Source organism: Serratia sp. Z4 (genome assembly GCF_009900725.1).
Taxonomy (GTDB): Bacteria; Pseudomonadota; Gammaproteobacteria; order Enterobacterales; family Enterobacteriaceae; genus Serratia; species Serratia nematodiphila.
Map to the genome: position 1 here is coordinate 1017287 of NZ_JAAABD010000001.1, position 55147 is coordinate 1072433.

Sequence of the window (55147 nt, forward strand, 5' to 3'; positions counted from 1 at the left end):
GTCGAACTGAATTGCCGCCAGATCGCTGGGGTAGGTCGGTAAAATATAATAACCGTAGCAGGCCGGCGCTGAAGCGACGATATAGGCCGGGTTGACGCCGATCGCCAGCGCCACCGGCACCAGCGCCGCCAGCGCGGCAGCCTGCGAATTGACGAATTTCGACACCAGCAGCAGGATCAGCGCATAGGCCCAGGGGTACTCTTTCACCAGCACGCCCAGCGTGGCTTCTATCTGCGTCAGGTGCGCGCCGAACATGGTTTCCGCCATCCAGGCGACGCCATACACCGCCACGATGGCAATCATGCCGGAACGGAACACCTCGTTTTTAGAGATAGACGCCGGGTTGGTGCGGGTGATGATAACGATCAACGCCCCGGCCATCAGCATGCACATCTGGATCACCAGAACCATGGAGAGCGGCTTGCCGCCGAAGCTGGGCCGCAGGCCGGAAAAGGCCCCCAGCACCGCCACCAGGGCGATGGTGGCGAGGAAAATCCACATGGCGATCCAGTTGCTGCGCGGCAATACCCGGTCCAGCAGGGTAGCGGCGTCGCCGTAGACATAGCGATGGTTCTCCGGCACCGATATGAACTTCTGGAACTCCGGATCTTTGTCCAGGTCTTTGCCGCGGAACCAACTGAAGATGCCGATCGCCAGAATGCCGCACAGCGTTGAAGGGATGGTGATAGACAGCAGATCGAGGAATTCCAGATGGCGGCCATTGAAGGTGTAGCTGCTGAGCATTGCCACCAGTGACACCACCGCCACCGAGACCGGGCTGGCGATAATGCCCATCTGCGCGCCGATCGAACTGGCCGCCATCGGCCGTTCCGGGCGGATATTATTTTTGATCGCCACGTCATAGATGATCGGCAAGATGGTATACACCACATGGCCGGTGCCGCACAGGATAGTGAGAATACAGGTGACGAAGGGGGCGATGATCGAGACATAACGCGGGTTGCGCCGCAGCATCCGCTCGGCGATCTGCAGCATGACGTCCAACCCGCCTGAGGCTTGCAGGGTGGCGGAGGCCGCCACCACCGCGATGATCACCAGCATCACGTCTACCGGCGGTTTGCCGGGCTGCAGGTGAAAGCCAAACACCAGGATCATCAAACCGATACCGCCCAGTAACCCCAGCGCAATGCCGCCCTTACGCGCCCCATACAGCAGGCATGCCAATATAACCGCTAATTGCAGAAAGAAATCCATGATAGATACGCCTTAATAATGTTGAACTTAACTGCGTTCAGTTTCCGGCGGTGTTTACAGTAGAAAGTTGTTTTAAATCTAAAGGCGCTAAAAAATTGTGGTTATTAGCTCTAAAGAGTGATGACGGTCACGTTCAGAGAATCTGAAGAGCAGGCGGCTGACGACATCAGCACGAAAAAGCAAGTTAAGAGGTCAGACCTCTCCTATATAACCGGTTTACCACCAGAGGAGAGAGCAATGGATCCGACAAAAATGACCGGGCTGGCGTTATTACAGGCTGCGATGGCTGGCAAGATCCCACCGGCCTCGATCGCTGAAACCGTGCCCATGAAACCGGTCGCGGTGGAAGAGGGGTATATCCGCATCGCGGCGCGGGCCGACGGGCGCCATCTGAATCCACTGGGGGGCGTACATGGCGGTTTCGCCGCCACGGTTTTGGACTCGGTGACCGGTTGCGCGGTGCACAGTACGCTGGGCGCGGGGATTGGCTATGGCACCGTCGATCTGCAGGTTAAAATGTTGCGCCCTGTGCCGAAGGAAACTGATCTGATCGCCGAGGGGCGTCTGGTCTATGCGGCGAAGAACGTCGCTTTTGCTGAAGGCACGCTCAAAACGGCGGAAGGGAAGCTGCTGGCTTCGGCAACCGCCACTTGCTTTATTATTCGCCCCACCGAACAAGCACCGCAATAACCTGCTTTTTATCGGGCTTTGGGCTATCAACCCGGAGCCGGATGCATTTATCTTCGGCTGCATGCCTTGCTGCGCTACGATGGCAGGCGCGATACGCCATTGTGGTCTAGTATTCTTGGGTGAAAATTTATCGGGGTGATTATGCAGCCGTATAAAGAGGTTGAGTTTGATCATGAGCTTTGTCTGGCGATCGGCAAAGCCGTATTAGACGTGGTGGCGCAGGGGGAAGAAACCAGCGCTCCGGCGGTGATGAACGCGATTGAGCGGTCGGTGGCGCAGGGTCTGAATGACGACGAAACCGCCATCGCCGACGACGCCCTGGATGTGATGGCTCGTCTCATCCACGGTTTCAGATTCATTAATCTCGCGGGTGAAGAGGATACTCCCCATGCATTGGTTGAATTTCAAGCGCTACAAGAGTGACGTTGCCAAACAGGCCGTGCCGCCGCATTTGAATGCGGCTGAATTTGCGCGGCATTACGCCGACAAGCCGCAAGCCGATACGGAAGAGTACCTTTCGTTGAGCGGGGAGATGTGCTGGGATGCGGTGGTGCTTTGCGCTCACCGTTCAGGTGCGCTCAGCAAGGCGAAATACAAGCAGCTGTGGCTGACGGTGTTCGATAAGCAATATAAACATTTCGTCAGCCCTGATGATACCGAGATCCGCACCATGGCGGATATGCTGCGCGCGCCGCAGGGATGTTTTATCGGTATATTTTCCATGCGCGATGCGGCGGCGCCCCGATTGCTGCATGCCATGATCGGCACCGGTGCGGGATTTGCCGCGGGCAATAAAAATCTTTGCATCGGCGTGGGCGGCGCGGTCGGTTGGGAAAATCTCAATCTGGCGCGCGATCTGCGCTGGCAGCCGGAAGGCGGTTTTTTACGCCAGGGCGACAACGAAGTGCTGCGCATTTTTTATCGGCCTTTCCCCGCCTGAACCACCGGCCGCAGGCTTTTTAGGATAAAAGACCGCCGCCCGGCGGTTTTTTGTTGCTTACTTAAACCCGCCGTTGCGTATGAACTCGAGACCGGCGGTGGTGATCCGCGTTTGGTGCGGATCGATATCATAGTTGTTCTCGTCGATGTCGCTCATCACATAGGCTTGTATCAGCCCCTTGGTTTTAAGATAGGCGAAGGGATCGGCGAAGGCGTGCGGGCTGGTGGCGTCCTGCTTCCACAGTTCGTAGGTTTTTTCATCCAGCGTGCCGGGGTGATTGGCGGCCAGGTGGGTCAGGATCTGATTGTAGAACTCATAGTCGGTCATGATGCGGTCCTCTTTATCGCGAGCGACAGTCTCGGAAAATGGCGTAACGTCTATCAATCATAGCCGAAGTTTCCCACCGCCTGCGGCGGCGTCGGGTTAGCCGCGTTGGCTTTCAATCCAGTGAAACAGACGTGAAATGCTGAAGGTGATATCGCCAATGTTGAAAAGCGCGCCGAGCCACAGGGTCAGCATCACCAGGATGCCGATAATGATGGGAAGGTCCATTTTGCTCATGATCATGTTCTTCATCAATAAAGAGTGTGCGGCAAAGCGTACCACCAATCCTGATTGTCATAAAAATGCGCTGCGCATTATTTCTTTTGAAATCAAAGTAAAAAAGCCACCCAAACGGGTGGCTTTCAGCGGCGATCAGTCCAGCTTGGGGTGCTGGTCTATCAGGATCTGCTTTTTCTTTTCCAGCTCGGCGATCTGCGCGTTGATGTCCTCGACTTTCTGTTCGATGTTGTCGTAGGTCTCCTGCAGCAGTTCTTTCGCTTCGGTACGGTCAGAAGCGGCCGGCGTCGCGCCGCGCAGCGGCTTGTTGGCGGTCTCTTTCATGTACAGACCGGTGATAAGACCGATCACCGCCACAACCATCAGGTAGTAGGCCGGCATGTACAGGTTGCCGGTCGCTTCGACCAGCCAGGCAGCGACGGTCGGTGTCGCACCGGCGATCAGTACCGAAATGTTGAACGAAATCGCCAGCGCGCTGTAGCGGATGTGCGTCGGGAACATTGCCGGCAGAATCGAGGCCATTACCCCGGTGAAGGAGTTGAGCAGCACCGCCAGCACCAGCAGGCCGACGAAGATCAGGCCGATGACGTTGCTGTTGATCAAAATGAAGCACGGGATCGCCAGCGCCAACAGGCCGATGCTGCCGCCGATGATAAACGGCTTACGACCGATACGGTCGCTGGTCAGGCCGATCACCGGCTGCACGAACAGCATGCCGATCATGATGGCGATGATGATCAGAACGCCGTGATCCTCCGAGTAGTGCAGGTTATGCGACAGGTAGCTCGGCATGTAGGTCAGCAGCATGTAATAGGTCACGTTGGTGGAAATCACGATACCGACGCACACCAGCAAACTTTTCCAGTGTTTGGCCGCGATCTCTTTGAACGAGGTTTTCGGCGGATTTTCGATGGCGTTGCGATCCTCTTTCTCCATCTTATCCACGTGCTGCTGGAACGCCGGGGTTTCTTCCAGCGCATGGCGCAGATAGAGACCGATCAGGCCCAGCGGCGCGGCGATGAAGAACGGAATGCGCCAGCCCCAGTCGAGGAAGTTGGCTTCGCCGACGATGCTGGAGATCAGCACCACTACGCCTGCGCCCATCACAAAGCCGGCGATGGAGCCGAAATCCAGCCAGCTGCCCATAAAGCCGCGTTTGCGGTCCGGTGAGTATTCGGCGACGAAGATCGCCGCACCGGAATATTCACCGCCGACGGAGAAGCCCTGCGCCAGTTTGGCCAGCAGCAGCAGGATCGGGGCCCAGATGCCGATCGACGCATAGGACGGGATCAGGCCGATACAGAAGGTGCTGACCGCCATGATGATAATGGTGACCGAGAGAACTTTTTGCCGGCCGAACTTGTCGCCCATGGCGCCGAAGAACAGACCACCGAGCGGACGCACCAGGAAGGGCACGGAGAAGGTCGCCAGCGCGGCGATCATTTGTACGCCGGGAGAGGCGCCGGGGAAGAAGACCTGGCCAAGCGCATAGGCGACAAAGCCGTATACGCCGAAGTCGAACCACTCCATCGCGTTGCCCAGGGCCGCCGCGGTGATCGCCTTCTTGAGTTTGCTGTCATCGATGATGGTGATGTCGTTAATGTGCATCGGTTTATGTCGTTTTTTTCTTAACTTCATATAATCATCCCTTAATGAATTATTCGTTGTTCGTGAAAGCGCAATCTCCGTTCACTGTTGTTTTTGAGTTATCAAATCGGCTAATCGAATCGCGATTCAAAACGATCCATTATCCACATTTAAGTTGTGATGTGGATCGCAAAATAACCTCGCTTATGCCGATGTTATGTCATTTAGGTGACTAATTATTTTGCATCTATAGCTTAACGTTATATCTTGCGGCGATCAAATCCAGCAGTTTAACTTAAGTATTTGCACCGATTTGGTGCGAGATTGGTCTAATAATTGCGCGATTTGGCGATTTTTCGTCTGATTGACGATGCTTCAAGTATAGAGAGTTCGGGAGATAAAACAGGAAAAATTGATGTGTTTGCCGTCAAAAAAGACCCGGCCCGATGGCCGGGCCGGTTGGATTATGGCGCCGACGAACCGCCGAATTCCAGATAGATTTTCGCCAGATTCTGGTACTGCGCGAAGCGGTTTTCATCCACCGCCAGTTCCGCCTGACGGCGTTGCTCCTGAGCGTTTAGCCAGTCGGTAATGGTGACGGCGCCCTGCCGGTAGCGCACCTCGTTCAGCCGCTCCGATTTGCGCGCCAGCGCCAATGAGGCGCGCAACTGCGTCTCCTGCGCCAGCAGCTGCGTGCGCAGTGACAGCGCATTGTTCACATCGCCCATCGCTTTGTACAGCGCCTGCTTGAAGGCCAGAACTTGCTGTTCATAGTCGTTGCGGGCGATCTTGATCTCCACGCCCATTTGCCGCCACTGCAGGAACGGCAGCGTCAGGCTGGCGCTGAGGCTGCCCGTCGGGTTGCGCAGGAATTCCAGCAGCGCGCTGCTGCTGGCGCCCAGTGAACCGGTCAGGCTGAACTCGGGATAGTATTGCAGACGTTTTTCATCGACGTTGGCCAGGGCGGCGCGCAACCGCAGCTCTTGAGCGCTGAGATCCGGGCGACGGCTCAGGACGCTGGCGGGAATGCCGGTGTTGATCTGCGGCATCGCCGCCGTCGGCAGGCGTGCGGGCGCGATGGTGGCCTGGCCCGAAGGCGCACCCAGCAGCACCGCCTGTTCGTTCAGCGCCTGTTGGCGTTCGTGCTGCAACGCCAGCAGTCGGCTTTCCTGCGTCAGCAAGCTTTGCTCCGCGTTCACCACGTCCAGCGCCGAGATGCTGCCGGCCTGATAACGGGCGTTGGCCAGCCGTAGCGTCGTTTTGGCATAGGCGATGCTCGCCCGGCTGACGTCGATCTGCTGATTGAGGAAGCCGATGCGCCAGTAATTCGTGGCGGCGTCGGCCAGCAGCGTCAGGCGCGCCGTTTGCAGATCCTGCTCGGAAGCCTGGCTGGCCCACTCGGCGGCGTCGCGCTGGCGTGCCAGTTTACCCCACAGATCGACTTCATAGCTCGTAGAGAGTGTCGCGTTGCTGGTTTTATTCCACGCGGAGGACTCGGACAGCGGGCGATTAATGCTGCTGCCTAATGAGGCGCTGACGCCGGGCGCGGTGCTGATGCCGACGCGTTCCGCCTCGAGCCGCGCGCGGTAAACGCGCAGCACGGCGGCGGCCAGATCGTTATTGCTCGCCATCACCAGTTGCAGCCAACGATCGAGCTCGGGATCGTGGAAATCGCGCCAGTCGAACGGCGTCGGCGCGGCGTTGTCGGCAGCGTATTGCCACCCCGCAGGATAGTTGACCTGCGGCGCCTGGTAGTCGCTTTTCAGGGCATTGCCGCAGCCGGCGGTGAGCAGGGCGGCGAGGCTTAACGCCAGGGGAGATAAAATTTTCATGGGTTACTCGCTGGCCAATGAAACGACCGGATCCATCCTTGCCGCTTTGCGGGCGGGGAGATAACCGAAGATCATGCCGATTAAGGTTGAACAGAAAAACGCCGTGGCGGCGGCTTGCCAGGAATAGATGGCGGTGAACATGCCGCCCGCCAGCGAGGTGAACAGCGACCCGGCGGCGAACGATAGCGCGATGCCCAAAGCACCGCCGATCAGACAGACCAGCACCGCCTCTATCATGAACTGTTGCATGATGTCGCTGCGCCGCGCGCCGACCGCCATGCGCACGCCGATTTCGTGGGTGCGTTCGGTCACCGAGACCAGCATGATGTTCATCACGCCCAGGCTGCCGATCACCAGCGCGATGGACGCCACCATCAGGATCAGCAGGCTGAAAGTCATTGACGTGCGTTCGATGGACTTTCGGATTTTATCGAAGTTGTACAAACGGAAATCTTTTACGCCATGGCGTTGGGTCAACAGCTGTGTGATAGCGGTGACGGCCGATTCGCTGGCGACATTGTCCTTTAGCCGAACGGTGATGCCGCTGAGCGTCGGTTTGCCTACCATGCGATACATCACCGTGCTGTAGGGCATCCAAACAGTAATGCGATTGGGCGCGTAGTTGCGATTGCTTTTCGCCACACCGATCACCCGTGCCGGCACCGAGCCGAGAAACACGATCTGGCCGAGCGGCTCGACGCCGAAATCGCCGAACAGCGCCTGGCGCGCATTGTCGTCGATGATCACTTCCTGCAGCGCATTACGATCGTCGCGGAAAGTCACGCCTTGTAACAGCTCGACGCCGTTAACGCGGAAATAGTCGCGCCCGACGCCGGTGATCGAGGCGGTGGCGGATTTGCTGCGAAAACGGATGCTGTCGGAAGCGTCTACTTCCGGGCTGACGCTGTCGATGAAGCTTTGCTGCGCCAGCGCGTCGGCATCGGCCGGCACCAGGGTGCGGATGCTGTCGATGGCGTCGTCGAAGAAATCGCGGCCCGGATAGATGCTTACCACGTTAGTGCCGAGATCTTTGAGGTTTTCCAGCGTGCGCTGTTTGGCGCCTTCGCCCAGCGCCACTACCGTGACCACGGCGGCGATGCCGAAGATGATGCCGGTCATGGTCAGCGCGGTGCGCAGACGATGAGCGTTCATCGCTTTCAGCGCCATGTGCAGCGATTCGCGGGTGCGGTCGATTAGGCGTTGCCAGCCGCTTTGCCGGCTGCGGTTCGGCGGCGGCAACGATGGGCCGGACGCCGATTTGCGGCCGCTGTCAGCGATGATCTTGCCGTCTTGCAGTTCGATGACGCGCTGCGCATGTTGCGCCACTTTCATATCGTGGGTGACGATCACCACGGTATGGCCGCGCTGATTCAGTTCGCTCAGGATCGCCAGCACTTCCTGGCCGGATTGGGTGTCCAGCGCGCCGGTCGGTTCGTCCGCCAGGATAATTTCGCCGCCGTTGATCAGGGAGCGGGCGATGCTGACGCGCTGCTGTTGGCCGCCGGAAAGCTGGCCGGGCTTGTGGTCTTCGCGTCCCTCCAGGCCTAACCGCGCCAGCAGTTGCGCCGCCCGCAGCCGCCGCTGATCGCGCCGGGCGTTGGCGTAGATGGCCGGGATTTCGACGTTGCCCAGCGCGCTGAGATCGGGCATCAGGTGATAGCGCTGGAAGATAAAACCGATATGTTCGCGGCGCAGGCGGGCCAGTTCGTCCGGCGACAGGTGGGCGGCGTTCTGGCCGCTGATGTAGTAATCGCCGCGATCCGGCACGTCGAGGCAGCCCATGATGTTCATCAGCGTCGATTTGCCTGAGCCGGAAGCGCCGATGATCGCCACCAGCTCGCCGGCGGCGATGGTCAGATCGATGTCTTTCAACACCGTTAACGCTTGACCGCCGTTGGTGTACGTTCGGCTGATGCCTTTTAGTTCGATGATCGCGTTCACAGGAAGATGCCATCCTCAGCCGATTTGGCGGCGGGCTGCGACAGCACCACGGTTTCACCGGCTTTCAGGCCGCTGAGGATCTGAATGTCGACATTGTTGGTGATGCCGGTGGTCACTTTGCGCGTTTCCAACCGCTGGTCCTGGGTCAGCACCTGCACCTGCTGCATTTCTCCTTCGGCTTTATGCACCGCCTGGATCGGCACCAGCAGGGTGTTCTTCGCGTCGCCGAGCAGCAAGGACACCTGCGCGGTCATGGCAATGCGCAGGCGGTTCTCCGGGTTGGGTACGTCCAGCAGCGCGTTGTAATAGACCGAGGCGTTCGAGGTGCCGGAGCCGGAAGCGGAGCTGGTGCCGGCGAGCGAATCGTCTTTCATCACCGATTCCGGCGCCAGCTCGATGGTGCGCAGCGTGGCGTCGTACCGTTTATCCGGATCGGAGAAAATAGTGAAGTACGCCTTTTGCCCCGGTGAAATGCGGGTGATGTCGGCTTCGGAGATCTGCGCCTTGATGGTCATCATATCCAACCGCGCCAGCTTGACGATGGTCGGCGCGCTTTGGCTGGAGTTGACCGTTTGCCCCTGCTGCGTGACCACGGCGATAACGATGCCGTCCATCGGCGCAACCACGCGGGTATAGCCCAGATCGATTTTTTTCTTCTCGACTTCGATCTGCGATTGCACCAACTGCGCATTGAGCGCCTGCAGATCGGCGCGAGTGGTGGCGAGCGAGGCTTCGGCAGTTTCGAAGTCTTCCCGCGAACTGGCTTCGTCGTTCAGCATGCGGCGCTGGCGTTTGAAACGCGACTCCGCCTGTTTCAGCAAGGCCTGTTTGGCTAACATATTGGCTTTGACTACGTTCAGCGCCGCCTCGGCGTTGCGCAGATCGTTGCGCTGTTGCAGATCGTCGATGTCGGCGATCGGTTGCCCTTTGGTGACGCGATCGCCCAGCTTGACCTTCAGCGATTTGACTTCGCCGGAGACGCGGGCGCCGACGTTGACGCGTTCGATGGCATCCAGCCGCCCGGTGGCCAGCACGGCGTTTTCGATATCGCCCAGGCGGGCCGGCGCGGTAACGTAATCCTGCTGCGGCGGGCGTTGCCAAAAGATGGCCAGCGCGACGGCGACGGCGATGAAAACGATGGCGGCGAGCAACGCCAGACGGCGGGAGGGGAGTTTCAGTGATGACATACTCAGGTTTTCCATAACGATAAAAGCGGCGGTTCCAGTCTGCCATCATGGCAGCGCCAGCTTGAACTGGCGCTAAACGTGAGGCGCTTTCCCGCTGGAAAGGAAATAGTAAAGGCTTTCCCGTTAAAGATCACGGTGAGTTATTATCCGCCGGGTGTGCAACCGGCTGCAGGGCGCGTTATACTGGCTAAAAAACCAGTATTCATTCATCAGCAGGATAATGCCACCGCCATGATGCCAAACCGCCTCGAGCCGGAACTCGACATTTATCAATACCCGGAGCACCTGCGCGCCTGCCTGGCGCCGTTGCCTAAAGGGCCGGGCGTGTATGTGTTTCACGGTCAAAGCGAGAGCCTGCCGCTTTACATCGGTAAAAGCGTCAATATACGCAGCCGGGTGATGGCGCACTTCCGCGCGCAGGACGAGGCTAAAATGCTGCGCCAAACTCGACGCATCAGCTTTATCGAGACCGCCGGTGAGTTGGGCGCATTGCTGCTGGAGGCGCAGTTGATCAAACAACAACAGCCGCTGTTCAACAAACGTCTGCGGCGCTCGAAACAGCTTTGCGCGCTGCGCTTGCAGGCAGATGCGGTGACGATTGCTCACGCCAAAGAGATCGACTTCGCCGTCACGCCCGATCTCTACGGGCTGTTTGCCAATCGCCACGCCGCGCTGGAAAAGCTGCGCGCCATCGCCGACGAGCATCGTTTATGTTACGGCAAGCTGGGGATCGACAAGCTGCCCGCCGGGCGAGCCTGTTTCCGTTACAGCCTGCGCAAGTGCGCCGGCGCCTGCTGTGGCGTGGAGTCGGCGCAGGAACATGCTCTGCGGCTTAGCGCGGCGCTTGAACAGTTGCGCATCGCCTGTTGGCCGTTCGCCGGACGCGTGGCGCTGGAGGAGCAGGGCGAGACGCTGCGTCAGTACCATGTGATCCACAATTGGTTTTATCTGGGCTCGGTCGGCAATCTGGCGCAGGCGAAGTTGCTGCAGAGCGCGGCCAGCCACTTTGACAGCGATGGCTACAAGATTCTGTGCAAGCCGCTCATGGCCGGCGATTATCGGATTATTGCGCTGCCGTAATGCCATAACGCTATCGATAACCTAAGACTTATCTGTAAATTCAGGGCATTATGCTAAAAAAGCTTGAGTCCATAATGTTGTTATGGATAATGGCACCCCGAAGCGAAGGAACGCGCTATTAACTCAGTTGGCAGAGTGATTGGTTTTATAATGGCTTGTTTTGGCTTGAAAATTGATAGACGCGGGTTCGAGTCCTGCATAGCGCGCCAGCTTTCTTTCCTTCATCTCACCGCGCTTATCGTAAAGCGCACCCGGGTTGATTTGCACTATCGGCTCCTCGTTGGGATTTTCGGGTGTGCTTTACCGTAACCGCTGGCTTTCCTTCCTCTTTCTCTTTCGATCCTTTGCTAAACTGTAATCAGGCAGGCTTGCTGCCCGGCAACAGGAGGTCGATATGTCTCACTCCGAGCAACTGCAGGAGCTCTTGCAACGCGTCGCCGCCCTTGAGGCGAGAGAGAAAGCGCTGACCGCCGCATCCAACGCTTATCAGGCGATTATCACCACCATGTTGGGCAATATGGAGAAGGTCGAACGTGACCGGATCATCGCCATGATCGATCAGGCCCATGAAATCGCCTACGCCCGCGCCATTCAACGCAGCAACGAACCGCAAAAGCAAAAAATCAAACAGGCCGACGACGTCGCCCAGCGCATGTTCATGTTTGCGCAAGGCAAAGCCGCTCAGCCGCGCTGAAGCCGAACTATAACAGTTGCCGCCATTAAGTTGGCTAACTGATCTACCCGGCAAAACTGTACTTGTGTTACTTTTAGCGGTGAGATTTGATGGCAATGCTGTTTCCAGCATAAGGTTGTAACGATGGACGCGATTAAAAGCATCTTGGTTAAAGAGATTGAACAGATCAATCGGCGCGAGGGGCGCGACGGCAAGCCGCGTTTCAACAGCGAATTCGCCCGCACTCACCGCTATTTGTGCCTTGCCATGTTCGCCGGTTACTTCGCGGTGATCGCCGTGATGTATCAGGTGCCGTATATGGGGATGTATGCCTTCCTGGGCTTCACCGCTTTCGTGCTGTTCATGTTCGCCATGCTGCTGATCGAGATCCGGCCGGTGTATCGTTTCGAGGACATCGGGGTGCTGGATTTGCGGGTTTGCTACAACGGCGAATGGTACTTCACCCGCGCGCTGTCGCCTTATGCGGTGCAGCAGCTGCTGGATGAGCCGTCCATCGGCGCCGCGCTGAAACAGAAGATGCGAATCATCATCGGCAACAAGGGCGAAATCGATTTCTACGACGTGTACGACATGGCCTACGGAAAAAAGCCGCAGGATGAACCGTCTCAGCTGGCGGCGGCGAACTGAAAGGTTTCCGGCCGGCGGCTTGTCGATTATACTCAGCGTTTGAACGCGAAGCAGAATGAGGACCAAGCGATGAGTGATGATATTTTCGATTTTGATATCGATGCCGAACTGGCGAAAGCCGAAGAAAAAGCGGCGCAGAAGGTAAAAGAGGTCCCCGAGTTCCTCGAAGACGAAGCGGACTGCGAAGGTTGCAAGATCTGATTGCCTGCCCCATAAAAAAAACCGCCGCGGCGGTTTTTTTTATGTCTGAGCGTCGCGCGGCGTCAATCCAGCACGAATCCCCAGATCAGGAACGCCGCCACCAGAATCAGGCAAAGCGCGGACACCGTCACCAGTATTTTCCCCAGAATGTCTTTTTCTTGTTCCTGCTGCGTCACGTTGAAATTATCCAATTAAAAGTCTATGGACCAAACCGGCGATGCCGAGATCGAGCGCCGCTACGCCCAGCGCCATGATCACTATCACCGAAAGAAATCGAGTCTTGCCGTTCACTTCCCTAATCCCTATCGGCGCCGTTATATCAAAGGGATATAATTTGGCGGCGCCGTACTGCATACATCGTGATAGAGATTAAGAGCGTTCTTAAGGCCAGAAGTTCCCTCATCTGATAGGCCGGCGCCTGAGCGGCAGCGTTAGTCGGTCACGATCCGCACGCCTATCTTGCTGACTTGATTGCCGTCCATTTCGGCGATGGTCCAGGTCAGACCGTCCCATTCCACCTGGTCGCCGATCACCGGTTCACCGCCGATCAGCTGAATGACGAACTGCCCCAGCGTCTGCTGCTCGTCGACGTCGTCTTGCAGATTGAGACCATAAACCTGCGAGATGTCGCTTAAACGGGCGTCGGATTGCAGGATAAAGTCGCCGAAGAAGCGTTCGTCGAGCGTCACGGCCGGCGCCTGGCTGAACAGCTTGCCGAGGATCGGCAGATCGTGCTCATGGCCGATGACGCACAGAATATCGTTCTCCCGCAGCCGGGTACTGCCGCTAGGATGGAGCAGCTCTTTGCCACGGAACAGGGCGGCGATGCGGGTATTGGGCGGCATTTTCAGCTCACGCAGCGCCGCGCCGACGCACCAGTTTTCCGCCGAAAGCTGATACACGAACTGTTCCCACTGGTTCTCCGGGTGCACGTCCAGCCCAACGCGGGAGATCGGCGTCAGCGCCGGCGGCACGATCACCTTGGCTTTTTTGGCGGCGAACGACAGTGTGGTGCCCTGCAGCAGCAGGGAGACCAGCACCACGAAGAACGCCACGTTGAAGAACAGCTGGGCGTTGGGCAGCCCGGCCATCATCGGGAACACCGCCAGTATCACCGGCACCGCGCCGCGCAGGCCGACCCAGGAAATAAAGCCGCGCTCGCGCAGGGTAAAGCTGCGGAACGGCAGCAGGCCGATAAACACCGACAGCGGGCGGGCGAACAGGATCATCCACAGCGACAGCAGCAGGGCAGGGATGGCGATCGGCAGCAGCTCGTGCGGGTTAAGCAGCAGCCCGAGCACCAGGAACATGCCGATCTGGCTGAGCCAGGCGAGGCCATCGAAGGTTTGTACGATGCCGTGACGGTTGCGGATCGGCCGGTTGCCCAGCAGCAGGCCGCACAGATACACCGCCAGAATGCCGCTGCCGTCCAGCGCGGTGGTCAGCGCGAAAATAAGAATACCGCCGCTTACCGCCAGCAGCGGATAGAGGCCGTCCGCCAGTTTGATGTGGTTGATCAGCGTCAGGAGCAGCCAGCCGCCGCCCAGACCGAAGACGATGCCCATGCCGAACTGCTGCATCAGATGCAGCGGGAAGGTCCAGCTCAGTGCGGTTTCCCCGGCGGCGATCATCGCAATCAGCGTGATGGTGAGAAACACCGCCATCGGATCGTTGCTGCCGGATTCGATCTCCAGCGTGGCGCTGACGCGTTCGTTCAAACCTTTGCCCCCCAAAAGAGAGAAGACCGCGGCGGCGTCGGTGGAACCGATGATGGCGCCGATCAGCAGCCCCTGCAGCAGATCGAGATTGAACAGCCAGGCGGCGGCCATGCCGGTCAGGCCGGCGGTGATCACTACGCCGACGGTGGCGAGAGAGAGTGCCGGCCACAGGGCGACGCGGAAAGAGCTGACCCGGGTACGCATGCCGCCGTCGAGCAGGATCACCGCCAACGCGAGGTTGCTGACCAGATAAGCGACCGGGTAATTGCTGAAGACGATGCCGCCGGGGCCATCGACGCCGGCCAGCATGCCGATCGCCAGGAAGATCACCAGGATCGGAATGCCGAGCCGGGAAGAAAATGAGCTGAGCAGAATGCTTGCCCCCACCAGCACGGCACCGATGACGAACAAACTGTTAATGGTGCTGGCATCCAAAATATCGCTCTCCTGAGGCTGGGGGATAGGGGCACTGCGCTGGTGTCGATGATAACGTGTTTAGTGGGTAAAACGCCAAGGCTGATTGCGAAAACAACCGATCAATTATTGCCCTTTGGTGCGATTAACCGAATAAAGTGAGGGGAAGAGGGAGAATGCTGTCTTTTATCCAACATTATCAGGCTGCTGTATTTCGGTTTTGGCAACAATGCCGGGTTTGCACGGTGGGAAAAACCATTAAGCCCGCGCAGGCAGGCTTAATGGTTTGCAGGCGCGGTAGGATTAATGATCGAGCGATTCCAGCGCCCGTTTGATCAGCTCGGTGGCCAGCTTGCTTTCTGCTTCAGAAATGCCGTCGAGATTGAAGTTGGAAAGCTCAGCGACCAAAACGCTGCGTTCTTTGCCGCTGATCGAAGCGTCCAGCGCGGACAGCAACCTGCCGAGGATCTTCAGCAGGGTGGCGTTTTCCGCTACGGCTTCTTGAGCCGGGGTGTTCTTATCGGTCATTCAAAATCCTCTCTGTCGTGACGGAAGGGAGATGCAGCTAACGCCATCGAATAAATTAAACGATCGCGCAGCCCTTCGGGGGTGCTGAGCCCAATCACTACCGTAAGGCAGGGATCCGGATTTCTACTTATGCATTGCAGTTATAACGGCTAGGTTATCTATGCAGCCGTATCACTTTGCCCGAACGGGCGACGCCAGGCTGAGCAATGCGTGCTCTGCATGCAAACCACCAGTATAGGCTTTTTACGCGGCGGCAATATGACAGAATCCCCCTGCAAACGGTCGGGTTTACAGGGGCAAGGTTATTGCGGTTTGCCGGAGAACAGGAAGCGCAGTGCCGGAATGCGCTTGTGCAGTTCATATAGCGCGAAGGCCAGGGAGAACACAAACAGCAGGCCCAGCAAGAATCCCAACAGGTTGTTGCCGATATACGGCGTCACGAAAGCGCCATATATCAGGGTTAACGGATGGTGCACCAGATATATAAACAGCGAGGCGTTGACCAGATAGGTGATGCGCGGCGAGTGATAATTCAGCAGGTTATGCCCGAAAGAGAACACGACGTTGGTCATCAGGATCCCCATTAGGGTTTTGATCACCACTTCCAGCTCGAACATATAGCTGCTGTGCGCCAACAGCTTTTGGTTAAGCATATATGCGATAAACAGCAGCAGCGAACCGAGCAGTGCCAGCGGCGAGCGGCGCAGAAAAATCTCCTTAAGCCACACATACTTAAACGCATAGGCGCCGAGGAGGAAGAACGGCAGGTAGAACATCGTCTCCATCACCACGAAATTGAACAGGCCGTTGGATAATAGCTGCGGGGCGAAAATTAAAATAATGCGGTGCGCGGCCGAGTAGCATACCGCATAAATAAAGAAATACAGTGAGATGTTTCCTAATCCACGCATTCTGTTTATTAGCGTTGGAATATGTTCACGGGTTTGACGCTTGATTTTACGGAACAGATAAAAACAGGCGCAGGTTAACAATGACAGCGTCAATAAGAACCACAGATGAGAAACCAATTCCCAAACTGTTACATTTATTTTCTGATAGAGAGAAAATTCATCCCAGCCGTTTAATTTGTCGGTGAAATATTTCAGCATGAAAAACTGCGGCACCGTGATCAGCGGGATGGAGCTCAACAGCGGGATCGCCACCCGCTCCAGCCTGACCTTCAGCCACTGGTGGCGCTCGTAGCGCTCGTAAAGCATGTAGGAGAAGTAGCCGGATATCACGAAGAACACCTGCATGCGGAAGGCGTGGATGAAGTCGTTCAGCACCGTGAGCGAGAAGGAGGGCGAAGCGCTGTTCACCGCCCAGGCGTGGCTGGAATAAATCAGGGAGAGGTGAAACGGAATGCCGAGCAACATCAAATAGGCTCTGATGGAGTCGAGGAAAAACTCGCGCTGTTTGCTGCCTTTAGTCATAGATTACCGCTGGTGATTTAATCGAGAGTTCATTAACACGCTTAATAAGTCGTCAAACGTTAAATTGTTATCCGGAACCCTACTATAGCCCCCCGCATTTTTCCATAGCGTCTTGTTGCGCGGCTTGCTACGCTGGTGTTCCATCAGCTGCTTAAACAATGAGCCGTAAACATGAACCATCCATTTATCATGTTGTCGGAAAGCTGAGTAATCCATTAATATGGATTTAAATGCTTTGAGCACACGAATAGGGGGGGATGTGCTAGTTAATATATTATCCGGACAACCACGCGCCGCGAGCGTTCGTTGGTTAGGTGCGACCGTATTGTTCACGCTGTTCAGTTCGCCGGCTTGGGCCTTTTCTATTGATGATGTCGCCAAGCAGGCGCAGGATCTGGCGGCGAAAGGTTTCGAAGCCCCGAAGAGCAACCTTCCTTCTCAGTTCCGCGAGATGAAGTTCGCAGACTATCAGCAAATTCAGTTCAATCACGATAAAGCCTATTGGAGCAAGCTGAAAACCCCTTTCAAGCTTGAGTTTTATCATCAGGGGATGTACTTCGATACGCCGGTGAAAATCAACGAAGTCACCTCCACCAGCGTAAAACAGATCAAGTACAGCCCGGATTACTTCAACTTCGGTTCGGTCAAACACGACCCTGAATCGGTGAAAAACCTCGGCTTTGCCGGTTTTAAGGTGCTTTATCCGATCAACAGCGCCGACAAAAACGATGAGATCATGAGCCTGCTGGGCGCGAGCTATTTCCGCGTGGTGGGTAAAGGACAGGTTTACGGGCTTTCCGCTCGCGGCCTGGCTATCGACACCGCTTTGCCGTCCGGCGAAGAGTTCCCGCGTTTCCGCGAATTCTGGGTTGAGCGTCCGAAGCAGGGCGACAAGCACCTGGTGATTTATGCGTTGCTGGATTCCCCGCGCGCCACCGGCGCTTACCGTTTCACGGTGATCCCGGGCCGCGACACCACCGTGGACGTCGAGTCTAAAGTGTTCCTGCGCGACAAGGTGGGCAAACTGGGCCTGGCGCCGCTGACCAGCATGTACCTGTTCGGGCCGAACCAGCCGTCGCCGACGCTGAACTACCGCCCGGCGTTGCACGATTCCAACGGTCTGTCTATCCACGCCGGCAACGGCGAGTGGATCTGGCGTCCGCTGAACAATCCTAAACACCTGTCCGTCAGCACCTATACCGTCGAGAATCCGAAAGGCTTCGGTCTGCTGCAGCGCGGCCGCAACTTCAAGGATTACGAAGATCTGGACGATCGCTACGATCTGCGCCCGAGCGCCTGGATCGAACCGAAGGGCGACTGGGGCAAAGGCAAGGTCGAACTGGTGGAGATCCCGACGGCGGATGAAACCAACGACAACATCGTCGCGTTCTGGACGCCGGATACCTTGCCGGAAGCCAAAAAGCCGCTGACGCTGAGCTACCGTTTGAACTTCACCCGCGATGAAGACAAACTGCATTCGCAAGATATCGCCTATGTGGCCCGTACCATGCGTTCGACCGGCGACGTGAAGCAGTCCAACCTGATCCGCGAGCCAGACGGCAGCGTGGCCTTCCTGGTCGACTTCGTTGGCCCGGTGCTGAAAGGGCTGGACGCCAATACCCCGGTCGCCTCTCAGATTAGCATCGGCGACAACGGTGAGATGGTAGAAAACAACGTCCGCTATAACCCAGTGACCAAAGGCTGGCGCCTGACGGTGCGTCTGAAAGTGAAAGACGACAAGAAGCCGGTAGAAATGCGTGCGGCGCTGGTCAATGGCGATAAGACTCTGTCGGAAACCTGGAGCTATCAGCTACCTGCCAATGAATAAGCCTACTCAACCCGCCCAGGATTATCTTGCGGCGCTGCCTCTGACCGCCGAGCGGTCGGAGGCGCTCAACCCTCAAACGGCGGATGGCGCTCAGGCACTGGAGGCGCTCCATCGGCAGATGGGCGCCGCCGACGCCAACGTTAATAGCCTGTCGGCGGATGACGTGGCGCTGGCCTCGGTCAAACCGCGTATCGAAAACGCCTGGCCTGATGCGGTCAGCGATGACGACTTCGATACCGACGCCGAAGGGCGCGCCATTCTGAAGGCGACGCCGCCGATCAAACGCACCACCATGTTCCCGGAAGCCTGGCGCACCAACCCGGTGGCGCGCTTCTGGGATTCTCTGCTGGGGCGGTCGCCGCACAATCGGCACGCCACCAAAGAGGAGGCCGAGGCCGAGAACCGCTGGCGTACCGTCGGCTCCATGCGCCGCTATGTGCTGCTGGTGCTGATGCTGGTGCAAACCGGCATCGCCACCTGGTACATGAAAACCATCTTGCCTTATCAGGGCTGGGCGCTGATCGATCCTATCGCCATGCTGGATCAGGATCTGATGCAGTCGGTGTTGCAGCTGCTGCCGTATGTGCTGCAAACCGGCATTCTGATCCTGTTCGCCGTACTGTTCTGCTGGGTCTCGGCCGGTTTCTGGACCGCGCTGATGGGCTTCCTGCAGCTGCTGATCGGCAAGGACAAATACAGCATTTCCTCCACCATCAAGGGCGATGAGCCGATCAACCCGGCGCACCGCACTGCGCTGATCATGCCGATCTGCAACGAAGACGTCGAACGCGTGTTCGCCGGCCTGCGTGCGACCTATGAGTCCGTCGCCGCGACCGGTCAGCTGGAACACTTCGATATCTACGTGCTGAGCGACAGCTACGATCCGGACATCTGCGTGGCCGAGCAAAAAGCGTGGATGGAGCTGTGCCGCGATGTCGATGGCCACGGCCGCATCTTCTATCGCCGCCGCCGCCGCCGCGTCAAACGCAAGAGTGGCAACATCGACGACTTCTGCCGCCGCTGGGGCGGTGAGTACAGCTACATGGTGATCCTGGATGCCGACAGCGTGATGAGCGGCGAATGCCTCACCGGGCTGGTGCGCCTGATGGAAGCCAACCCGAACGCCGGCATCATCCAGTCGGCGCCGAAGGCGTCCGGCATGGATACCCTGTATGCGCGCGTGCAGCAGTTCGCCACCCGCGTTTACGGGCCGTTGTTCACCGCTGGCCTGCATTTCTGGCAGCTGGGCGAGTCGCACTACTGGGGGCACAACGCCATCATCCGCGTGAAGCCGTTTATCGAGCACTGTGCGCTGGCGCCGCTGCCGGGCGAGGGCTCTTTCGCCGGGTCTATCCTGTCGCACGACTTCGTTGAAGCGGCGCTGATGCGCCGCGCCGGCTGGGGCGTGTGGATCGCTTACGATCTGCCGGGCAGTTATGAAGAGCTGCCGCCAAACCTGCTGGACGAGCTGAAGCGCGACCGTCGCTGGTGTCACGGCAACCTGATGAACTTCCGCCTGTTCCTGGTGAAAGGCATGCACCCGGTGCACCGCGCGGTGTTCCTTACCGGTGTCATGTCCTACCTGTCGGCGCCGCTGTGGTTTATGTTCCTGGCGCTCTCCACCGCATTGCAGGTGGTGCATACGCTGATGGAGCCGCAATACTTCCTGCAGCCACGGCAGCTGTTCCCGGTCTGGCCGCAGTGGCGGCCCGAGCTGGCGATAGCGCTGTTCTCCACCACGCTGGTGCTGCTGTTCCTGCCGAAGTTGCTCAGTATTGTGCTGATCTGGGCCAAGGGCGCGAAAGAATACGGCGGGGCGTTCCGTCTGTTCATTTCGATGCTGATGGAAATGCTGTTCTCGGTGCTGCTGGCGCCGGTGCGCATGCTGTTCCATACCGTGTTCGTGGTGAGCGCCTTCCTTGGTTGGGAAGTGGTGTGGAATTCGCCGCAGCGTGACGACGACGACACGCCGTGGGGCGAAGCGTTCCGCCGCCATGGCTCGCAGATGTTGCTGGGCCTGGTGTGGGCCGGCGGCATGGCGTGGCTGGATCTGCGCTTCCTGTGGTGGTTGGCGCCGATCGTGTTCTCGCTGATCCTGTCGCCGTTTGTGTCTGTGTTGTCGAGCCGCGCAACGCTGGGCATGAAAAGCAAACGCGCCAAGCTGTTCCTGATCCCGGAAGAGTACAATCCGCCGCGTGAGCTGTTGGCGACGGAAGAATATCTGCATCTCAACCGCAACCGCGCGCTGACCAACGGCTTTATGCATGCGGTGGTCAATCCATCCTTCAACGCGCTGGCGACGGCGTTGGCGACGGCGCGTCACCATCTGCGCGCGACGCTCGATCGCAATCGTGAGGAGCGGGTGAACGAAGCGCTGCAGTTGGGGCCTGAGAAGCTGGTGAAGGGCAAACGTCTGGAGCTGCTGAGTGATCCGGTCACGCTGGCTCGTTTGCATCAACGCGTCTGGCTGTTGCCGGAAGGCGCCGCCTGGCGTGAGCATTATCAGCAGTTGCCGCACAACCCGCTGGCGCACCCTACGGGCCGGCGTTAATTGCTAATCGGCAACGCTCAGACGGGGAATGCGCATGGCGCATTCCCCGTTTTTTTTACCTTTCGCTTACGTGCGCCGGTGCCGGTGGAGAAAGAGAACTGTGATAGACTGCGGCCGATGCGTTGTTCACTCGCGAAACAACCCCTTGCTCAGAGTCAATGTCGTGAAGCTCTCTTCCTATCTTCGGCTGGCCTGCGTGGCGGCCGGTGTGATGGCACTCACCGGCTGCGGCAGCATTATCAGCCGCACCGTGCCCGGTGCGGGGCATGGCCACCAGTACTATCCCGGCGTGCAGTGGGATCTGCGTGACACGCCCTGGCGCTACGTCACGGTGATAGACGTCCCGCTGTCGATGGTGGTGGACACCTTTATGCTGCCGTTTGATGCGCAGCATGGCCCCTACGAGTAATTTCGTTTAGCGGGTGGCGAACACCACCAGCTGATAGCTTTGCTGCCCGCAATGGAAAGGCGCCAGCGCCGTCATCCCCAACCCTTGCACGTGAGCGGCCAACGAATGCGGATTGTCGTCGTCGATAAACAACGCGCCTACGTCATAGTCATGGCAGGTATGCGCTTTGACCGCGGCGTAGAGGCGCTTCAGCACGCCTTTGCCACGCCAGGCGGCGGCGAGGCAGACCGGGCCGTAGAGAAACACCCGCTGCTCACTCAGCGGCCGTCCGGCGAAGGATTGCGTGGCGAGCGTCACCAGCATCGCCTCCACCACCGGCGGCCGCGGCTGCGCGTCGGCGGGCATCAGGCAAACAAACCCCGCCAGTTGGTTCTCCTGTTCGGCCACCCATATGCCGATGCCGCGGTTGATCGCCGCCAGCTGCGCCTCATTCATGCGCGATACGATAAATCCCTGCCGTTTTTGGCGCTCGTCGAGCGCTTCCGGCACGTTTTCCCCCTGTAGCTGCAAAATGGCGGGGTAGTCGGTAGGGCGGGCCCGGCGAATAATCATGCGGCCTCCTTGGCGATGAAAGCGTGGTGCGGGTTAACGTTCATCCCACTCATCGGCGGCGGCCTGGCCTTCTTCGGTATCCAGCGGCGGCTCGAGCTGAAAGTCGCCTTCCTCCCATTCGTAAAGGGTGTTTTCATCTATCCACTCGGCGGTAATTTCCACCTCGTCGTAGTCACCGTCGAAGATCGCCTGCGCCGCCGCACCGCTGCGCAGCGTCAGACATTCTACCGCCTCGCCTTCTTCTTCGAAGAACTCCGCCTGCCACATCGTGTCGCCATCCTGCATTACGTACTTTTGCAGATTGAACTGCTGGGGCACCGGCGGTTCGTCACCGCCGCCGCCTTCGGCGGTGTCGAGAAACTCTTCGCGTGCGGCCTCGATGGCTTCTTCCAGGGTTGCATACAGGCTCATGTTCGCCTCCGTTGACAATGAGAGTAAAGCGTCCGGCGTGCTGCCGGCGCGGTGGGGGAAACGTCAAAACTAATTGTTGTCTCACTGGCGCAGGATGCAAATTTTTTTGTTGTCCGCTTTGCGACGATGGTTGTCCGCAAAGCGGGAGAAGAGGAGGCGATGGCGGGAAATAATGACGCGATCGTTCACTCTGGCGTCAGGAGAAGCCCATGTTAATCGACCCTTCAAGCAAATACCGACCTTTCCCGCCGGTGGCGTTGCCGGACCGCCAATGGCCTGCGCGTACGCTGCGGCAGGCGCCGCGCTGGTGCTCCAGCGATCTGCGCGACGGCAACCAGGCGCTGGCGGAGCCGATGGATAACGCGCGCAAGCGCGAATTCTATCAATTGTTGTTGCAGTGTGGTTTCAAAGAGATCGAGGTGGCGTTCCCTTCGGCGTCGCAAACGGATTTTGACTTTGTACGCGCGCTGATCGACGAGCGGCTGATCCCGGACGACGTTACGATCCAGGTGCTGACGCAGTCACGTGACGATCTGATCGATCGCACCTTCGAGGCGCTGCAGGGGGCGCCGCGGGCTATCGTGCATCTGTATAACGCCACGGCGCCGATGTTTCGCGATATCGTGTTCCGCCAGGATAAGGCGGCGACCGTGGCGCTGGCGGTGAACGGCGCGCGGCGCATTCGCCGGCAGTGCGAGGCGCAGCCCGATACCGCCTGGTGCTTCGAATATTCGCCGGAAACCTTCTGTTTTACTGAGTTAGAGTTTGCGCTGGAGATCTGCGAAGCGGTAGCGGAGGTTTGGCAGCCGGGGCCGCAGCGGCCGATGATCATCAACCTGCCGGCGACGGTGGAAGTGAGCACGCCCAACGTGTATGCCGATCAGATCGAATGGTTCTGCCGTCACTTCAGCCGCCGCGCCGATGTGGCGATCAGCGTGCATCCGCATAACGATCGCGGCACCGGCGTGGCCTGCGCGGAGCTGGCCTTGCTGGCCGGCGCCGATCGGGTCGAAGGCTGCCTGTTCGGCAACGGAGAGCGCACCGGCAACGTCGATCTGGTCACGCTGGCGTTGAATCTCTATACCCAGGGCGTGGCGCCGGGTCTCGACTTCAGCCGCCTGAAGCAGGTGGTGGAGGTGGTGGAGCAGTGCAATCAGCTGCCGGTGCATCCTCGCCATCCTTATGCCGGCGAGTTGGTGTTTACCGCCTTCTCCGGTTCGCATCAGGATGCGATCAAAAAAGGTTTCGCCGCACAGCGGCAGCGGCAAGATGGCCGCTGGCAGGTACCATACCTGCCGCTCGATCCCGCCGATGTCGGTTGTAGCTATGAGGCGGTGATCCGGGTCAACAGCCAGTCCGGCAAAAGCGGCGCCGCCTGGCTGTTGGAGCAGAATCATGGGCTGGCGTTGCCGCGTGGTTTGCAGATTGATTTCAGCCAGGTGGTGCAGCGCGCGACCGACGATAGCGGCAAAGAAATGAGCGGCGCGCAGCTGTGGCGCTTATTCCGCGATACTTACGGGCTGGTGGAGCAGCCGCGTTTGCAGCTGTTAAGCTACCAGACGGAAAGCCACGGCGCAGAGGCATACAGCTTCAACGCGCGAGTTGCCTGCGAGGGAGAGCCGCTGCGTCTGCAGGGGGCCGGCAACGGTCTGCTGTCCAGCGCGGTGGATGCGCTGCGTCAGCGCTTCGGCTTGCCGCTGGCGATCGAGGATTACCACGAGCATACGTTGGGGCATCAGAGCGATAGCCGAGCGGTGGCCTATATTCGCTGTACGCTGCCGCAAGGTGAGGCGACTTATGGCGTTGGCATCGACGTCGACTCCGCCAGCGCCTCGCTGCAGGCGCTGTTCAACGTCGCCGGGCGCTATCTGGCGCCAACGTCGGCGCAGTCCGGCTGAAATAGTCGCTGGGTGCTACTCCCAGCAGCCGGCGGAACATGGCGCTGAACGCGCTGGGGCTGTCATAGCCGAGATCCAGCGCCACTTCCAGCACCGAGCGGCCGGTCGCCAGCGCGTTTAATGCCGCCAGCAAACGGGCGCGTCGCACCCAGTCGCTAAAATGTAGCCCGGTTTCTCGCAGGAAGCGTCGCGACAGGGTGCGTCCGCTGACGCTGAGATGAGCGGCAGCCTGTTCCAGCGTCCAGGGCTGCGCCAGCGTGGCCTGGATATGGCGGCACAGGGCTAGCAACGAGGCTTCGCGAGGTTCCGGCAGGTGCAGCGGCAGGATCGGCAGCATTCGCAACTCATCCAGAATCAGTTCCATCACGCGCTCATCGCGCCCGCCGCTGGGGTAGCCGGGCGCAATCTCCATCGCACAGATAATCAACTCGCGCAGCAGCGGGGAAACCTGCACTACCTGGCATTGGGCCGGCAGATCGGCGCGCGCCAACGGATCGACGAACAACGTCCTGGCCGCCACCTGGCCGGTGATACGCAGGCTGTGCACCACTTTCGCCGGCACCCAGACGCCGCGGCCGGGCGGCACCACCCAGCTGCCGAGCCGGGTCGTGACCTGCACCACGCCGCTCAGGCTGTGGATCAGCTGCGCGCAGTTATGGTAGTGGTCCGGCTCGCTGTCGCCGTGGCGATAATCCCTGGCTAATGGCCGGACAGGCCGATCGGGCGGCAGAACGTCGTGAAAAAACAGCATCGTAAGCAGGCTCCGCGCGGCAAAAGTGGGAGGACAGCATGCCATGCGTCGCTGTTTCACACCAGTCTGTGGCGCGGCACGGTAAAATGGTTTATAAAATTATATTATATTATTTTATAAACTGATGGAGAGGCAATGGATATTGATGCGATGCGCAAGGCGGCGGCGCAGGCCGGTGCGATGCTGCGTACCCTGGGCAACGAAGATCGGCTGCTGCTGCTGTGCCGGCTCAGTCAGGGCGAGATGGCGGTGAGCGAACTGGCGCAGGCGCTGGATATCCGCCAGCCGACGCTGTCCCAACAGCTTGGCGTGCTGCGCGAGGAGGGGTTGGTCTCCACCCGGCGAGCCGGCAAGCAGATTTACTATGCGGTGGCCGATGCCAAAGCGCTGGCGCTGCTCGCGACCCTGTATCAACTGTATTGCCCACAGCCGGAGAACCGCGATGACCATTGACTGGCAGCACTTCACGCCGTATTCCGCGTTGGCGGGCGGGGCCATTATCGGCAGCGCGGTAGCGCTGCTGCTGTTGTTCAACGGCCGGATCGCCGGTATCAGTGGCATTACCGGCGGTTTATTGAGCGCGGGCGGCCGGGAGCGGGGCTGGCGCGCCGCATTTATTGGCGGGTTGCTGCTCTCCCCCTGGCTATATGCTGCCGCTGCGGCGTTGCCATCCGGTGAGATCTCGGTTGGCAGCGGCTGGCTGGCGGCCGCAGGGCTGTTGGTGGGCTTGGGTACTCGATTGGGCAGCGGTTGCACCAGCGGGCACGGCGTGTGCGGCGTCGCGCGGTTGGCGCCGCGTTCACTGGCCGCCACGGCGTTGTTTATGCTGCTGGGCTTTATGACCGTGTGGCTGATGCGCCACACGTTGGGGGGGTGAAAATGCTTAAAACGCTGTTGGCGCTGCTGAGCGGCGTGATTTTCGGTCTGGGGTTAATTATTGCCGGCATGGCCAGTCCGGCCAAGGTGTTGGCGTTTCTCGACGTTACCGGCCAGTGGGATCCCTCGTTGGCGCTGGTGATGGCTGGGGCGATCGCGGTGGCGGCGCCGGCCTTCCTGTGGGCGCGGCGACGCGAGCGGAGCCTGTTGGGCGAGCCGCTGCAGATCCCGGCCGCCGGGCGTGTGGATCGCCGTTTGCTGGCGGGCAGCGCGCTGTTTGGCATCGGCTGGGGCATCGCGGGGATTTGCCCCGGCCCGGCCTGGGTGTTGGCGGGGGCGGAGATGCAGCGGGTGTGGCCGTTCCTGTTGGCGATGCTGGCGGGTATGGCGCTGTATGAAATTATCATGAGGCGGAGGCGTACATGTCGATAGCCAAAGCGGTGTTGCGCATCGCGCGCCCGACAGATCGGTTGCAAGAGATTGCCGCGCTGTATTGCCGTGGGCTGGGGTTCGAAAGGCTGGGCGAGTTTGTCGATCATCTGGGCTTTGACGGCATTATGATCGGGCATCCGCAGCATGTTTACCATCTGGAGTTTACGCAGCATCGTGGGGTGCAGGTTGGACAAACGCCGACGCAGGATCACCTGCTGGTGTTTTATCTGCCGGATGAGAACGAATGGCGAGCCGCGTGTGAGCGTATGCGGGCGGCGGGGTTCTTGGCGGTCGCCGCCTATAACCCCTATTGGGATCGGGCGGGGCAAACCTTTGAAGATCCTGATGGCTACCGGGTGGTATTGCAACACCAGGCCTGGCAGGCATAAAAAAACCGGCGCATCGAGCGCCGGTTTGCGAGATAAAACGGTTTATCCGTCAGGCGCTGGTCGCCGGCTTTTGTGCGCTCTTGGACTGGGTATTTTCCAGCATGCGGCGAATCGGCACGATCAGCACGATAAGCACGGCGGCGCAAATCAGCAACGCGACTGAGCAGCGGGCGAACAGATCCGGCAGCATATCCAGTTGGTCGGCCTTGACGTGACCGCCGATCAGACCGGCCGCCAGGTTGCCCAGCGCACTGGCGCAGAACCACAGCCCCATCATCTGACCGCGCATTCTCTCCGGCGCCAGCAGCGTCATGGTGGCCAGCCCGATCGGGCTCAGGCACAGCTCACCCAGCGTCAGCATCAGGATACTGCCCACCAGCCACATCGGCGATACGCCGGTGCCGCCGTTGCTCAGCACATTCTGCGCGGCCAACATCATCAGGCCGAAACCGCCGGCGGCGCACAGGATACCGATCACGAACTTGGTGATGCTGCTCGGACGCACGTTATTGCGTGCCAGCGCAGGCCAGGCCCAGCTGAACACCGGCGCCAGCAGGATGATGAACAGGGCGTTGATCGACTGGAACCACACCGCCGGGATCTCGAAGCCGCCAATCATGCGATTGGTGTAATCGTTGGCGAACAGGTTGAACGAGGTCGGTTTTTGCTCAAACGCCGACCAGAAGAACGCAGCGGAGATCAGCAGGATGAAGCACACCAGCAGGCGTGCGCGCTCTTTGCGGCTCAGGCCGGCAAAGGCGAACAGATAGATGAAGTACAGGGTGACCGACGCAGCGATCACGTACACCAGCATGCTGGCCACTTCGACCGGATTGATGACGATGGTGCCCTGAGCGATCAGCACGATGACGGCCACCAGGATGACCGCCAGCGCCAGCAACCAGGCGCCGACGCCTTTTTTCTTCGCTACCGGGCTGTTCCAGGTGGAGTCCAGGCCCACTTCGCGGTCATAGCGTTTCATCGCCGGGACGGCGAACACCCGGAAGATCACCAGCGCCACCAGCATCCCGATACCGCCGATGCCGAAGCCCCAGTGCCAACCGTGTGACTTGATCAGCCAACCGGAGATCAGCGGAGCGATGAACGAGCCGATGTTGATGCCCATGTAGAACAGCGAGAAACCGCCATCGCGGCGCGCATCGCCTTTTTTGTACAGCGTGCCGACCATCACCGAGATACAGGTCTTGAACAGGCCGGAACCGAGCACGATGAACATCAGGCCGATGAAGAACAGGTTGGTGCCCATCACCGCGGACAGGGCGATCGACAGGTGGCCGAGCGCGATCAGGATCGAACCGTACCAGACGGCCTTGCGTTGGCCGAGCCAGTTGTCCGCCAGCCAGCCGCCCGGCAGTGCCGCCAGGTACATGCTGCCGGCGAAGATGCCGACGATCGCCGACGCGTTCTCGCGCGCGAGACCCAGACCGCCGTCGTACACGGTGGCGGCCATAAACAGGATCAGCAGCGGCCGGATGCCGTAGAACGAGAAACGCTCCCACATTTCGGTGAAGAACAGAGAACCCAGCGGATAGGGATGGCCGAAGAAGGTCCGGCTTTCTGACTTATTGACAGAGGATTGCATAACGATTTCCCAATAAAAGGCGCTGCAAGGCTGCAGCCCGTACTGTGGTATGTATGTGTATTTAATAAAGGCGATCCGCCCAATGCGGATTACCCGACAAACACCGTGGCTGCAACGCTGATAAACCGTGGAAAGCGTGCTGACCTTTTCTTCACTTGGCCGATGCTTCACATCTGGCGTGATATTATTTAACCATTTGATAACTGGTCGTTGGTTTTGTCTAGTACCTGTATCCCATTTTTTAGACGAAAAGTCGACAAGCATCTCCTTTTCTGGTTTTTATGTTGGTTGTGACAGGAATATGATTGACAGCGGGTTTTATGTGCTGAAAGTTATTTTTTTGTTGATAAACAAAATGTTGAGATAAGAAAGTTCTGGGTGGGACGAAAATTCGCCGGCCCGAAGGAGGCATTATTAAAAGTGGGGGAAATGCGCCGTTGAGCCGGCCAACGGAGGAAGCTGGCGATAAATGCAGCTATTGTTCTTCCTGCAGCGTGTCTTCCCGCAAATAGCCCGGCCGCCGCCGCAGGCACCACCAGGAATAACCGGCGTTGAACAGCACCACTAAAGCGGTGACGGCGAAGACCGCGCGAAAACCGTAGCCGGCGGAGACCGCAGCGCCGAGCAGCGGACCGCTGACGTTGCCGACGTCGCGGAACGACTGGTTGTAGCTGAAGATTCGGCCGGCTACCTGATTGGTGCAGTTGTAAATCAACAGCGTCTGTACCGCCGGCAGCAGCGCGCCGTCGGCCGCCCCCAGCAGAAAACGTAGCACCCCAAGCTGCCACGGCGTTTGCACGAACGCCATCGGGATCAGCAGCAGCACCGAGACGATCAGCATAAACACCAGAATGCGCTCCGGGCCGATGCGATCGCCCAGCTTGCCCAACCGTGGGGCGCTCATCAACGCCGCGACGCCGGGCACCGAGGCAATCAGCCCGCTGATAAACGCCAGGTTATGGGTGGCGCCGGCCAGATCGCGCACATACAGCGTCAGGATCGGCGCAATCGAGCCGGTGGCGATCTGGATGATCATGGTGGTCACGAACAGGCTGAGCACCAGCTTCGGGTTCTTCAGCGAGGCGAACACCTGTTTTGCGTGCAACATGTCGCGCTTTTGCACCGGGGTGAATTGCTCTTTGACATACAGCAGCGTCAGCACGAAGCAGACGAACAGCACCGCGGCGGTGATATAAAACACCGGGCGCAGCCCGTACAGATCGGCCAACAGGCCACCGATCAGCGGGCCGACCAGCGCGCCGCCGACGCCGCCGGTAGACAGGGTGCCGAGCGCCCAGCCGCTGCGGTTGCGCGGCACCTGGGTGGCGATCAGCGCGTTGGCGTTGGGGATGAACCCGCCGAGCAGCCCCAACACCGCGCGCAGCGCGAGAAATTGCCAGACCGTTTGCGCCATGCCCATCAGCACCATGACGATCGCCATGCCCAGGGCGGAGCGCAGCAGCATCAGTTTACGGCCGCGTCGGTCGGCCAGGGCGCCCCAAAACGGCGCGGCGATAGCGGAAAACAGGAAGGTGATGCTGAACAGCAGACCGGACCACATGTTGAGCGCCTGATGGCCGGTTACGCCCAGCGTCTCTACGTACAGCGGAAGAAACGGCATCACCAGGCTGAAGGCGGCGCCGGTGAGAAAACACCCGACCCAGGCGACGAAAAGGTTGCGTTTCCAGTTAACGGGTTCTGCTGCCGAAGCCATAAATGTCCACTGTCGAAGGGTGACGCGCTTTGCCGGCGGCATGATGAAGGGGCAAAACGTGAAAGTTAGCCTGATAAGTATGCGCCGCCTGCGTGGCAACGGCAAACCAGAGGACGGAAATAGGGTGAAAAATGAAATAAAGTTTTAAAAATGGCGTTTAAACCTTATTCCGCGCTTAGCGCGCGGAATTTACAGCGTTTTATAAGCCGGCCAGCGCCTCGAAACCGGCGGCGGTGGTGGTCGCGCTAAAGTCGATGACCTCGTAGTGGGCCACGGCGTTGAACGGATCTTCGGCCAGGATGGCGTCCAGCTGCGCACGCTCAATGCCCTTGGCCAGGATCACGCCGCCGGTGCGGGGATTCTTGCGGCCGGAAGCGACGAAGGTGCCGTCCTGAAAATATTTCTTAAGCCAGGCGATGTGCCCGTCAAGGTGGCTGTCGACGTCGGCGATCGGGCGATGGTAGGTCAGGCTGACAATGTACATAGCGGCTCCTGGGGTGTCGGCAAAGGCATTACCATCCCACCCTCGCCGGCGATTCTCAAGAGGCACGCAATAAAAAACCCGCCGGCGGCGGGTTGGTTTTATCAGTAAAGCGAAGGCTCGCCTTCCGGACGGGTCTTGAAGCGGCGATGCAGCCACATGTATTGGTCCGGCGCCATCAGGATCTCTTTTTCCACCACTTTATTCATGAAGGCGGCGGCGTCGAGTTCATTATCCAGCGGGAAGTTTTCCACCGCCGGCTGCATGATCAGCTCATACCCTTTGCCGTCCGGCAGGCGACGCGGGGTGAACGGAATGATCGCCGGTTTACCCATTCGCACCAGCACATAGCTGCCGGTGGTGGTGGCAGCTTTGTCCACGGCGAACAGCGGCACGAAAACGCTGCTGCGCGGGCCGTAGTCGTGATCCGGCGCATACCAGATGATATCGCCCTGTTTCAGGGCACGGATCATGCCTTTGACGTCCTTGCGATCCAGCATCGACTTGTTGGAACGCATGCGTCCCCAGGTTTGCAGCCAGTCCATCAGCTTGTTGTCGTGCGGGCGGTAAACGCCGATGCCCGGGTTGTGAATGCCGAAGATGCGCGCGCCCAGCTCCAGCGTCAAAAAGTGCAGGCCAATCAGCAGCACGCCCTGCTGGTTGTCGCGCGCTTTTTGGATATGCTCCAGGCCGCTGACCTTGAACCAGCGCTCGATGCGCCAGTTGGGCCAGAACCACGCCATGCCGGTTTCAAACAGCCCCATGCCGACCGATTCGAAATTCTTTACCACCAGCGCATCGCGTTCGGCCTGCGGCATGTCGGGAAAACAGAGCTCGAGGTTGCGTTGGGCGATAGCGACGCGCCGCTTGAGAAAGCGCATGGAAAATCGCCCAATCGAGGTGCCGAGCCAGTAGATGACGGGGTAAGGCAGCAACACCAGCAGATACAGCAAGCCGATGCCGACCCAGGTCAGCCAGTAGCGCGGGTGCAATAAGGAGCGATTGAAAGTAGGAACTTGAGTCATGGGTTCTCTGTTTGAATACGGTTGTTTAAGTGTAATGACAGCGTCATCGCACGGTCTGGCAGCCGGGTGAACTCGGCGGCAAGGTTCGTTTCTGCCGTTTGTTTGCGACTATTGTGGCATTTTTCTGGCGATCCGGGAAAACACAACGCATTAAAATCCCTTTTGGGGCGTTAAATATGCATCGAATGCCGAATTTTTCCACAATCTTTCCTGCCAAAGATAATGGCAATATTATTGTCGGTAATTATTTAGAGGGTAAATATGTTGGCATCATGGATCAGTGCGGGGCTGCTGGTGTTGGGTGCGGCGGTCGGCAGCGTCGGCGCACATCTGCAAATGAACGCGATATTGGCGCTTGCCGGCGTGATGATGGCGCTCGGTATGGTGGCTTCCGCGTTTACCGAAGGTGGCGGGCGCTGAACGGGGCGCTGCGCCAGGGCTGCGCGGCGGCGGTTTTTCGGGTATGATGTGCGCCGCGCGTGGGCCTGCTGGCTGCGCGCGGTAATCAGTCACCTCCCGAAAGACAGGAAAGTACACCATGCCAGTGTTACATAACCGAATTTCTAATGAGGAACTGAAGGCGCGCATGCTGGCGGAAACCGAGCCGCGCACCACAGTTTCTTTTTACAAATACTTCTCCATCGACGATCCCAAGGCGTTTCGCGACAGCCTGTACGTTCAGTTTGAAAAACTGAAGGTGTTTGGCCGCATCTACGTGGCGAAAGAGGGCATCAACGCGCAGATCAGCGTGCCTCAGCATAACTTCGACGCGTTCAAAGCCGCGCTGTTCGCCTCGCACCCGGCGCTGGATCAGGTACGCCTGAATATCGCGCTCGAAGACGACGGCAAATCTTTCTGGGTGCTGCGCCTCAAGGTGCGTGAGCGTATCGTGGCCGACGGCATCGATGACGAAAGTTTCGATCCGAGCAACGTCGGCGAGTATCTGCAGGCCGAGCGCGTCAATCAGATGATCGACGATCCGAATACGGTATTTGTCGATATGCGCAACCACTATGAGTACGAAGTCGGTCACTTCGAAAACGCCATCGAGGTGCCGTCGGATACCTTCCGCGATCAGCTGCCGATGGCGGTGGAGATGCTGCAGGACAGCAAAGACAAGAATATCGTCATGTACTGCACCGGCGGCATTCGCTGTGAAAAAGCCAGCGCCTATATGCTGCACAACGGTTTTAAAAACATCTACCACGTGGAAGGCGGGATCATCGAGTACACCCGCAAAGCGAAAGAACAGGGGTTGCCGCTGAAGTTTATCGGCAAAAACTTCGTGTTCGATGAGCGCATGGGCGAGCGCATCTCCGACGATGTGATCGCCAACTGCCACCAGTGCGGCGCGCCGTGCGACACTCATACCAACTGCAAGAACGACGGCTGCCATCTGCTGTTCATTCAGTGCCCGAGCTGCGCCGCCAAGTTTGAAGGATGCTGCAGCGAGATTTGCCGCGAAGAGCTGAAGCTGCCGCGCGAAGAGCAGCGCGCGCGCCGTGCCGGCCGTGAAAATGGCGTCAAGATCTTCAATAAGTCGAAAGGCTTGCTGCAGACCACGATGCACATTCCGGCACCGGAAGAAGAAGGCCCAGCTCGCTGAGCCTGAGGAAATGAGAAGCCCGGCCGCCAAGCCGGGCTTTTTTTTATTTCTCGCGCACGCCTTCTACGGAGATGATCAGCTCAACGTCTTGCGACGCCGGGCCCAGATCGGTGGTGATGCCGAAATCTTTCAGCTTGATCTTGCCGTTGGCTTCAAAGCCGGCGCGGTAGCCGCCCCACGGATCGTTGCCCTGGCCAATCAGTTTGGCGTCCAGCGTAACCGGTTTGGTGACGCCGTTCAGGGTCAGGTTGCCGACCACCGCATAACCGTCGCCGTTTTTCTTCACTTCGGTGGATTCAAACTTGGCCTGCTTGTTCTTCTCCACGTTGAGGAATTCGGCGCTGCGCAGGTGCTTGTCGCGCTCGGCATGGTTGGTGTCGACGCTGGCGGTATTGATGGTCACGTTGACCTTGTCCTTCGAAGGATCTTTTTCGTCGAAGGTGAAGCCACCGTCGAAGTCTTTAAAGCTGCCGTACAGCCAGCTGTAGCCCAGATGCTGGATGCGGAACTCGATAAAGGCGTGCTGGCCCTGTTTGTCGATCTTGTAGTCCGCCGCCAGTGCGGAACCGGCGCTCAGCAGCAGGGCGCCTGCGGTCAGGCCCAATACGGTCTTTTTCAACATAGCAATCTCCATAAATCCAAAGGTTAATCGGCGCTGCTACCCAGCATCCGTTTCAAAGTGACATCACGATCGATAAAGTGATGTTTAAGCGCGGCCAGCCCGTGCAGTACCGAGAGCACTACCACGGCCCAGGCCAGGTAAAGGTGTATGGCGCCGGCGGTGTCGGCCTGTTCCGCCATGCCGGTCACGGTGGCGGGCACGTCGAACCAGCCGAATACGCTGATCGGTTGGCCGTCGGCGGTGGAGATCAGATAGCCGCTGATCAGAATGCCGAACAGCACGGCGTACAGCGCCAGATGCGCGAGGATGGCGCTGACGCGAGTGAGGCGGCCATAGCTGGCCAGAGGCTTGGGTGGCGGCGAGACAAAGCGCCAGATCACGCGGATCACCATCACGATGAACAGCAGCGTGCCGATGCTTTTGTGGATCTCCGGCGCCTGGTGATACCAGACGTCGTAATAGCCCAGCGTGACCATCCACAGGCCGAGCGCGAACATGCCGTACACCGTCAACGCCACCAGCCAGTGGATCAACACTGACACATGGCCGAAACGATCGGCGGTATTTTTCCAGAGCATCCTGTTTCCTTCGATTACCGATTGGCTGGCTGCAATAATTAAACTTTAGGAAACATAAAATCAATAATAAATTTAACTATGTTACTTCTTAGAAATATTAGTCAGTGAATTTGTTTGAGATGTTCGGGAACCTTCAGATAAATCGTTGAAGATGATATTGTTTCTCTCGTCCGGTGATTGTGCTAGTTGTTGAAAATTAGGCTTATTATCTATTAATGTCAGCTTTTGTCATTTTACGTAAACCTCGCGTGAGTTGCCCGGTGAGATTATTTGTTGGCAAAGGTTATGCCTATTTTTTGCGGCGCAGAGCAGGGCGGAAAGATTAACGTTGTCGAACGGTTTCGCTAAATCCCCTGCGGTGCAGCGGCGGATTTTGCTACCATTAGCGCCAAGAGACGGCCCCATGAGGCCGGTTAACCCAGTGAAATAACAAGGAAACGTCATGGGCCGAACCCGCGTGACCGACAGCAGCCTGCGTCTGGCCGTCCTGCTGGCGATGTTGGTGATCATTTTGGCCGGGGTGAAAGCCGCCGCCGACATCGTGGTGCCGTTTTTGCTGGCGGTATTTCTCGCTATGGTGTTGAACCCGCTGGTGGCGATGCTGGAACGCAAGCGGGTGCCGCGTATCGTCGGGGTGACGCTGCTGCTGACGGCGGTGATCGTGGTCGTGATGCTGTTTATCGGCATGCTGGGTGCTTCGCTGAACGAATTCGCCCGCTCGCTGCCTCAGTACCGCGGCATGATGATCGAGAAGCTGCGCGAGCTGCAGCATTACGCCGATCGCTTCAATATCAGCCTCTCCAGCGAAGCGATGCTGCAGTATGTCGATCCCAGCGCGGCGATGAATCTGGTCACCCGCATGCTGGGGCACCTGTCTGGCGCCATGACCAACGTCTTCCTGCTGCTGATGACCGTGGTGTTTATGCTGTTCGAAGTGCAGCTGCTGCCTTACAAGCTGCAGCAGGCGCTGGATAAGCCGAACGAGGGGCTCGCCGCGATGCGGCGGGCGCTGGACGGCGTGACGCGCTATCTGGTGATTAAAACCATCATCAGCCTGGCCACCGGGGTGATCGTCTGGATCTTCCTGGCGGCGGTCGGCGTGCGTTTTGCCTTTATCTGGGGGCTGCTGGCGTTTCTGCTCAACTATATTCCCAATATCGGCTCGGTGTTGGCCGCCATTCCGCCGCTGATTCAGGCGCTGCTGTTCAACGGATTGGGGGATGCGCTGGTGGTGGCGGGCGGCTTTATCGCTGTCAACATGGTGATCGGCAATATCCTCGAGCCGCGCGTGATGGGGCGCGGGCTGGGGCTGTCGACGCTGGTGGTGTTCCTGTCGCTGATCTTCTGGGGCTGGCTGCTCGGCCCGGTGGGCATGTTGCTGTCGGTGCCGCTGACGATCGTGGCGCGCATCGCGCTGGAGACCACCGAGGGCGGCTATCGGCTGGCGGTTATCCTGGGGGACGGCCGCCCGCCGCGCCAGCCTCCGGCGGCGCCGGAGTGAGGAAGATTTTTCCGCTCACGCCAGGTTGTGCGGCATGCTGCAGCGCCGCTGCGTACTGATGCAAAGGATAAATCGCGGCGGGTGGGCGCAGCGCCAGCTGGCCGCGCCGCAGCAGCTGGAACAACTGATAAAACGCCATCTGCCATTGCGCCGGCGCCGCCTGTGCGTTCCATTTGCGCAGGTGGAACAGCGAAGCGCGCAGCTTTAACTCGTCCACCACGCGCCGCCAGTCTACCTGGCGGCCGCTCAGCAGGCCCAGCGCCACAAAATCGCCGCCGGAGCGCACCGCCCGCGCCAATTGCAATCCGTCTTCTCCACCGATGCAGTCGATGGCCGCACGGGCGCCAAAATTCGTCATTTCCACCAGCTGCGGCGCTTCGATAACGCGCCAGGCGCCGGCGGCCAGCAACGCCTGGCGATGAGCGGTGTTGCGCGCCACGACCGCCAGACGAATGCCGCGCAGCGCCGTCAGCTGCGCCAGCAGCAGGCTGACAGCGGAGCCGCCGCCGTTGAGCAGCAGTACGTCGCCGGCGCTGAGTGGCAGCCATTGCGTCAACAGCACCCAGCAGGTGAGCGGGTTGATATAGATTTGCGCTGCGCAGGCGTCGTCGATGTCGTCCGGCACCCAGATCACCCGATCCTCAGGCAGCGTGACGAAGGTTTGCCAACTGCCGTTACCCGCTACCGCCAGCGCGCGTCGGCCCGTTGAATGCCCATTCTGCGGATTGACGATGATGCCTACGCCTTCATATCCCGGCACCTGCGGCAGGGCGATGCGGTGCGCGTATTGGCCGTGGATCGGGATCAGATCGGAAGGGTTGATCGGGGCATAGCGCATCTGCAATAACCGCTGCCCGGGGCGCAGCAGCGGTCTGCTCATCTGCTGCAATTCCAGCACCTGGGTGGGATCGCCGAAGCGGCTGAAGCTCAATCGGGGAAATAACGGCGGCATGGCTTACATGACGAAGAAGAAATAGACATCCAACGCCAGCAGCACCAGCCACAGACAAAGGTAAAGCACCAGGTGCTCCCGCACATTGTTGACGATAGCCGCCAGTATTCGGTTTAACATTTCAGCCGCCTGAAGAGAAGGACCCTTGATTATAGTCCTTTTCTCGGCGTCTTTTACAGCGCGCCGCGCGTGAGTGCTGGAAGAGCGGCGATAAAAAAGCCTGCGTTATCGCAGGCTTGATGTTATACCGCCAGCAGCGCCAGCGGCGTCGAATTGGTTGGCGTGCTCGGTGGGTAGAAATAGCGCAGCACGTTATACAGCGAGTAGAACTCCAGCCGGTTGCGCGCGTTGATCTTCTCCGTGATGTGACGCTTGTGCACGTACACCGTATGCGAGCTGATCTGCAGCTTTTTCGCGATACGGTAGTTGGGCATTTCCGCCATCCAATATTTCATTACCGTCAGTTCTTGCGGGCTGAACAGGGAACGCTCTTCGCCGTCATCGGCCAGCGCCAGCGGATTTTCGCGCAGCGTGCGTAAGGTGAGCGGCAGAATGCTTTTATTGAACAGAAAGGCATTATCGGCAATGCGCATTGGCGCTTCGCTGTAAGGATAAGGTGTATCGAGATAGATAAACAGCAAGGCGGACTGGCTGGCTTCCATAAATGCCTGCAGCTGTGCGTCCGCTTCGTTATAGCGGCATTGGTTGCTGAGGTTCACCAGAATGTGGCTCGGCTGAAAGCTGGCCAACAGCGGCGTAGCGTATTCAATGCTGTGGCAGCACTTGATCGTCGTAATCCCACTATCAGCAAAGTAGCTGGCTATACCGACCCGGGTGAAGCAGCATTCGTCCACGACAAGTAGTTTCATGGTGACGTCCTTGTTGAAAGCCGATGGAGCATATCTTCTGTAAAATAGGACTTACACTGCAAGTGTTCAATTCGGAAATTCAAATGCTGAATGCAAGAAATTTCCGTTATCAGAATTTTTACTTGGTATTTAAAAGAGTTAGCAGGTTAATAAATTGTAACCGGCAGATTTCGCTGTCCAGGGCGCGACGGGAACGTGGACAGCGAAATCCTTCGCTTAGCTGAATCGCTTCAGACCAAAGCTGGAGAGGTCAACCGGCGGCGCTTTGTCCTGCGCGAACAGCGCGGCGATCTCGCCCAGTGCGCTGGCGAACTTGAAGCCGTGGCCGCTCAATCCGCTGATGACCATCAGGCGATCGCAATCCGGCAGGGTATCGATAATAAAATCTTCGTCGGGGCTCATATCATAACTGCAGGCTTCGCCGTGTAAACATACGCCTACACCCGGCAAAAATTGCCGCAGGAAGGAGAAAACTTCCGTGCCGTCGCTGGCGTAGCTGCCGAAGGGTTTGCGCTTTTCGGGGGCATCCATCGGCTGGCCGCCGTCGTGTTTGCCCACTTTCAGGCCATCGTTATCCGCCGGGAAGCCGTAATAGTGCGTGCCGTCCTGCGCTTCGACGGTAAAGGCCGGGAAGCGATTGTTCACGCTGTAGCGGCCGTCCGCCTGATGCCAGGAGAATACCTTGCGCAATGGCGCGATAGGCAGCTGCGGCAACAGCGCTTTCACCCAGGTGCCTGCGGTGACCACCGCTTTTCGCGCCGTGAAACGCCCTTCGCCGGTGACGATCTCAACGCCGCCATCAATGGGGTTCACCGCGCTGACCGGGCAGTTGAACAGCTGGCTGCAGCCGGCCTCTTTCGCCAGTTTGATCAGGCTGGCAACCGCCTGTTCGGAGCGCAGGAAGCCGGCGTCTGGCTCGAAGACGCCGACGTAACCTTCCGGCGCGCGGAATTCCGGCCAGCGTTGAGCGATCTGTTCGGCGCTGAGGGTTTGCGCATTCAGGCGAAACTTTTGCGCGCTCTGCTGAGCATTGCGAATGAATTCGGAGTGCTGCGGCCCCAGGTTGAGTACGCCGCACGACTGGAACAGTTCTTCACCGGATTGCTGAATCAGCGCATTCCACAGCGCCTGCGCACGCAGCACCAGCGGCACGTACTTTTCACCTTCGCCGTAAGCGTGACGAATGATGCGGGTATCGCCGTGATGGCTGCCGTTGCGGTGTGGAGGAATGGCGCTGTCGATCATCAGCGCTTTCAAGCCGGCCCGGGTAGCGTAATACCCTGCCGCCGCGCCGACTGAACCGCTGCCCACCACGATCAAATCATATTCCACGTGCCCACCCTCTCTGATAGCGATTGCTTATCGCCCCATGATAAAAGGTTGGCGAGCGCAATGCACTGATTGAACGGTGAAAGGCAAAGAAAAAGGCGCCGGGAACGGTCACGGCGCCTTAGGGTTAGGGGACGATGAATCAATGTTTTCTGCGATCAAGATCCTGGTAATCCGTAGCTTCAATCTTGGCGATGCCGGCCTCTAAAATATTGATTAATTGACGGGCGACATCTGTAGTCAGCCAAAGCGTTCGGTCTACTTGGGCTTCTTCGGGCGTTTGGTCTAGTGAAGACAGGTAATGAAGGCGTATCATCATGGCGTCGTAAACGTCGACAGTACTGATATCCCAACCGACAAGCGGGTGCGTCTGAATTACTTCATCATTTCTGTCCATAAAGACCCCTTATTGAGTAGTAACTACCGTGAGTGACTAACGAGGATCAATGCGGCTCATCATCATGAGAGCAATTACAGTATACGCATCCGCTTTCAACGGTGGAGAGGGTTGTCACCGAAATTTGCAAAATAAATATTTATTTGAACAATTATTCTACAAATTTGTCTGTGCAGCAGTGGATGAGCAGAGCGCAGCGCGTTATTCCGCGTCGGCAGGCGGCGATGCGCCATGCAGACATTTTTCCAGCTCTTCGGCCAAATGGGCGAAATGCTTTTGCGTTTCGGCATCGCGATTCTGGCTGTGCGATTCCAGCTTCAGGCTGTGGATCAGCCGTTGGTTGGCTTTGTCATCCAGGCTGAAGGCCAGATAAGAAAAAGCCACTTCCAGTACGTTCAAGCGCCTTTTCTGATCGGCTATCAGCGCCAGCAGTTCGCCAAACGTCATCGCGTCTTCGGATTTCACCTTGTCCGGGGCCATGCTTACTCCTTTGCGTTAAATACAGCGCTGAGGCGGATTTTGTTCCAGAGTAAGGGTAAGCGATGAATGGGCAGGGCGCCAGAAACAAAAAAGCCGGAGAGCGACCCCCGGCAAAAACAGCATTGCAGTGTTATTCTGCGCTAAACCATTCGTCTGCGCTTTCCCAGGTTTCCTGAAGGATTTCCTCGATCAGATCCCGGTCGGTTTTGGCGCCCCCCAGCACGGAGAGCCCGTTGGCGCCGGCATAGCGTACGTGCACGACGGCGTCTGGAAACTGGCGGTTGACCCGCTTGCCCAGTTCACCGGTCAGCGCCTCAATGGCGCCCGCCGGCAGCGGCCGGGTTTTATCTATAGTGACTTCAACACGCATAATTGCCCCCGAAGCGATTTACTGTTTATTTATACAGTTAACCGAGTGCGGGGGCAAGAGGGCGAAGCAAAAATATCAGTCTTTCAGCGACCAGTTCAGGGTTTCACCCGCCAGGAAGGGGATCACGGATTCATTGCCGAGGGCGATCTCTTCCGGCTGGGTGGTTGGCACGCGCTGCAGTTCGATGAAGTCTTCGTTGAGCGGCAGGCCATAGAAGCGCGGGCCGTTGAGCGAACAGAAGGCTTCAAAGTGTTCCAACGCGCCGAGTTGTTCGAACACGGCGGCGTAAGCCGGGATGGCATTCGGCGCGTTGAAGCAACCGGCGCAGCCACAGCTGGACTCTTTACGGTGCTTGAGGTGCGGCGCGGAGTCGGTGCCAAGGAAGAAGCGGTCCGAGCCGCTGGCCACCGCCTGACGCAGCGCCTCCTGGTGGACATTGCGCTTGAGGATCGGCAAGCAGAACAGGTGAGGGCGAATGCCACCGACCAGCATGTGGTTGCGGTTGAACATCAGGTGCTGCGGCGTGATGGTGGCGCCGAGGAAACGATTGCCTGCCTGCACATATTGCGCCGCTTCCTTGGTGGTGATGTGCTCGAAGACGATCTTCAGCTCAGGGAAATGCTGGCGAATCGGTTCCATCACCTGTTCGATAAAGCGCGCCTCGCGGTCGAAGATATCAACGGCGGGATCGGTCACTTCGCCGTGGATCAGCAAAGGCATGCCGATTTTTTGCATCTGTTCGAACAGCGGGTAAATACCGGTCACGTCGCTGACGCCGTGGCTGGAGTTGGTGGTGGCGTTGGCCGGATACAGCTTGGCGGCAGTAAACACCTCTTGTTCGAAGCCGTTGACCAGTTCACTGGCCGCCAGGGAGTTGGTCAGGTAGCAGGTCATCAGCGGAGTGAAGTTGTGCCCCTGCGGGACCGCCGCCAGAATGCGATCGCGGTAGGCGCGCGCGGCGGCCACGGTCGTTACGGGCGGAACCAGGTTCGGCATCACGATCGCCCGGCCAAATACCTGACTGGTATAGGGCACCACCGTTTTCAGCATTTCATCGTCACGCAGGTGGATATGCCAGTCGTCTGGGCGGCGGATTTTCAGAACTTGAGGTTGTGCGGTCATCTAGCTAGGCTCCGGCGGTCAAATACGTCTAATGAAAAGCGAATAATGGGTTTATTCACGCCGGGGTGTAAGGATAAGCGGAAAGTGCCGCAGATGCATCTGTTTGTTGCCGACAAGTTGAAATCAATAGCGCGGCGGGCGCATAGTAACCGGGATTTCAACGATGCCGACGCCAATACCGTCGACCTTCATCAAGTGGAAAGGGAGAAAGCAATGGAAGTACGCGTTATCGCCACCCTGCAAGCGAAAGCGGGATTTGAAGCCGCCGTCAGCGAAGCGGTGCACGACATTATCGAGCCGAGCCGCCAGGAGTTGGGCAACCTGCAATATGACTTGCATCGCGATCTGGAAAAGCCGGGTGTTTTCGTGTTCTTTGAGCGTTGGGCCAGCAGCGAAGCGCTGGATAAGCATAATGAGACGGCGCATTTTCAGCAGTTCGTCAGCCGGCTTGACGGCAAGCTGGATGTTCTGGACATCAAAAAACTGAAGAAGATCGCCTGAGTATTTTACAGGCAAGAAAAAACCCGCCGATGGCGGGTTTTTTTAGGGGTGCAGATTAACTTATTCGTTAACCGGCTGCGGTTTGGTGGCCGGCGCGGTTGCCTGGCTCACCGCCGAATGGCCGCCTGCGGAGCCTTTGCCTTCGAAGTTGAAGGAAGGGCGCTGCCAGTCGCTGTGCTTGCGTTCTTCCGGTACATAGGCTGGTGCCGGCGCTTTGGTCATCGGTGCAGTGGCGATGTGTTTGTACAGCACGTTCTGCACGGCTTTCACCGGCGCCGGCTGCTGAGCAACCACTGGCGCAGGGGCTGTTTCCACCGGAGCGGCTTCCACGGCCGCCGCCGTAGGTGCAGCTTCTACCACTGGCGTTTCTTTCGCTGGCGTGGCTTCTACCGGCGCAGTTTCGACCACAGGCTCGTCCTCGACCGACTTAGCTTCAACTACAGGCTCTGCAGCAACGGTTTCAACTACCGGCTCGGCTTCCACTGCCGGGGCAGTCTCTTCCACTTTCGGCTCTTCAACCGCGGCTTCCGCCGGCGCCGGGGTTTCCTCGGCCGGGATAGCAACGACAGGCGCTACGGCTGCAGCTTCTTCCGTTACGGTGACGGCGGCAGTTTCAACGGCGGCTTCTGGTGCCGGTTCGTTGACGCTGGCCGCGGCCTGGGTTTCTTCCACGGCAACGTTGTGTTGTTCAACCGCTGCGGCGACAACCGGTGCCTGCTCTACGGCTTCGGTCTGCACTTCGGCTTCTTCAACCTGAGCGACCGGGTAGCTTACCCAGACTTTGCCCGATGCCATTTCCGGCGAAGCGAACGCGCCCGCCAACGGCATTGGGGATTGCAGCGGGTAACGCTCATCGCGGTAACGACGGCGGCGCTGGCCGCTGACGCGCAGGTGACGCGGTGAACGACGGGAACGGCGCGGCATGCCTTCGCCGTTGCCGCGGCTTTCGCCCTGGGCATCGTCTTCCGGCTGTGCGGCAACGGTTTCCGGCAGCAGCTTGACGCTGTCGTCGGCGGTCGGCTGCGCGTCTTCGGCTTTCGATACCGGCGCTTTCGGCGCCAACAGCTCTTCCGCTGCGCGCTGCAGCTCTTCTTCGGCAGACAGGATACGCACTTTCTGCGTCAGCGTGCGGCGCTGACGGCGCTGCATGTTCTGCTGCTGACGTTCTTCCTGCTCTTCGTCGGTGCTCTCGACCGCTTCAACGCTTTCCAGCGCTTTCACTTCCTGCTGAGCCTGACGTTTCTCTTCCTGACGGCGACGCTGGCGTTCAGCGCGCTGCTCACGGCGTTGCTGCTGATCTTCGCGCGGTGCTTTAGCGCTTTCTTCCGAAGTGGTTTCCTCCGCTACCGGCGCGTTCTGCTGCTGGTTGCGGCGGTTACGACGCTGCTCATCGCGGGACTCACGCGATTCACGGCCTTCACGGTTCTCACGCGGTTCACGGTTGTCGCGCTCGCGATTGTCACGGCCTTCACCGCGCTCTTTACGCTCGCCGCGTTCAGGACGATCGCCACGCTCACCGCGCTCTTTACGGCCGGTGCCTTGGCGGCGCTGACCGCGACGATCCTGACGACGGTTTTCACCGTTGCCTTCCGCTTTCGGCGTTTCGGCCGGTTTGGCTTCTTCGACGGCAGGTTGTTCTTCACCGGCGAACAGGCTCTTCAGACCACCGAACAGGCGGCCCAGGAAGCCCTGCTTGGCGGCGACCGGCGCTGCGGCTTTCGCCTTGGCGGCGGCAGCGACAGGTTTGGTCACGGCGACGGGCTCTTCAGCCGGCGGCGGCGCATCGGCGGACAGCGAGAAGGAAGCCAGGGCCGGTTGCTCCGGACGCTTGCGTTCCATCGGCGCATCTTCCAGCGGGCGCTCCATGTCTTCTTCGTGCAGCTTCGGCAGCAGGTAGCTGAGGGTAGAGGTTTCCTCGCCCTTGCGCACGCGCAGCACCGAGTAGTGCGGGGTTTGCATCTGATCGTTCGGCACGATGACGGCTTTCACGCCGCCCTGGCGTTTTTCGATCGCGCTGACGGATTCGCGCTTTTCGTTCAGCAGGTACGAAGCGACCTGAACCGGCACGATAGCGTGAACTTCTTTGGTGTTTTCCTTCAGCGCTTCTTCTTCGATCAGGCGCAGAATGGACAGCGCCAGCGATTCGTTGTCGCGAATGGTGCCGGTGCCGTTACAGCGTGGGCACACGTGGTGGCTGGACTCGCCCAGCGACGGGCTGAGGCGCTGACGCGACATTTCCAGCAGGCCGAAGCGGGAGATGCGGCCGATTTGGATGCGCGCGCGGTCTTGGCGCACGGCGTCACGCAGGCGGTTTTCCACTTCGCGCTGGTGGCGTACCGGCGTCATGTCGATGAAGTCGATGACGATCAGGCCGCCGAGGTCGCGCAGGCGCAGCTGGCGAGCGATCTCGTCCGCCGCTTCCAGGTTGGTGTTGAACGCCGTCTCTTCGATATCGCCGCCGCGGGTTGCGCGCGCGGAGTTGATGTCGATGGCGGTCAGCGCTTCGGTGCTGTCGATGACGATCGAGCCGCCGGACGGCAGGCGCACTTCGCGCTGGAAGGCGGATTCGATCTGCGATTCGATCTGGTAGTGGCTGAACAGGGGAATTTCACCGCTGTACAGTTTGATTTTGCTGCTGAAATCCGGGCGACCCAGCGCAGCGATGTGCTCTTTGGCCAGATCGAGAATTTTCGGGTTGTCGATCAGGATTTCGCCGATGTCCGGGCGCAGGTAGTCGCGGAAGGCGCGCACGATAACGTTGCTTTCCTGGTGGATCAGGAACGGCGCAGGGCGGCCTTCGGCGGCTTTTTTAATCGCTTCCCAGTGCTTCAGACGGAAGGAAAGATCCCACTGCAGCGCGTCGGCGGATTTGCCTACGCCCGCGGTGCGAACGATCAGGCCCATGCCGTCCGGCAGCTGCAGCGAGGAGAGCGCTTCTTTCAGCTCGGTGCGATCGTCACCCTCGATGCGGCGAGAAATACCGCCGGCGCGCGGGTTGTTCGGCATCAACACCAGATAGCTGCCCGCCAGGCTGATGAAGGTGGTCAAGGCGGCGCCTTTGTTGCCACGTTCTTCTTTGTCTACCTGAACAATGACTTCCTGGCCTTCGCGCAGCACATCTTTGATGTTTGGGCGACCATGGGAAGAGTAATTGCTAGGGAAGTATTCGCGGGCGATTTCTTTAAGGGGGAGGAAACCATGTCGTTCTGCGCCGTAATCCACGAACGCTGCTTCAAGACTTGGTTCAATGCGGGTGATTTTGCCTTTGTAAATATTCGCTTTTTTCTGCTCATGACCCGGACTTTCGATATCCAAATCATACAGCCGCTGTCCATCTACGAGGGCAACACGCAACTCTTCCTGCTGAGTTGCGTTAATCAACATTCTTTTCATCTTAACTTACTCGTTATTTTTACATTATCGACAAAGCTGCGGGCAAAATAACCTCATGGCCGGAGTTAAACCGAAAGCCCCGTGTCTTCTCGCAAAGTCGTCAACCTCACGGTTGTCGCCTGCATAGGGGCGCATTATCTCGGTAAGCCTGCTTTTCTTTGTGAAAGACAGCACTTTTACTAGGGGAATAGCCTCTGATTTACGTCGACAGATCTGATTCCATTTGCCGGCCAAGCTGCAACCCGCAGCCCGCTAATTGTTTGATTTCGCATTACGTCTTACGCCATTGCTGCGTTTTTGCGCGATCAGACAAATTTTATAATTCCACCGTTTTCCCTGTTTAACGAGAATCAACGCGGAAAGTGACTGCATTATTCCACTGCTGATGCCGTTATAGCAAGGTGACTTTTCCTTAACTGCGGAAGAAATCGCAAACGTTCAAATCGGCTTGCTGCCTTATTGTCCGCTGGGGTTTCGCCCGCCGTCAGAGAGACAGTTAAGCACAGAAAAAGATGTGGCGCTATTCACGCGCTCTATTTAGAATCCCGCACCATGAAAACGAATAATCCAGCAGTACAATTCATCACGATTTCCGACGACGAAGCCGGTCAGAGAATCGACAACTTTCTGCTCGCTCGCCTGAAAGGCGTACCGAAGAGCATGATTTATCGCATCGTGCGCAAAGGCGAGGTGCGGGTCAATAAAGGGCGCATCAAGGTTGAATACAAATTGGCGGCCGGCGACGTGGTGCGCGTGCCGCCGGTGCGGGTGGCCGAGCGCGAAGAGACGCCGGTGTCGGCCAAGCTGGATAAGGTGGCGGCGCTGGCCGACTGTATTCTGTATGAAGACGACCACCTGTTGATCCTCAACAAGCCTTCCGGCACCGCGGTGCACGGCGGCAGCGGCCTGAGCTTCGGCGTGATTGAAGGGCTGCGCGCGCTGCGCCCGGAAGCCCGCTTCCTCGAGCTGGTGCACCGTTTGGATCGCGATACCTCCGGCGTGCTGTTGGTGGCCAAGAAGCGTTCCGCGCTGCGTTCGCTGCATGAGCAACTGCGGCTGAAGGGCATGCAGAAGGATTATCTGGCGCTGGTGCGCGGCCAGTGGCAATCGCACTGCAAGGCCGTACAGGCGCCGCTGCTGAAAAATATTCTGCAAAGCGGCGAACGTATCGTACGTGTCAATAGCGAAGGCAAGCCTTCGGAAACCCGCTTCAAGGTAGAAGAGCGTTACGAATTCGCCACCCTGGTGAAGGCCAGCCCGATCACCGGGCGTACTCACCAGATCCGCGTGCACACTCTGCATGCCGGGCACCCGATCGCCTTTGACGATCGCTACGGCGATCGCGAGTTCGATCGTCAACTGGCGGGCACCGGCCTGAAGCGGTTGTTCCTGCACGCTGCGGCGCTGCGCTTTGAGCATCCGGCCACCGGCGAAACGATGCGCATCGAAGCGCCGATGGACGAAGAACTGCGCCACTGCCTGCAGGTGCTGCGCCGGCAGGCGGCCAAGTAATCTGCGTCACACCAGCGGGTTGATGCCTTCAGCTCGCAACATGTCCAACAGCGCGATCAACGGCAGGCCGATCAGGGCGTTCGGATCCCGGCCTTCCAGCCTGTCGAACAGCGCGATCCCCAATCCCTCGCTCTTGAAACTGCCTGCGCAGTTCAGCGGTTGCTCCAGACGCACATAGGCGGCTATCTCCGCTTCGCTTAGCGCGCGAAAATGCACGTGAAACGGCTCGCACAAGGCTTGCAGCTGCTTGCTGCGGCCGTTGTACAGCGCCAGGCCGGTATAGAAAGTCACGGCCTGGCCGCTGGCCTGCCGCAGCTGCGCGCGGGCGTTTTCCTCGGTATGGGGCTTGCCGGTGATGTTGCCATCGATCACGCAGACCTGATCGGAGCCGATGATCAGATGCTCGGGATAGGCGAGGGCCAACGCCTGAGCCTTCGCCGCCGCCAGGCGCAGCACCAGCGCTTCGGCGCTTTCGCCGGGCAAGGGGGTTTCATCCACCTCCGGTGCGGCGCAGTCGAACGGCAGCTGCAGCTTCTCCAGCAGCATTTTTCGATAGGGGGAGGTGGAGGCTAAAAGCAATCTCTGCATAATTTTTTTCGCAAACCGTAGCGTAAATGGGTACGGCATTTTAAACTGTCGGCCGCTGTGGAAGCGAATATTGGTGAAAGGAGCCGTTTTACGGCCTTTTTCTTTGACTCTATGTCGTTACAAAGTTAATATGCGCGCCCTATGCAAAAGGTAAAATTACCCTTGACCATTGATGCGGTACGTACCGCTCAGAAACGCCTGGACTATGCTGGTGTCTATGCGCCTGAGCAGGTTACTCGTGTTGCCGACTCCGTGGTCAGTGTGGACAGTGATGTCGAGGTGTCGTTGTCGTTCAATATCGACAATCAACGCCTCGCGGTGATAACAGGGCATGCGGACGTCACGGTAACGTTGATGTGCCAACGCTGTGGAGTCCCGTTCGAACATCAGGTTCACACAACATATTGTTTTAGCCCGGTCGTCAATGATGAGCAGGCTGAGGCATTACCGGAAGCGTACGAACCGATCGAAGTTGACGAGTTTGGCGAAGTCGATCTGTTGGCAATGATTGAAGACGAAATTATTCTTTCACTGCCTGTCGTTCCGGTACATGAATCTGAACACTGTGAAGTGTCCGAAGCGGACATGGTATTCGGCCAACTGCCTCCCGAGGCGGAGAAACCGAATCCGTTTGCCGTATTAGCCAGTTTAAAGCGTAAGTAATTGAGGAGTAAGGTCCATGGCCGTACAACAGAATAAACCAACCCGTTCCAAGCGTGGCATGCGTCGTTCTCACGATGCTCTGACCACGACTACTCTGTCTGTAGACAAAGTATCCGGTGAAACTCACCGTCGTCACCACATCACTGCCGACGGTTTCTACCGCGGTCGCAAGGTTATCGGCTAAGTAGCGATACCTTGACTCGTCTAACCCTGGCGTTAGATGCAATGGGCGGGGACTTCGGTCCCTGCGTCACAGTGCCTGCTTCGTTGCAGGCACTGGCCTCTAATTTACAGCTTCATCTCCTGCTGGTCGGCAATCCCGACGTCATCTCTCCCTTGCTTGCCCACGCCGATCCGGTTCTTCTGGAGCGTCTGCAAGTCGTGCCCGCCGAGTCCGTGATCGCCGGCGACGCCAAACCTTCACAAGCGATACGCGCCAGTCGCGGCACGTCGATGCGCATTGCGCTCGAACAGCTCAGCAGCGGCAACGCGCAGGGGTGCGTCAGCGCCGGCAATACCGGTGCGCTGATGGGATTGGCGAAGCTGTTGGTCAAGCCGCTGGAAGGCATCGAGCGCCCGGCGCTGATGACGGCGATCCCGAACCAGCAACGCAGCAAAACCGTGGTGCTGGATCTGGGCGCCAACGTTGAGTGCGACAGCACCATGCTGGTGCAGTTTGCCGTGATGGGTGCGGTGATGGCGGAAGAGGTGATCGGCATTGCGCAACCGCGGGTGGCGCTGCTGAATATTGGCGAAGAAGAGACCAAAGGCCTGGATAATATCCGCGAAGCGGCCGCTGTGCTAAAAAATACTCCGGCAATCAACTATATTGGTTACCTGGAGGGAAACGAACTGCTCACCGGCAAGACCGACGTGTTGGTTTGTGATGGCTTCGTGGGCAACGTCACCCTGAAAACCATGGAAGGGGTGGTCAGGGTGTTCTTATCGCTGCTGAAATCGTCCGGCGACGGAAACAAGCGAGCGTGGTGGCTGAAATTGTTGGGCCGTTGGTTGCAAAAACGGGTGGTTAAGCGGTTCGGCCACCTGAACCCCGACCAGTATAATGGCGCATGTCTGTTAGGATTGCGCAGCACCGTAGTCAAGAGCCACGGCGCTGCGAACCCTCACGCGTTTGCAGTCGCAATCGAACAGGCTGTGCAGGCGGTGCAGCGGCAAGTCCCGGAAAGGATTGCTGCGCGCCTTGAGGCTGTATTACCTAAGAGTGACTGATCGTACATGTATACAAAGATTCTCGGTACGGGGAGTTATTTGCCCGTACAAGTGCGCACCAATGCTGATTTGGAAAAAATGGTGGATACCTCTGACGAGTGGATCGTCACGCGTACCGGTATCCGCGAACGTCGCATCGCCGCCGCGGATGAAACCGTTGCGACGATGAGCTTCCAGGCCGCTGAAAAAGCGCTGGAAATGGCAGGTGTGGCTAAAGAAGACATCGGGCTGATCGTGGTGGCGACCACCACGAATACGCACGCGTTCCCGAGCGCGGCGTGCCTGGTGCAAGACATGCTGGGTATCAAAGACTGCGCGGCGTTCGATCTGGCTGCGGCCTGCGCCGGCTTTACTTACGCGCTCAGCGTGGCCGATCAGTACGTGAAAAACGGCGCGGTCAAACATGCGTTGGTGATCGGCGCAGATCTGTTGTCACGCACGCTGGATCCTGAAGATCGCGGCACCATCATCCTGTTTGGTGATGGCGCAGGGGCGGTGGTACTGGGGGCGTCTGAAGAGCCGGGCATTCTGTCTACCCATCTGCATGCCGACGGCAGCTACGGCAACCTGCTGACGCTGCCATATAAGGATCGCCAGAATCAAGACAAGCCGGCCTATGTCACCATGGCGGGCAACGAAGTCTTCAAGGTTGCGGTCACCGAGCTGGCGCGCATCGTCGACGAGACGCTGCAGGCCAACAACATGGACCGCAGCGAGCTGGATTGGCTGGTGCCGCACCAGGCCAACCTGCGCATCATCAGCGCAACGGCGAAAAAACTGGGCATGGGGATGGACAAAGTGGTGGTGACGCTCGATCGTCACGGCAACACCTCTGCCGCCTCGGTGCCTTCCGCACTGGACGAAGCCGTGCGCGACGGGCGAATTCAGCGTGGTCAACTGGTGCTGTTGGAAGCCTTCGGCGGCGGCTTTACCTGGGGCTCGGCGCTGGTTCGTTTCTGATTTGGACAGGAAGAAAAAATGACGCAATTTGCTTTTGTTTTCCCGGGCCAGGGGTCGCAGACCGTTGGCATGCTGGCCGAGTTGGCCGCCCAGTTCCCGATCGTCGAAGAAACCTTCGGCGAGGCATCTTCCGCCCTGGGTTACGACCTGTGGCGGCTGGTGCAGCAAGGTCCGGCGGAAGAACTGAACAAAACCTGGCAGACCCAACCGGCTCTGTTGGCCGCTTCGGTGGCGATTTTCCGCGTGTGGCAGCAGCAGGGCGGTAAAGCGCCTGCGCTGATGGCGGGCCACAGCCTGGGCGAGTACTCGGCGCTGGTCTGCGCCGGCGTGCTGGACTTCAAGGCGGCGATCCGTCTGGTCGAGCTGCGCGGCAAGCTGATGCAGGAAGCGGTGCCGGAAGGCACCGGCGCGATGTACGCCATCATCGGTCTGGACAACGACGCGATCGCCAAGGCGTGCGAAGAGTCCGCGCAGGGGCAGGTGGTTTCTCCGGTCAACTTCAACTCGCCGGGCCAGGTGGTTATCGCCGGCAATAAAGAAGCGGTTGAACGTGCAGGCGCCGCCTGCAAAGCCGCCGGCGCCAAACGTGCGCTGCCGCTGCCGGTGAGCGTGCCTTCGCACTGCGCGCTGATGAAACCGGCCGCCGACAAGCTGGCCGTGGCGCTGCAGGACATCACCTTCAACGCGCCGCAGGTGCCGGTGGTGAACAACGTCGACGTACGCACCGAAAACGATCCTGAAGCGATCCGCAGCGCGCTGGTGCGTCAGCTTTACAGCCCGGTGCGTTGGACCGAGAGCGTAGAATTTATCGCAGCACAGGGAGTGACGTCGCTGCTGGAAGTGGGGCCGGGCAAAGTGCTGACCGGTCTGACTAAACGTATTGTTGACACCCTGACGGCTGCGGCGGTGAACGACACCGCCAGCCTGTCGGCGGCGCTTGAACAATAAAGAGGAAAATGATGAGCTTCGAAGGTAAAATCGTTCTGGTCACCGGCGCGAGCCGCGGTATTGGCCGAGCCATTGCAGAAACGTTTGTAGCACGCGGCGCCAAAGTGATCGGCACCGCGACCAGTGAGAGTGGCGCTGAAGCGATCAGCGGCTACCTGGGCGCAAACGGCAAAGGGTTTATGTTGAACGTTGTTGATGCGCAATCTATCGACAGCGTGCTGGCATCGATTCGTGCCGAATTTGGCGAAATCGACATTTTAGTGAATAATGCCGGCATCACGCGTGATAACCTGCTGATGCGTATGAAGGATGATGAGTGGGAGGATATCCTCGACACCAACCTGACTTCCGTATTCCGCCTGTCAAAAGCGGTAATGCGCGCTATGATGAAAAAGCGGTTTGGCCGTATCATCACCATCGGTTCCGTTGTCGGTACCATGGGGAACGCAGGGCAGGCGAACTACGCGGCGGCTAAAGCCGGTCTGATTGGTTTTAGCAAATCTTTGGCACGTGAAGTTGCTTCTCGTGGCATTACGGTCAACGTCGTGGCACCTGGCTTTATTGAGACGGACATGACACGGGCGTTGACAGATGATCAACGCGCAGGCATTTTGTCATCAGTTCCAGCCAACCGGCTGGGCGATGCTAAAGAAATCGCCAGCGCTGTTGCATTTTTGGCCTCTGATGAGGCCGGCTATATCACCGGTGAAACGTTACATGTCAATGGCGGCATGTACATGATTTAAAAAATGTGAAAACCATTTGCGTTATTTGAGGCAAAAACCGCAAAATAGCGTAAAATCGTGGTTTGACCAGCCGGGATTTAGTTGCATCTTTTTCAGCATTTTATACACTACGAAAACCATCGCGAAAGCGAGTTTTGATAGGAAATTTAAGAGTATGAGCACTATCGAAGAACGCGTTAAGAAAATCATTGTTGAGCAACTGGGTGTTAAACAGGAAGAAGTTTTGAACAACGCTTCTTTCGTTGAAGATCTGGGCGCTGATTCTCTTGACACCGTTGAGCTGGTAATGGCACTGGAAGAAGAATTCGACACCGAGATTCCAGACGAAGAAGCTGAGAAGATCACTACTGTTCAGGCAGCTATTGATTTCATCAACGCTAGCCAGCAGTAAGAGAACATATCTAGGCGGTCGTTCGACCGCCTAAGTTTTTTCTATCCCTAGTGTCATATTTTTCCCTCCCTGGAGGACAAACGTGTCTAAGCGTCGAGTAGTTGTGACCGGACTGGGCATGTTGTCTCCTGTCGGCAATACGGTAGAGTCCACGTGGAACGCTCTTCTTGCCGGTCAGAGTGGCATCAGCCTGATCGACCATTTCGATACCACTGCCTATGCGACCAAGTTTGCTGGCCTGGTAAAGAATTTTAATTCTGAGGATTTCATCTCTCGCAAAGATGCGCGCAAGATGGACGCCTTTATCCAGTACGGTATCGCTGCCGGCATGCAAGCCATGCAGGATGCAGGTCTGGACATCACCGAGGCTAACGCCACCCGCATTGGAGCCGCGATCGGTTCCGGCATCGGCGGCCTGGGTTTGATTGAAGAAAACCACAGTTCACTGGTTAACGGTGGCCCACGGAAAATCAGTCCGTTCTTCGTGCCATCCACCATCGTGAATATGATTGCAGGCCACCTGACAATCATGTACGGCATGCGTGGCCCAAGCATTTCCATCGCCACCGCCTGTACTTCAGGTGTGCACAACATCGGCCATGCGGCGCGTATCATTGCTTACAATGATGCTGACGTGATGCTGGCCGGTGGGGCAGAGAAAGCCAGCACCCCATTGGGCGTCGGCGGCTTTGGCGCAGCGCGCGCCCTGTCCACCCGTAATGACAACCCGCAGGCGGCGAGCCGTCCGTGGGATAAAGACCGCGACGGCTTCGTGCTGGGCGACGGCGCTGGCATGATGGTGCTCGAAGAGTACGAACATGCGAAAAAACGCGGCGCGAAAATCTACGCCGAAGTGGTTGGCTTTGGGATGAGCAGCGATGCTTATCACATGACGTCGCCACCGGAAAACGGCGCAGGCGCTGCGCTGGCGATGGAAAATGCCCTGCTTGACGCCGGTGTGACCCCGTCACAAATCGGTTATATCAACGCACACGGCACCTCTACGCCGGCGGGCGACCAGGCGGAAGCGCAGGCGGTGAAATCCGTGTTCGGCGCCGATGCAGAGCGTGTGCTGGTGAGCTCGACCAAATCGATGACCGGCCACCTGTTGGGCGCGGCGGGCGCGATCGAGTCCATCTTCACCGTGCTGGCGCTGCGCGATCAGGCGGTACCGCCAACCATCAACCTGGATAACCCGGATGAAGGTTGCGATCTGGACTTCGTGCCTCACGAAGCGCGCCAGGTCAGCGATATGGAGTACACCTTGTGTAACTCCTTCGGCTTCGGCGGCACCAACGGCTCGCTGATCTTCCGCCGAGTATAACTCGCGCTGTGGATAGCTGACGAAAAGCCCGGTTTTTTAACCGGGCTTTTTTACGCCTGCCGTTTGGCCGCCGGCGGGGCTGCGTATCGTCTCGCCGCCTGTTATCCTGCGAGCGTAATGAAATAACCCGGCAACAGGAGGAAGCATGTACTGGATTAACGGACAACGCCACGATGCGCTGGCGCCGAGCGATCGCGGCCTGCAGTTCGGCGATGGCTGCTTTACTACCGCCCGGGTTATCGACGGTAAAATCGAGCTGCTGCCCTGGCATCTGGAGCGGTTGCAGCAAGCGGCGCAGCGATTGATGCTGCCTGCCACAGATTGGCTGGCTTTCGAGCGGGAGATGGCGCTGGCGGCCGAATCAATTCCGCTCGGCGTGGTCAAAGCGATACTGACGCGCGGCAGCGGCGGGCGGGGTTACAGCCCGACGGGGTGCGAAAACCCGACGCGCATCGTCGCCCGCAGCAGCTACCCTGCGCACTATTTGCAGTGGCGCGAGCAGGGCATCACGCTTGCGCTCAGCCCGGTGGCGCTGGCGCGCAATCCGCTGCTGGCGGGGTTGAAGCATTTGAACCGCCTGGAGCAGGTGCTGATCCGCGCGCATCTTGACCAGACGGCCGCCGACGAGGCGCTGGTGCTTGACACTGCCGGTATGCTGGTGGAATGCTGTGCGGCTAATTTGTTCTGGCGTAAGGGAAAAGCGGTATTTACCCCGGATCTGAGCCAGGCCGGCGTCGCGGGCCTGATGCGGCGGCGGGTGATCGCGCTGCTGGCGGGCTCGGAATACCGTCTGCATTGCGTCAGTGAACCGCTGGAGACGCTGGCCGATGCCGACGAAGTGCTGGTGAGCAATGCGCTGATGCCGCTGCTGCCGGTAAACGCTGCGCAATCATGGCGTTATGCTTCGCGCCAGCTGTATGATTTTTTGCGTCCACACTGTTAACCATGGCTGATTGATGAAGAAAAGAAAGCTGAAGGTCCTGTCTGTTATTGTTGTTCTGGTATTAGCGCTGCTGTTTTGGGGCTACCAGAAGATCGAACGCTTTGCCGATACGCCGCTGGCTATCCAGCAAGAAACCATCTTCAAACTGCCGGCCGGCACCGGCCGGGTAGCGCTGGAAGGGCTACTGGTACGCGATAAACTGGTGCACAACGGGCGCTGGTTCCAGTGGCTACTGAAGCTGGAGCCGGAGCTGGCGGAGTTTAAAGCCGGTACCTACCGGTTCACGCCGGGCATGACGGTGCGCCAGATGCTGAAACTGTTGGCCAGCGGCAAAGAGGCGCAGTTCACCGCACGCTTTATCGAAGGCTCACGCCTGCGTGATTGGCAGCAGGTGCTGCAGCAGTCCAAATACCTGAAACACACCCTGGCGGGCAAGAGCGAAGCGGAGATTGCCGCAGCGCTCGGCATTGCTGCAGGAGAAACCCCGGAAGGGCATTTGTACCCGGATACCTACCAGTATACCGCCGGCATGAGCGACATCGCGCTGCTCAAAC

60 protein-coding genes and 1 tRNA gene (2 of these 61 cut by a window edge) are annotated in these 55147 nt (G+C 58.6%); 31 read left to right on the forward strand and 30 right to left on the reverse strand.

What is annotated here, in order from left to right:
- On the reverse strand, positions 1 to 1215 hold the 5' portion of the coding sequence (locus GT753_RS04970; protein WP_075684798.1) for an anaerobic C4-dicarboxylate transporter. The gene continues 126 nt to the left of window position 1, outside the view; only the first 1215 of its 1341 coding nucleotides appear in the window; its start codon is at positions 1213 to 1215; its stop codon lies beyond the left edge, outside the window.
- Positions 1216 to 1452: 237 nt separating this feature from the next.
- Between GT753_RS04970 and GT753_RS04975 the strand changes: the two genes are divergently transcribed.
- The 3 genes from GT753_RS04975 to GT753_RS04985 all read left to right on the forward strand — a co-directional run bounded on the left by GT753_RS04975 (position 1453) and on the right by GT753_RS04985 (position 2845).
- On the forward strand, positions 1453 to 1905 hold the full coding sequence (locus GT753_RS04975) for a PaaI family thioesterase (protein WP_004927931.1): 453 nt from the start codon (positions 1453 to 1455) through the stop codon (positions 1903 to 1905).
- A 141-nt stretch (positions 1906 to 2046) separates the two neighbouring features.
- Positions 2047 to 2328 carry a hypothetical protein gene (locus GT753_RS04980; RefSeq protein ID WP_004927927.1) on the forward strand — a complete coding sequence of 94 codons (282 nt, stop codon included), beginning with the start codon at positions 2047 to 2049 and terminating at the stop codon, positions 2326 to 2328.
- Positions 2294 to 2845: a hypothetical protein gene (locus tag GT753_RS04985; RefSeq protein WP_004927924.1), complete on the forward strand. Its 552-nt coding sequence runs from the start codon at positions 2294 to 2296 to the stop codon at positions 2843 to 2845. The genes GT753_RS04980 and GT753_RS04985 overlap by 35 nt, the downstream gene beginning before the upstream one ends.
- Positions 2846 to 2902: 57 nt before the next feature.
- On the opposite strand, the gene GT753_RS04990 is transcribed toward GT753_RS04985, so the two are convergent.
- The 6 genes from GT753_RS04990 to GT753_RS05010 form a co-directional block, all read right to left on the reverse strand.
- The gene (locus GT753_RS04990; RefSeq protein ID WP_004927920.1) at positions 2903 to 3172 is read right to left on the reverse strand and encodes a hypothetical protein; all 270 of its coding nucleotides are present in this window, start codon (positions 3170 to 3172) and stop codon (positions 2903 to 2905) included.
- Between the two features lie 96 nt (positions 3173 to 3268).
- Complete coding sequence (locus GT753_RS25680) at positions 3269 to 3406, reverse strand: hypothetical protein (RefSeq protein ID WP_162138956.1); 138 nt, start codon at positions 3404 to 3406, stop codon at positions 3269 to 3271.
- A 135-nt stretch (positions 3407 to 3541) separates the two neighbouring features.
- On the reverse strand, positions 3542 to 5044 hold the full coding sequence (proP, locus tag GT753_RS04995; protein ID WP_015377406.1) for a glycine betaine/L-proline transporter ProP: 1503 nt from the start codon (positions 5042 to 5044) through the stop codon (positions 3542 to 3544).
- A 413-nt stretch (positions 5045 to 5457) separates the two neighbouring features.
- Complete coding sequence (locus tag GT753_RS05000; RefSeq protein WP_160125321.1) at positions 5458 to 6825, reverse strand: TolC family protein; 1368 nt, start codon at positions 6823 to 6825, stop codon at positions 5458 to 5460.
- Between the two features lie 3 nt (positions 6826 to 6828).
- Positions 6829 to 8766, reverse strand: coding sequence for a MacB family efflux pump subunit (locus tag GT753_RS05005; RefSeq protein ID WP_160125322.1), 1938 nt, complete (start codon positions 8764 to 8766; stop codon positions 6829 to 6831).
- Positions 8763 to 9968 carry an efflux RND transporter periplasmic adaptor subunit gene (locus GT753_RS05010; protein ID WP_118911662.1) on the reverse strand — a complete coding sequence of 402 codons (1206 nt, stop codon included), beginning with the start codon at positions 9966 to 9968 and terminating at the stop codon, positions 8763 to 8765. The genes GT753_RS05005 and GT753_RS05010 overlap by 4 nt, the downstream gene beginning before the upstream one ends.
- A 216-nt stretch (positions 9969 to 10184) precedes the next feature.
- On the opposite strand from GT753_RS05010, the gene cho reads away from it, so the two are divergent.
- From cho to GT753_RS25900, 5 genes are all read left to right on the forward strand, one after another.
- Positions 10185 to 11033: an excinuclease Cho gene (cho, locus tag GT753_RS05015; protein ID WP_015377410.1), complete on the forward strand. Its 849-nt coding sequence runs from the start codon at positions 10185 to 10187 to the stop codon at positions 11031 to 11033.
- A gap of 112 nt (positions 11034 to 11145) precedes the next feature.
- Positions 11146 to 11242 (forward strand) — tRNA-OTHER (locus GT753_RS05020).
- Between the two features lie 185 nt (positions 11243 to 11427).
- The gene (locus GT753_RS05025; protein WP_021504894.1) at positions 11428 to 11727 is read left to right on the forward strand and encodes a sigma-S stabilization anti-adapter protein IraP; all 300 of its coding nucleotides are present in this window, start codon (positions 11428 to 11430) and stop codon (positions 11725 to 11727) included.
- A 123-nt stretch (positions 11728 to 11850) separates the two neighbouring features.
- Positions 11851 to 12354 carry a YlaC family protein gene (locus GT753_RS05030; RefSeq protein ID WP_015377412.1) on the forward strand — a complete coding sequence of 168 codons (504 nt, stop codon included), beginning with the start codon at positions 11851 to 11853 and terminating at the stop codon, positions 12352 to 12354.
- Positions 12355 to 12423: 69 nt separating this feature from the next.
- Positions 12424 to 12555, forward strand: a complete 132-nt coding sequence (locus GT753_RS25900) for a hypothetical protein (RefSeq protein ID WP_015377413.1) — start codon at positions 12424 to 12426, stop codon at positions 12553 to 12555.
- 62 nt (positions 12556 to 12617) lie between these two features.
- Here the strand turns inward: GT753_RS25900 and GT753_RS25905 are convergent, their stop codons facing one another.
- The 4 genes from GT753_RS25905 to mdoC all read right to left on the reverse strand — a co-directional run bounded on the left by GT753_RS25905 (position 12618) and on the right by mdoC (position 16648).
- The gene (locus tag GT753_RS25905; protein ID WP_016928228.1) at positions 12618 to 12746 is read right to left on the reverse strand and encodes a hypothetical protein; all 129 of its coding nucleotides are present in this window, start codon (positions 12744 to 12746) and stop codon (positions 12618 to 12620) included.
- Between the two features lie 240 nt (positions 12747 to 12986).
- Positions 12987 to 14708: a potassium/proton antiporter gene (locus GT753_RS05035; protein ID WP_015377414.1), complete on the reverse strand. Its 1722-nt coding sequence runs from the start codon at positions 14706 to 14708 to the stop codon at positions 12987 to 12989.
- A gap of 282 nt (positions 14709 to 14990) precedes the next feature.
- Positions 14991 to 15215: a hypothetical protein gene (locus GT753_RS05040; protein WP_033633376.1), complete on the reverse strand. Its 225-nt coding sequence runs from the start codon at positions 15213 to 15215 to the stop codon at positions 14991 to 14993.
- Between the two features lie 302 nt (positions 15216 to 15517).
- Positions 15518 to 16648: a glucans biosynthesis protein MdoC gene (gene mdoC / locus GT753_RS05045; protein WP_033633375.1), complete on the reverse strand. Its 1131-nt coding sequence runs from the start codon at positions 16646 to 16648 to the stop codon at positions 15518 to 15520.
- A 259-nt stretch (positions 16649 to 16907) separates the two neighbouring features.
- Here mdoC and mdoG point away from each other — a divergent pair, with 259 nt between their 5' ends.
- From mdoG to GT753_RS05060, 3 genes are all read left to right on the forward strand, one after another.
- Entirely contained in the window at positions 16908 to 18476 is a 1569-nt protein-coding gene (gene mdoG, locus GT753_RS05050; RefSeq protein ID WP_004927882.1) for a glucans biosynthesis protein MdoG, read from the forward strand.
- Complete coding sequence (mdoH, locus tag GT753_RS05055; protein ID WP_015377416.1) at positions 18469 to 21027, forward strand: glucans biosynthesis glucosyltransferase MdoH; 2559 nt, start codon at positions 18469 to 18471, stop codon at positions 21025 to 21027. Before mdoG ends, mdoH begins: the two co-directional genes overlap by 8 nt.
- 163 nt (positions 21028 to 21190) lie before the next feature.
- Positions 21191 to 21436, forward strand: a complete 246-nt coding sequence (locus GT753_RS05060) for a YceK/YidQ family lipoprotein (protein ID WP_015377417.1) — start codon at positions 21191 to 21193, stop codon at positions 21434 to 21436.
- Positions 21437 to 21442: 6 nt separating this feature from the next.
- Here the strand turns inward: GT753_RS05060 and GT753_RS05065 are convergent, their stop codons facing one another.
- Both GT753_RS05065 and GT753_RS05070 read right to left on the reverse strand, forming a co-directional pair.
- Positions 21443 to 21988 (reverse strand): GNAT family N-acetyltransferase, encoded by a 546-nt coding sequence (locus GT753_RS05065; protein ID WP_015377418.1) that lies wholly within the window; start codon positions 21986 to 21988, stop codon positions 21443 to 21445.
- A gap of 33 nt (positions 21989 to 22021) precedes the next feature.
- Positions 22022 to 22399 carry a MysB family protein gene (locus tag GT753_RS05070; protein WP_015377419.1) on the reverse strand — a complete coding sequence of 126 codons (378 nt, stop codon included), beginning with the start codon at positions 22397 to 22399 and terminating at the stop codon, positions 22022 to 22024.
- A 209-nt stretch (positions 22400 to 22608) separates the two neighbouring features.
- On the opposite strand from GT753_RS05070, the gene leuA reads away from it, so the two are divergent.
- Positions 22609 to 24297, forward strand: coding sequence for a 2-isopropylmalate synthase (gene leuA / locus GT753_RS05075; RefSeq protein WP_160125323.1), 1689 nt, complete (start codon positions 22609 to 22611; stop codon positions 24295 to 24297).
- Here the strand turns inward: leuA and GT753_RS05080 are convergent.
- Positions 24248 to 25048 (reverse strand): helix-turn-helix transcriptional regulator, encoded by an 801-nt coding sequence (locus tag GT753_RS05080; protein ID WP_033633370.1) that lies wholly within the window; start codon positions 25046 to 25048, stop codon positions 24248 to 24250. The two genes, leuA and GT753_RS05080, sit on opposite strands and share 50 nt — an antisense overlap.
- Before the next feature lie 135 nt (positions 25049 to 25183).
- Between GT753_RS05080 and GT753_RS05085 the strand changes: the two genes are divergently transcribed.
- The 4 genes from GT753_RS05085 to GT753_RS05100 are packed head-to-tail and all read left to right on the forward strand — an operon-like array spanning position 25184 to position 26745.
- Positions 25184 to 25501, forward strand: a complete 318-nt coding sequence (locus tag GT753_RS05085; RefSeq protein ID WP_004927863.1) for a helix-turn-helix transcriptional regulator — start codon at positions 25184 to 25186, stop codon at positions 25499 to 25501.
- A complete protein-coding gene (locus GT753_RS05090) occupies positions 25491 to 25925 on the forward strand; it encodes a YeeE/YedE family protein (RefSeq protein WP_160125324.1) in 435 nt (144 codons plus the stop codon). The genes GT753_RS05085 and GT753_RS05090 overlap by 11 nt, the downstream gene beginning before the upstream one ends.
- Positions 25926 to 25927: 2 nt before the next feature.
- Positions 25928 to 26356, forward strand: a complete 429-nt coding sequence (locus GT753_RS05095) for a YeeE/YedE family protein (protein WP_160125325.1) — start codon at positions 25928 to 25930, stop codon at positions 26354 to 26356.
- Positions 26347 to 26745 (forward strand): VOC family protein, encoded by a 399-nt coding sequence (locus GT753_RS05100; protein ID WP_160125326.1) that lies wholly within the window; start codon positions 26347 to 26349, stop codon positions 26743 to 26745. The genes GT753_RS05095 and GT753_RS05100 overlap by 10 nt, the downstream gene beginning before the upstream one ends.
- Positions 26746 to 26794: 49 nt before the next feature.
- Here GT753_RS05100 and GT753_RS05105 read toward each other — a convergent pair whose 3' ends face one another.
- The 4 genes from GT753_RS05105 to GT753_RS05120 form a co-directional block, all read right to left on the reverse strand.
- Positions 26795 to 28348, reverse strand: coding sequence for a peptide MFS transporter (locus GT753_RS05105; RefSeq protein ID WP_004927849.1), 1554 nt, complete (start codon positions 28346 to 28348; stop codon positions 26795 to 26797).
- Positions 28349 to 28823: 475 nt separating this feature from the next.
- Positions 28824 to 30062 carry a multidrug efflux MFS transporter MdtG gene (gene mdtG / locus GT753_RS05110; RefSeq protein ID WP_004927846.1) on the reverse strand — a complete coding sequence of 413 codons (1239 nt, stop codon included), beginning with the start codon at positions 30060 to 30062 and terminating at the stop codon, positions 28824 to 28826.
- Positions 30063 to 30261: 199 nt separating this feature from the next.
- Entirely contained in the window at positions 30262 to 30546 is a 285-nt protein-coding gene (locus GT753_RS05115) for a YciI family protein (protein ID WP_004927842.1), read from the reverse strand.
- A 101-nt stretch (positions 30547 to 30647) separates the two neighbouring features.
- Positions 30648 to 31568, reverse strand: coding sequence for a Kdo(2)-lipid IV(A) acyltransferase (locus tag GT753_RS05120; protein ID WP_015377426.1), 921 nt, complete (start codon positions 31566 to 31568; stop codon positions 30648 to 30650).
- Positions 31569 to 31829: 261 nt separating this feature from the next.
- Between GT753_RS05120 and GT753_RS05125 the strand changes: the two genes are divergently transcribed.
- Together GT753_RS05125 and GT753_RS05130 are read left to right on the forward strand one after the other, a co-directional pair.
- On the forward strand, positions 31830 to 31988 hold the full coding sequence (locus GT753_RS05125) for a hypothetical protein (RefSeq protein WP_015377427.1): 159 nt from the start codon (positions 31830 to 31832) through the stop codon (positions 31986 to 31988).
- A gap of 118 nt (positions 31989 to 32106) precedes the next feature.
- Positions 32107 to 33174, forward strand: a complete 1068-nt coding sequence (locus GT753_RS05130; RefSeq protein WP_015377428.1) for a rhodanese-related sulfurtransferase — start codon at positions 32107 to 32109, stop codon at positions 33172 to 33174.
- 43 nt (positions 33175 to 33217) lie between these two features.
- Here GT753_RS05130 and GT753_RS05135 read toward each other — a convergent pair whose 3' ends face one another.
- Positions 33218 to 33796, reverse strand: coding sequence for a YceI family protein (locus GT753_RS05135; RefSeq protein ID WP_015377429.1), 579 nt, complete (start codon positions 33794 to 33796; stop codon positions 33218 to 33220).
- Positions 33797 to 33819: 23 nt separating this feature from the next.
- Positions 33820 to 34374 carry a cytochrome b gene (locus GT753_RS05140; RefSeq protein WP_004927830.1) on the reverse strand — a complete coding sequence of 185 codons (555 nt, stop codon included), beginning with the start codon at positions 34372 to 34374 and terminating at the stop codon, positions 33820 to 33822.
- 442 nt (positions 34375 to 34816) lie between these two features.
- Here GT753_RS05140 and GT753_RS05145 point away from each other — a divergent pair, with 442 nt between their 5' ends.
- Entirely contained in the window at positions 34817 to 35875 is a 1059-nt protein-coding gene (locus GT753_RS05145; RefSeq protein ID WP_021504908.1) for an AI-2E family transporter, read from the forward strand.
- On the opposite strand, the gene GT753_RS05150 is transcribed toward GT753_RS05145, so the two are convergent.
- From GT753_RS05150 to pyrC, 8 genes are all read right to left on the reverse strand, one after another.
- On the reverse strand, positions 35823 to 36827 hold the full coding sequence (locus GT753_RS05150; protein WP_160125327.1) for a zinc-dependent alcohol dehydrogenase family protein: 1005 nt from the start codon (positions 36825 to 36827) through the stop codon (positions 35823 to 35825). The two genes, GT753_RS05145 and GT753_RS05150, sit on opposite strands and share 53 nt — an antisense overlap.
- A 3-nt stretch (positions 36828 to 36830) precedes the next feature.
- A complete protein-coding gene (locus GT753_RS05155) occupies positions 36831 to 36947 on the reverse strand; it encodes a DUF2770 family protein (protein ID WP_004927822.1) in 117 nt (38 codons plus the stop codon).
- 122 nt (positions 36948 to 37069) lie between these two features.
- Positions 37070 to 37696: a LuxR C-terminal-related transcriptional regulator gene (locus GT753_RS05160; protein WP_015377442.1), complete on the reverse strand. Its 627-nt coding sequence runs from the start codon at positions 37694 to 37696 to the stop codon at positions 37070 to 37072.
- A gap of 216 nt (positions 37697 to 37912) precedes the next feature.
- Positions 37913 to 39028, reverse strand: a complete 1116-nt coding sequence (gene solA / locus GT753_RS05165; protein ID WP_160125328.1) for an N-methyl-L-tryptophan oxidase — start codon at positions 39026 to 39028, stop codon at positions 37913 to 37915.
- 139 nt (positions 39029 to 39167) lie between these two features.
- Complete coding sequence (bssS, locus tag GT753_RS05170; protein ID WP_004927812.1) at positions 39168 to 39422, reverse strand: biofilm formation regulator BssS; 255 nt, start codon at positions 39420 to 39422, stop codon at positions 39168 to 39170.
- A 201-nt stretch (positions 39423 to 39623) separates the two neighbouring features.
- Positions 39624 to 39902: a hypothetical protein gene (locus GT753_RS05175; RefSeq protein WP_004927809.1), complete on the reverse strand. Its 279-nt coding sequence runs from the start codon at positions 39900 to 39902 to the stop codon at positions 39624 to 39626.
- A 130-nt stretch (positions 39903 to 40032) separates the two neighbouring features.
- Positions 40033 to 40272, reverse strand: a complete 240-nt coding sequence (dinI, locus tag GT753_RS05180; RefSeq protein ID WP_015377444.1) for a DNA damage-inducible protein I — start codon at positions 40270 to 40272, stop codon at positions 40033 to 40035.
- 75 nt (positions 40273 to 40347) lie between these two features.
- The gene (gene pyrC, locus GT753_RS05185; protein WP_160125329.1) at positions 40348 to 41394 is read right to left on the reverse strand and encodes a dihydroorotase; all 1047 of its coding nucleotides are present in this window, start codon (positions 41392 to 41394) and stop codon (positions 40348 to 40350) included.
- Positions 41395 to 41607: 213 nt separating this feature from the next.
- On the opposite strand from pyrC, the gene GT753_RS05190 reads away from it, so the two are divergent.
- Entirely contained in the window at positions 41608 to 41895 is a 288-nt protein-coding gene (locus GT753_RS05190; protein ID WP_015377446.1) for a putative quinol monooxygenase, read from the forward strand.
- 60 nt (positions 41896 to 41955) lie between these two features.
- On the opposite strand, the gene rne is transcribed toward GT753_RS05190, so the two are convergent.
- The gene (gene rne / locus GT753_RS05195) at positions 41956 to 45288 is read right to left on the reverse strand and encodes a ribonuclease E (RefSeq protein WP_160125330.1); all 3333 of its coding nucleotides are present in this window, start codon (positions 45286 to 45288) and stop codon (positions 41956 to 41958) included.
- Positions 45289 to 45840: 552 nt separating this feature from the next.
- Here rne and rluC point away from each other — a divergent pair.
- A complete protein-coding gene (gene rluC / locus GT753_RS05200; protein ID WP_015377448.1) occupies positions 45841 to 46800 on the forward strand; it encodes a 23S rRNA pseudouridine(955/2504/2580) synthase RluC in 960 nt (319 codons plus the stop codon).
- Between the two features lie 6 nt (positions 46801 to 46806).
- Here rluC and GT753_RS05205 read toward each other — a convergent pair whose 3' ends face one another.
- Positions 46807 to 47388: a nucleoside triphosphate pyrophosphatase gene (locus GT753_RS05205; protein ID WP_004927784.1), complete on the reverse strand. Its 582-nt coding sequence runs from the start codon at positions 47386 to 47388 to the stop codon at positions 46807 to 46809.
- A 141-nt stretch (positions 47389 to 47529) separates the two neighbouring features.
- On the opposite strand from GT753_RS05205, the gene yceD reads away from it, so the two are divergent.
- The 10 genes from yceD to mltG form a co-directional block, all read left to right on the forward strand.
- On the forward strand, positions 47530 to 48051 hold the full coding sequence (gene yceD, locus GT753_RS05210; protein ID WP_004927780.1) for a 23S rRNA accumulation protein YceD: 522 nt from the start codon (positions 47530 to 47532) through the stop codon (positions 48049 to 48051).
- A gap of 16 nt (positions 48052 to 48067) precedes the next feature.
- Complete coding sequence (rpmF, locus tag GT753_RS05215) at positions 48068 to 48235, forward strand: 50S ribosomal protein L32 (protein WP_004927778.1); 168 nt, start codon at positions 48068 to 48070, stop codon at positions 48233 to 48235.
- A gap of 11 nt (positions 48236 to 48246) precedes the next feature.
- Complete coding sequence (gene plsX, locus GT753_RS05220; RefSeq protein ID WP_004928717.1) at positions 48247 to 49281, forward strand: phosphate acyltransferase PlsX; 1035 nt, start codon at positions 48247 to 48249, stop codon at positions 49279 to 49281.
- A gap of 6 nt (positions 49282 to 49287) precedes the next feature.
- Positions 49288 to 50241, forward strand: coding sequence for a beta-ketoacyl-ACP synthase III (locus GT753_RS05225; RefSeq protein ID WP_004928723.1), 954 nt, complete (start codon positions 49288 to 49290; stop codon positions 50239 to 50241).
- An 18-nt stretch (positions 50242 to 50259) separates the two neighbouring features.
- The gene (gene fabD, locus GT753_RS05230) at positions 50260 to 51189 is read left to right on the forward strand and encodes an ACP S-malonyltransferase (RefSeq protein WP_021504915.1); all 930 of its coding nucleotides are present in this window, start codon (positions 50260 to 50262) and stop codon (positions 51187 to 51189) included.
- A gap of 11 nt (positions 51190 to 51200) precedes the next feature.
- The gene (gene fabG, locus GT753_RS05235; protein WP_004928729.1) at positions 51201 to 51935 is read left to right on the forward strand and encodes a 3-oxoacyl-ACP reductase FabG; all 735 of its coding nucleotides are present in this window, start codon (positions 51201 to 51203) and stop codon (positions 51933 to 51935) included.
- A 154-nt stretch (positions 51936 to 52089) separates the two neighbouring features.
- Positions 52090 to 52326: an acyl carrier protein gene (acpP, locus tag GT753_RS05240; RefSeq protein WP_004719003.1), complete on the forward strand. Its 237-nt coding sequence runs from the start codon at positions 52090 to 52092 to the stop codon at positions 52324 to 52326.
- A gap of 82 nt (positions 52327 to 52408) precedes the next feature.
- Complete coding sequence (gene fabF / locus GT753_RS05245; protein ID WP_004928734.1) at positions 52409 to 53650, forward strand: beta-ketoacyl-ACP synthase II; 1242 nt, start codon at positions 52409 to 52411, stop codon at positions 53648 to 53650.
- 145 nt (positions 53651 to 53795) lie between these two features.
- Entirely contained in the window at positions 53796 to 54593 is a 798-nt protein-coding gene (pabC, locus tag GT753_RS05250; protein ID WP_015377453.1) for an aminodeoxychorismate lyase, read from the forward strand.
- A gap of 13 nt (positions 54594 to 54606) precedes the next feature.
- Positions 54607 to 55147 carry the 5' portion of an endolytic transglycosylase MltG gene (gene mltG / locus GT753_RS05255; RefSeq protein WP_015377454.1) on the forward strand. Its footprint extends 485 nt past the window's final position, so only the first 541 of its 1026 coding nucleotides appear in the window; its start codon is at positions 54607 to 54609; the stop codon falls past the right edge of the window.

Coding starts and splice junctions, on each gene's coding strand:
- GT753_RS05145 (WP_021504908.1), top strand. CDS start 34,817: ATGGGCCGAACCCGCGTGACCGACAGCAGCCTGCGTCTGGCCGTCCTG.
- mdoH (WP_015377416.1), top strand. CDS start 18,469: ATGAATAAGCCTACTCAACCCGCCCAGGATTATCTTGCGGCGCTGCCT.
- GT753_RS25680 (WP_162138956.1), bottom strand. CDS start 3,406: ATGAGCAAAATGGACCTTCCCATCATTATCGGCATCCTGGTGATGCTG.
- GT753_RS05025 (WP_021504894.1), top strand. CDS start 11,428: ATGTCTCACTCCGAGCAACTGCAGGAGCTCTTGCAACGCGTCGCCGCC.
- GT753_RS05105 (WP_004927849.1), bottom strand. CDS start 28,348: ATGCAATCCTCTGTCAATAAGTCAGAAAGCCGGACCTTCTTCGGCCAT.
- GT753_RS05040 (WP_033633376.1), bottom strand. CDS start 15,215: ATGACCGATAAGAACACCCCGGCTCAAGAAGCCGTAGCGGAAAACGCC.
- GT753_RS05065 (WP_015377418.1), bottom strand. CDS start 21,988: ATGATTATTCGCCGGGCCCGCCCTACCGACTACCCCGCCATTTTGCAG.
- fabD (WP_021504915.1), top strand. CDS start 50,260: ATGACGCAATTTGCTTTTGTTTTCCCGGGCCAGGGGTCGCAGACCGTT.
- GT753_RS05175 (WP_004927809.1), bottom strand. CDS start 39,902: ATGGCCCCGGACAAGGTGAAATCCGAAGACGCGATGACGTTTGGCGAA.
- GT753_RS05030 (WP_015377412.1), top strand. CDS start 11,851: ATGGACGCGATTAAAAGCATCTTGGTTAAAGAGATTGAACAGATCAAT.
- rpmF (WP_004927778.1), top strand. CDS start 48,068: ATGGCCGTACAACAGAATAAACCAACCCGTTCCAAGCGTGGCATGCGT.
- GT753_RS05150 (WP_160125327.1), bottom strand. CDS start 36,827: ATGCCGCCGTTATTTCCCCGATTGAGCTTCAGCCGCTTCGGCGATCCC.
- GT753_RS25900 (WP_015377413.1), top strand. CDS start 12,424: ATGAGTGATGATATTTTCGATTTTGATATCGATGCCGAACTGGCGAAA.
- proP (WP_015377406.1), bottom strand. CDS start 5,044: ATGAAGTTAAGAAAAAAACGACATAAACCGATGCACATTAACGACATC.
- pabC (WP_015377453.1), top strand. CDS start 53,796: ATGTACTGGATTAACGGACAACGCCACGATGCGCTGGCGCCGAGCGAT.
- GT753_RS05225 (WP_004928723.1), top strand. CDS start 49,288: ATGTATACAAAGATTCTCGGTACGGGGAGTTATTTGCCCGTACAAGTG.
- GT753_RS05095 (WP_160125325.1), top strand. CDS start 25,928: ATGCTTAAAACGCTGTTGGCGCTGCTGAGCGGCGTGATTTTCGGTCTG.
- GT753_RS05125 (WP_015377427.1), top strand. CDS start 31,830: ATGTTGGCATCATGGATCAGTGCGGGGCTGCTGGTGTTGGGTGCGGCG.
- GT753_RS05190 (WP_015377446.1), top strand. CDS start 41,608: ATGGAAGTACGCGTTATCGCCACCCTGCAAGCGAAAGCGGGATTTGAA.
- GT753_RS04990 (WP_004927920.1), bottom strand. CDS start 3,172: ATGACCGACTATGAGTTCTACAATCAGATCCTGACCCACCTGGCCGCC.
- GT753_RS05100 (WP_160125326.1), top strand. CDS start 26,347: ATGTCGATAGCCAAAGCGGTGTTGCGCATCGCGCGCCCGACAGATCGG.
- mdoC (WP_033633375.1), bottom strand. CDS start 16,648: ATGACTAAAGGCAGCAAACAGCGCGAGTTTTTCCTCGACTCCATCAGA.
- GT753_RS05205 (WP_004927784.1), bottom strand. CDS start 47,388: ATGCAGAGATTGCTTTTAGCCTCCACCTCCCCCTATCGAAAAATGCTG.
- GT753_RS05155 (WP_004927822.1), bottom strand. CDS start 36,947: ATGTTAAACCGAATACTGGCGGCTATCGTCAACAATGTGCGGGAGCAC.
- leuA (WP_160125323.1), top strand. CDS start 22,609: ATGTTAATCGACCCTTCAAGCAAATACCGACCTTTCCCGCCGGTGGCG.
- GT753_RS04980 (WP_004927927.1), top strand. CDS start 2,047: ATGCAGCCGTATAAAGAGGTTGAGTTTGATCATGAGCTTTGTCTGGCG.
- fabG (WP_004928729.1), top strand. CDS start 51,201: ATGAGCTTCGAAGGTAAAATCGTTCTGGTCACCGGCGCGAGCCGCGGT.
- GT753_RS05135 (WP_015377429.1), bottom strand. CDS start 33,796: ATGTTGAAAAAGACCGTATTGGGCCTGACCGCAGGCGCCCTGCTGCTG.
- GT753_RS05010 (WP_118911662.1), bottom strand. CDS start 9,968: ATGGAAAACCTGAGTATGTCATCACTGAAACTCCCCTCCCGCCGTCTG.
- acpP (WP_004719003.1), top strand. CDS start 52,090: ATGAGCACTATCGAAGAACGCGTTAAGAAAATCATTGTTGAGCAACTG.
- pyrC (WP_160125329.1), bottom strand. CDS start 41,394: ATGACCGCACAACCTCAAGTTCTGAAAATCCGCCGCCCAGACGACTGG.
- dinI (WP_015377444.1), bottom strand. CDS start 40,272: ATGCGTGTTGAAGTCACTATAGATAAAACCCGGCCGCTGCCGGCGGGC.
- mdtG (WP_004927846.1), bottom strand. CDS start 30,062: ATGGCTTCGGCAGCAGAACCCGTTAACTGGAAACGCAACCTTTTCGTC.
- GT753_RS04975 (WP_004927931.1), top strand. CDS start 1,453: ATGGATCCGACAAAAATGACCGGGCTGGCGTTATTACAGGCTGCGATG.
- GT753_RS05085 (WP_004927863.1), top strand. CDS start 25,184: ATGGATATTGATGCGATGCGCAAGGCGGCGGCGCAGGCCGGTGCGATG.
- GT753_RS05080 (WP_033633370.1), bottom strand. CDS start 25,048: ATGCTGTTTTTTCACGACGTTCTGCCGCCCGATCGGCCTGTCCGGCCA.
- yceD (WP_004927780.1), top strand. CDS start 47,530: ATGCAAAAGGTAAAATTACCCTTGACCATTGATGCGGTACGTACCGCT.
- GT753_RS05160 (WP_015377442.1), bottom strand. CDS start 37,696: ATGAAACTACTTGTCGTGGACGAATGCTGCTTCACCCGGGTCGGTATA.
- GT753_RS05140 (WP_004927830.1), bottom strand. CDS start 34,374: ATGCTCTGGAAAAATACCGCCGATCGTTTCGGCCATGTGTCAGTGTTG.
- GT753_RS05070 (WP_015377419.1), bottom strand. CDS start 22,399: ATGAGCCTGTATGCAACCCTGGAAGAAGCCATCGAGGCCGCACGCGAA.
- GT753_RS04985 (WP_004927924.1), top strand. CDS start 2,294: ATGCATTGGTTGAATTTCAAGCGCTACAAGAGTGACGTTGCCAAACAG.
- rne (WP_160125330.1), bottom strand. CDS start 45,288: ATGAAAAGAATGTTGATTAACGCAACTCAGCAGGAAGAGTTGCGTGTT.
- bssS (WP_004927812.1), bottom strand. CDS start 39,422: ATGGACAGAAATGATGAAGTAATTCAGACGCACCCGCTTGTCGGTTGG.
- GT753_RS05115 (WP_004927842.1), bottom strand. CDS start 30,546: ATGTACATTGTCAGCCTGACCTACCATCGCCCGATCGCCGACGTCGAC.
- GT753_RS05130 (WP_015377428.1), top strand. CDS start 32,107: ATGCCAGTGTTACATAACCGAATTTCTAATGAGGAACTGAAGGCGCGC.
- GT753_RS05120 (WP_015377426.1), bottom strand. CDS start 31,568: ATGACTCAAGTTCCTACTTTCAATCGCTCCTTATTGCACCCGCGCTAC.
- cho (WP_015377410.1), top strand. CDS start 10,185: ATGATGCCAAACCGCCTCGAGCCGGAACTCGACATTTATCAATACCCG.
- GT753_RS05090 (WP_160125324.1), top strand. CDS start 25,491: ATGACCATTGACTGGCAGCACTTCACGCCGTATTCCGCGTTGGCGGGC.
- rluC (WP_015377448.1), top strand. CDS start 45,841: ATGAAAACGAATAATCCAGCAGTACAATTCATCACGATTTCCGACGAC.
- GT753_RS05000 (WP_160125321.1), bottom strand. CDS start 6,825: ATGAAAATTTTATCTCCCCTGGCGTTAAGCCTCGCCGCCCTGCTCACC.